Annotated in this window: 55 protein-coding genes and 2 tRNA genes (2 of these 57 running past the window's edge); 35 read left to right on the top strand and 22 right to left on the bottom strand. The window is 62.1% G+C overall.

What is annotated here, in order from left to right; translation table 11 throughout:
* Both SAZ10_RS14845 and SAZ10_RS14840 read right to left on the bottom strand, forming a co-directional pair.
* A protein-coding gene (locus SAZ10_RS14845) for a DsbA family protein (RefSeq protein ID WP_318610015.1) crosses the window boundary here: on the bottom strand, positions 1–575 show its 5' portion. 106 nt of this gene lie to the left of the window's left edge; only the first 575 of its 681 coding nucleotides appear in the window; it begins with the start codon at positions 573–575; its stop codon lies off the left edge, out of view.
* A 20-nt stretch (positions 576–595) separates the two neighbouring features.
* The gene (locus SAZ10_RS14840) at positions 596–2419 is read right to left on the bottom strand and encodes an extracellular solute-binding protein (RefSeq protein ID WP_412535226.1); all 1824 of its coding nucleotides are present in this window, start codon (positions 2417–2419) and stop codon (positions 596–598) included.
* A gap of 327 nt (positions 2420–2746) precedes the next feature.
* On the opposite strand from SAZ10_RS14840, the gene SAZ10_RS14835 reads away from it, so the two are divergent.
* Both SAZ10_RS14835 and SAZ10_RS14830 read left to right on the top strand, forming a co-directional pair.
* Positions 2747–3376: an invasion associated locus B family protein gene (locus SAZ10_RS14835; protein WP_318610013.1), complete on the top strand. Its 630-nt coding sequence runs from the start codon at positions 2747–2749 to the stop codon at positions 3374–3376.
* 102 nt (positions 3377–3478) lie between these two features.
* Complete coding sequence (locus tag SAZ10_RS14830; RefSeq protein ID WP_318610012.1) at positions 3479–3604, top strand: hypothetical protein; 126 nt, start codon at positions 3479–3481, stop codon at positions 3602–3604.
* Positions 3605–3615: 11 nt separating this feature from the next.
* On the opposite strand, the gene hspQ is transcribed toward SAZ10_RS14830, so the two are convergent.
* Together hspQ and SAZ10_RS14820 are read right to left on the bottom strand one after the other, a co-directional pair.
* Positions 3616–3948, bottom strand: coding sequence for a heat shock protein HspQ (hspQ, locus tag SAZ10_RS14825; protein ID WP_318610011.1), 333 nt, complete (start codon positions 3946–3948; stop codon positions 3616–3618).
* Positions 3949–3997: 49 nt separating this feature from the next.
* The gene (locus SAZ10_RS14820) at positions 3998–5209 is read right to left on the bottom strand and encodes a UbiH/UbiF family hydroxylase (RefSeq protein ID WP_318610010.1); all 1212 of its coding nucleotides are present in this window, start codon (positions 5207–5209) and stop codon (positions 3998–4000) included.
* A gap of 178 nt (positions 5210–5387) precedes the next feature.
* On the opposite strand from SAZ10_RS14820, the gene SAZ10_RS14815 reads away from it, so the two are divergent.
* From SAZ10_RS14815 to SAZ10_RS14800, 4 genes are read left to right on the top strand one after another with little or no spacing between them, the layout of a single operon-like run.
* A complete protein-coding gene (locus SAZ10_RS14815) occupies positions 5388–6191 on the top strand; it encodes a DUF2182 domain-containing protein (protein WP_318610009.1) in 804 nt (267 codons plus the stop codon).
* A gap of 16 nt (positions 6192–6207) precedes the next feature.
* Positions 6208–6822, top strand: coding sequence for a DUF1326 domain-containing protein (locus SAZ10_RS14810; RefSeq protein WP_318610008.1), 615 nt, complete (start codon positions 6208–6210; stop codon positions 6820–6822).
* A complete protein-coding gene (gene pcsA / locus SAZ10_RS14805) occupies positions 6795–7574 on the top strand; it encodes a phosphatidylcholine synthase (protein ID WP_318610007.1) in 780 nt (259 codons plus the stop codon). Before SAZ10_RS14810 ends, pcsA begins: the two co-directional genes overlap by 28 nt.
* 1 nt (position 7575) lies before the next feature.
* Positions 7576–8553, top strand: coding sequence for a quinone oxidoreductase (locus tag SAZ10_RS14800; protein ID WP_318610006.1), 978 nt, complete (start codon positions 7576–7578; stop codon positions 8551–8553).
* 190 nt (positions 8554–8743) lie between these two features.
* Here the strand turns inward: SAZ10_RS14800 and SAZ10_RS14795 are convergent, their stop codons facing one another.
* The 5 genes from SAZ10_RS14795 to SAZ10_RS14775 all read right to left on the bottom strand — a co-directional run bounded on the left by SAZ10_RS14795 (position 8744) and on the right by SAZ10_RS14775 (position 13799).
* On the bottom strand, positions 8744–9640 hold the full coding sequence (locus SAZ10_RS14795; protein ID WP_318610005.1) for a DMT family transporter: 897 nt from the start codon (positions 9638–9640) through the stop codon (positions 8744–8746).
* Positions 9641–9676: 36 nt separating this feature from the next.
* Positions 9677–10882: a pyridoxal phosphate-dependent aminotransferase gene (locus SAZ10_RS14790; protein WP_318610004.1), complete on the bottom strand. Its 1206-nt coding sequence runs from the start codon at positions 10880–10882 to the stop codon at positions 9677–9679.
* A 42-nt stretch (positions 10883–10924) separates the two neighbouring features.
* Positions 10925–11380, bottom strand: a complete 456-nt coding sequence (locus tag SAZ10_RS14785; RefSeq protein ID WP_318610003.1) for a hypothetical protein — start codon at positions 11378–11380, stop codon at positions 10925–10927.
* Between the two features lie 31 nt (positions 11381–11411).
* A complete protein-coding gene (locus SAZ10_RS14780) occupies positions 11412–12815 on the bottom strand; it encodes an amidohydrolase (RefSeq protein WP_318610002.1) in 1404 nt (467 codons plus the stop codon).
* 357 nt (positions 12816–13172) lie between these two features.
* Positions 13173–13799, bottom strand: coding sequence for a TetR/AcrR family transcriptional regulator (locus tag SAZ10_RS14775; protein WP_318610001.1), 627 nt, complete (start codon positions 13797–13799; stop codon positions 13173–13175).
* A 157-nt stretch (positions 13800–13956) separates the two neighbouring features.
* Between SAZ10_RS14775 and SAZ10_RS14770 the strand changes: the two genes are divergently transcribed.
* The 12 genes from SAZ10_RS14770 to SAZ10_RS14715 all read left to right on the top strand — a co-directional run bounded on the left by SAZ10_RS14770 (position 13957) and on the right by SAZ10_RS14715 (position 26728).
* Positions 13957–14871 (top strand): polysaccharide deacetylase, encoded by a 915-nt coding sequence (locus SAZ10_RS14770; protein ID WP_318610000.1) that lies wholly within the window; start codon positions 13957–13959, stop codon positions 14869–14871.
* Positions 14872–14950: 79 nt separating this feature from the next.
* Positions 14951–15781, top strand: a complete 831-nt coding sequence (locus tag SAZ10_RS14765) for an ABC transporter substrate-binding protein (RefSeq protein ID WP_318609999.1) — start codon at positions 14951–14953, stop codon at positions 15779–15781.
* Positions 15782–15817: 36 nt separating this feature from the next.
* Positions 15818–16657 (top strand): amino acid ABC transporter permease, encoded by an 840-nt coding sequence (locus SAZ10_RS14760; RefSeq protein WP_318609998.1) that lies wholly within the window; start codon positions 15818–15820, stop codon positions 16655–16657.
* Positions 16651–17454, top strand: a complete 804-nt coding sequence (locus SAZ10_RS14755; protein ID WP_412535219.1) for an amino acid ABC transporter ATP-binding protein — start codon at positions 16651–16653, stop codon at positions 17452–17454. Before SAZ10_RS14760 ends, SAZ10_RS14755 begins: the two co-directional genes overlap by 7 nt.
* Positions 17455–17485: 31 nt before the next feature.
* Positions 17486–18724 (top strand): hydantoinase/carbamoylase family amidase, encoded by a 1239-nt coding sequence (locus tag SAZ10_RS14750; RefSeq protein WP_318609997.1) that lies wholly within the window; start codon positions 17486–17488, stop codon positions 18722–18724.
* On the top strand, positions 18721–20352 hold the full coding sequence (locus SAZ10_RS14745; protein WP_318609996.1) for a 5-guanidino-2-oxopentanoate decarboxylase: 1632 nt from the start codon (positions 18721–18723) through the stop codon (positions 20350–20352). The genes SAZ10_RS14750 and SAZ10_RS14745 overlap by 4 nt, the downstream gene beginning before the upstream one ends.
* A gap of 471 nt (positions 20353–20823) precedes the next feature.
* Positions 20824–22410, top strand: a complete 1587-nt coding sequence (locus SAZ10_RS14740; RefSeq protein ID WP_318609995.1) for an ABC transporter ATP-binding protein — start codon at positions 20824–20826, stop codon at positions 22408–22410.
* Positions 22410–23531 carry an ABC transporter permease gene (locus SAZ10_RS14735; protein ID WP_318609994.1) on the top strand — a complete coding sequence of 374 codons (1122 nt, stop codon included), beginning with the start codon at positions 22410–22412 and terminating at the stop codon, positions 23529–23531. The genes SAZ10_RS14740 and SAZ10_RS14735 overlap by 1 nt, the downstream gene beginning before the upstream one ends.
* On the top strand, positions 23518–24492 hold the full coding sequence (locus tag SAZ10_RS14730) for an ABC transporter permease (protein WP_318609993.1): 975 nt from the start codon (positions 23518–23520) through the stop codon (positions 24490–24492). Before SAZ10_RS14735 ends, SAZ10_RS14730 begins: the two co-directional genes overlap by 14 nt.
* A 94-nt stretch (positions 24493–24586) precedes the next feature.
* Positions 24587–25654, top strand: coding sequence for a BMP family ABC transporter substrate-binding protein (locus tag SAZ10_RS14725; RefSeq protein ID WP_318609992.1), 1068 nt, complete (start codon positions 24587–24589; stop codon positions 25652–25654).
* Between the two features lie 173 nt (positions 25655–25827).
* Positions 25828–26466, top strand: a complete 639-nt coding sequence (locus SAZ10_RS14720) for a glutathione S-transferase (RefSeq protein ID WP_318609991.1) — start codon at positions 25828–25830, stop codon at positions 26464–26466.
* A 43-nt stretch (positions 26467–26509) separates the two neighbouring features.
* Positions 26510–26728: a hypothetical protein gene (locus SAZ10_RS14715; RefSeq protein ID WP_318609990.1), complete on the top strand. Its 219-nt coding sequence runs from the start codon at positions 26510–26512 to the stop codon at positions 26726–26728.
* A gap of 7 nt (positions 26729–26735) precedes the next feature.
* On the opposite strand, the gene rimO is transcribed toward SAZ10_RS14715, so the two are convergent.
* Positions 26736–28049, bottom strand: coding sequence for a 30S ribosomal protein S12 methylthiotransferase RimO (gene rimO, locus SAZ10_RS14710; RefSeq protein ID WP_318609989.1), 1314 nt, complete (start codon positions 28047–28049; stop codon positions 26736–26738).
* A 226-nt stretch (positions 28050–28275) separates the two neighbouring features.
* Positions 28276–28926 (bottom strand): TerC family protein, encoded by a 651-nt coding sequence (locus tag SAZ10_RS14705; RefSeq protein WP_318609988.1) that lies wholly within the window; start codon positions 28924–28926, stop codon positions 28276–28278.
* Between the two features lie 308 nt (positions 28927–29234).
* On the opposite strand from SAZ10_RS14705, the gene SAZ10_RS14700 reads away from it, so the two are divergent.
* From SAZ10_RS14700 to SAZ10_RS14690, 3 genes are read left to right on the top strand one after another with little or no spacing between them, the layout of a single operon-like run.
* The gene (locus tag SAZ10_RS14700) at positions 29235–29735 is read left to right on the top strand and encodes a MaoC family dehydratase (protein ID WP_318610133.1); all 501 of its coding nucleotides are present in this window, start codon (positions 29235–29237) and stop codon (positions 29733–29735) included.
* A 6-nt stretch (positions 29736–29741) separates the two neighbouring features.
* Complete coding sequence (locus SAZ10_RS14695) at positions 29742–30905, top strand: CaiB/BaiF CoA-transferase family protein (protein WP_318609987.1); 1164 nt, start codon at positions 29742–29744, stop codon at positions 30903–30905.
* A complete protein-coding gene (locus SAZ10_RS14690) occupies positions 30902–32038 on the top strand; it encodes an extracellular solute-binding protein (RefSeq protein ID WP_318609986.1) in 1137 nt (378 codons plus the stop codon). Before SAZ10_RS14695 ends, SAZ10_RS14690 begins: the two co-directional genes overlap by 4 nt.
* A 117-nt stretch (positions 32039–32155) precedes the next feature.
* Here the strand turns inward: SAZ10_RS14690 and SAZ10_RS14685 are convergent, their stop codons facing one another.
* A complete protein-coding gene (locus SAZ10_RS14685; RefSeq protein WP_318609985.1) occupies positions 32156–32995 on the bottom strand; it encodes an amidohydrolase in 840 nt (279 codons plus the stop codon).
* Positions 32996–33066: 71 nt separating this feature from the next.
* The gene (locus tag SAZ10_RS14680) at positions 33067–33876 is read right to left on the bottom strand and encodes an IclR family transcriptional regulator (protein ID WP_318609984.1); all 810 of its coding nucleotides are present in this window, start codon (positions 33874–33876) and stop codon (positions 33067–33069) included.
* Positions 33877–34053: 177 nt separating this feature from the next.
* Between SAZ10_RS14680 and SAZ10_RS14675 the strand changes: the two genes are divergently transcribed.
* The 11 genes from SAZ10_RS14675 to SAZ10_RS14625 all read left to right on the top strand — a co-directional run bounded on the left by SAZ10_RS14675 (position 34054) and on the right by SAZ10_RS14625 (position 44658).
* The gene (locus SAZ10_RS14675) at positions 34054–35370 is read left to right on the top strand and encodes a sugar ABC transporter substrate-binding protein (protein WP_318609983.1); all 1317 of its coding nucleotides are present in this window, start codon (positions 34054–34056) and stop codon (positions 35368–35370) included.
* Positions 35371–35517: 147 nt separating this feature from the next.
* The gene (locus SAZ10_RS14670) at positions 35518–36414 is read left to right on the top strand and encodes a sugar ABC transporter permease (RefSeq protein WP_318609982.1); all 897 of its coding nucleotides are present in this window, start codon (positions 35518–35520) and stop codon (positions 36412–36414) included.
* Between the two features lie 2 nt (positions 36415–36416).
* Entirely contained in the window at positions 36417–37283 is an 867-nt protein-coding gene (locus SAZ10_RS14665; RefSeq protein ID WP_318610132.1) for a carbohydrate ABC transporter permease, read from the top strand.
* 17 nt (positions 37284–37300) lie between these two features.
* Entirely contained in the window at positions 37301–38398 is a 1098-nt protein-coding gene (locus SAZ10_RS14660) for a sn-glycerol-3-phosphate ABC transporter ATP-binding protein UgpC (RefSeq protein ID WP_318609981.1), read from the top strand.
* Positions 38399–38400: 2 nt separating this feature from the next.
* Positions 38401–39513 carry a mandelate racemase/muconate lactonizing enzyme family protein gene (locus SAZ10_RS14655; RefSeq protein ID WP_318609980.1) on the top strand — a complete coding sequence of 371 codons (1113 nt, stop codon included), beginning with the start codon at positions 38401–38403 and terminating at the stop codon, positions 39511–39513.
* Positions 39514–39517: 4 nt separating this feature from the next.
* Positions 39518–39847, top strand: a complete 330-nt coding sequence (locus tag SAZ10_RS14650; RefSeq protein WP_318609979.1) for an L-rhamnose mutarotase — start codon at positions 39518–39520, stop codon at positions 39845–39847.
* A gap of 221 nt (positions 39848–40068) precedes the next feature.
* Positions 40069–41142, top strand: coding sequence for a Gfo/Idh/MocA family protein (locus SAZ10_RS14645; RefSeq protein WP_412535218.1), 1074 nt, complete (start codon positions 40069–40071; stop codon positions 41140–41142).
* Between the two features lie 8 nt (positions 41143–41150).
* The gene (locus SAZ10_RS14640; RefSeq protein WP_318609978.1) at positions 41151–41603 is read left to right on the top strand and encodes a MaoC family dehydratase; all 453 of its coding nucleotides are present in this window, start codon (positions 41151–41153) and stop codon (positions 41601–41603) included.
* 32 nt (positions 41604–41635) lie between these two features.
* Positions 41636–42367 carry an SDR family oxidoreductase gene (locus SAZ10_RS14635; protein WP_318609977.1) on the top strand — a complete coding sequence of 244 codons (732 nt, stop codon included), beginning with the start codon at positions 41636–41638 and terminating at the stop codon, positions 42365–42367.
* Positions 42368–42389: 22 nt separating this feature from the next.
* Entirely contained in the window at positions 42390–43235 is an 846-nt protein-coding gene (locus SAZ10_RS14630) for a fumarylacetoacetate hydrolase family protein (RefSeq protein ID WP_318609976.1), read from the top strand.
* A gap of 142 nt (positions 43236–43377) precedes the next feature.
* A complete protein-coding gene (locus SAZ10_RS14625; protein ID WP_318609975.1) occupies positions 43378–44658 on the top strand; it encodes an L-fuconate dehydratase in 1281 nt (426 codons plus the stop codon).
* 123 nt (positions 44659–44781) lie between these two features.
* Here the strand turns inward: SAZ10_RS14625 and SAZ10_RS14620 are convergent, their stop codons facing one another.
* Positions 44782–45681 carry a DUF72 domain-containing protein gene (locus SAZ10_RS14620; protein WP_318609974.1) on the bottom strand — a complete coding sequence of 300 codons (900 nt, stop codon included), beginning with the start codon at positions 45679–45681 and terminating at the stop codon, positions 44782–44784.
* A 238-nt stretch (positions 45682–45919) separates the two neighbouring features.
* Here SAZ10_RS14620 and SAZ10_RS14615 point away from each other — a divergent pair, with 238 nt between their 5' ends.
* Complete coding sequence (locus SAZ10_RS14615) at positions 45920–46222, top strand: adenylate cyclase (protein WP_318609973.1); 303 nt, start codon at positions 45920–45922, stop codon at positions 46220–46222.
* A 290-nt stretch (positions 46223–46512) separates the two neighbouring features.
* Here the strand turns inward: SAZ10_RS14615 and SAZ10_RS14610 are convergent, their stop codons facing one another.
* Positions 46513–47073, bottom strand: coding sequence for a hypothetical protein (locus SAZ10_RS14610; RefSeq protein ID WP_318609972.1), 561 nt, complete (start codon positions 47071–47073; stop codon positions 46513–46515).
* A gap of 787 nt (positions 47074–47860) precedes the next feature.
* Here SAZ10_RS14610 and SAZ10_RS14605 point away from each other — a divergent pair.
* Positions 47861–48034, top strand: coding sequence for a hypothetical protein (locus tag SAZ10_RS14605; protein ID WP_318609971.1), 174 nt, complete (start codon positions 47861–47863; stop codon positions 48032–48034).
* 152 nt (positions 48035–48186) lie between these two features.
* On the opposite strand, the gene SAZ10_RS14600 is transcribed toward SAZ10_RS14605, so the two are convergent.
* Both SAZ10_RS14600 and SAZ10_RS14595 read right to left on the bottom strand, forming a co-directional pair.
* Positions 48187–48276: transfer RNA gene (locus SAZ10_RS14600), tRNA-Ser, on the bottom strand.
* A 327-nt stretch (positions 48277–48603) separates the two neighbouring features.
* A tRNA-Lys gene (locus SAZ10_RS14595) sits at positions 48604–48677 on the bottom strand.
* Positions 48678–49675: 998 nt separating this feature from the next.
* On the opposite strand from SAZ10_RS14595, the gene SAZ10_RS14590 reads away from it, so the two are divergent.
* Positions 49676–50077, top strand: coding sequence for a hypothetical protein (locus tag SAZ10_RS14590; RefSeq protein ID WP_318609970.1), 402 nt, complete (start codon positions 49676–49678; stop codon positions 50075–50077).
* Between the two features lie 7 nt (positions 50078–50084).
* Here SAZ10_RS14590 and SAZ10_RS14585 read toward each other — a convergent pair whose 3' ends face one another.
* The 5 genes from SAZ10_RS14585 to kdpA form a co-directional block, all read right to left on the bottom strand.
* Positions 50085–50774: a response regulator transcription factor gene (locus tag SAZ10_RS14585; RefSeq protein WP_318609969.1), complete on the bottom strand. Its 690-nt coding sequence runs from the start codon at positions 50772–50774 to the stop codon at positions 50085–50087.
* Positions 50771–53494: a sensor histidine kinase KdpD gene (locus SAZ10_RS14580; RefSeq protein WP_318609968.1), complete on the bottom strand. Its 2724-nt coding sequence runs from the start codon at positions 53492–53494 to the stop codon at positions 50771–50773. Before SAZ10_RS14580 ends, SAZ10_RS14585 begins: the two co-directional genes overlap by 4 nt.
* Before the next feature lie 74 nt (positions 53495–53568).
* Positions 53569–54177, bottom strand: a complete 609-nt coding sequence (locus SAZ10_RS14575; protein ID WP_318609967.1) for a K(+)-transporting ATPase subunit C — start codon at positions 54175–54177, stop codon at positions 53569–53571.
* Between the two features lie 11 nt (positions 54178–54188).
* Entirely contained in the window at positions 54189–56324 is a 2136-nt protein-coding gene (kdpB, locus tag SAZ10_RS14570) for a potassium-transporting ATPase subunit KdpB (RefSeq protein ID WP_318609966.1), read from the bottom strand.
* 14 nt (positions 56325–56338) lie between these two features.
* On the bottom strand, positions 56339–56464 hold the 3' portion of the coding sequence (gene kdpA, locus SAZ10_RS14565) for a potassium-transporting ATPase subunit KdpA (protein ID WP_318609965.1). Its footprint extends 1587 nt past the window's final position; 126 of the gene's 1713 nt are visible here — the last part of the coding sequence; its start codon lies beyond the right edge, outside the window — the gene reads right to left on this strand; it ends in the stop codon at positions 56339–56341.

Raw genomic sequence — 56464 nt, 5'->3', positions numbered from 1 at the left:
TCGAGCAGGAAACAGGGCACACCTGTGATGCCCATGCGTTGCGCAGTCGCGATCTCGTTGCGGACATTGTCGACGTCGGCGTCGGTCGGGAGGAGCGTCTCGACCACCGCGGCGTCCATGCCGGCCTCGCGCGCGGCCTCGATCAGCACCGCGTGATCGCCGATATTCCGGCCTTCCTCGAAATTGAGCTTGAACAGGCGGCGCACCAGCCGGTTCTGTGTATCAGTGTCGGCAGCGCCGGCCCAGCGGATGACGCGGTGCGCGTCGAGTGTGTTGGGCGCAACCTTGATGGCATCGAAAGCGAAGTTGATGCCCTCTGCCTCGCCGACTGCCTCGACACGCGCGTGGATCTGGCGGATGCGCTCCTCGCTGCCGAACTTCTCCAGCATGTAGCGCTTGCGATCCTTGCCTTCGGCCGGGATGGTCGGATCGAGCTGGAAGGGCCGCCAGCGCACTTCGACCGTCACATCCGGAACTTCGCCGATCGCCGTGTCGAGCCGCTTCTGGCCGATGAAGCACCAGGGGCAGACCACGTCGGACACAACATCGACCGTTATTGCCTCGCGTTCCGCCATGGCAGACGTCCTTCCGTCGCTCATTTGTCGCCGCGCCACCAGGCCGGCAGCTGATAACCGTATATAGGCGTGTTCTCGGGATGTTTGATACGGGTCCAACGCCCGACCCATTGATCGGGCTGGTAATAGAGCGGCACGACATAGGCGCCCGAAAGCAGCAGCCGGTCATAGGCGCGCACTGCCGTAACGAATTCGTCCTCGGTGCGAGCCTTGAGAAGCTGGTCGATCATTGCATCGATCGCCGGATCGGCGACGCCGGCAAAATTGTAGGTGCCGTCGGAATCGCGCGAAGCAGATCCCCAGCGGAAGAGCTGCTCGGTGCCCGGCGACAATGACGACGTGTAGGTCATCAACATCGCGTCGAAATCATAGACGCGCTGCCGCTGCAGATATTGCGCGCTGTCGACCGGGCGGAGCGTGACCCGGATGCCAAGCTTCGCAAGCGTGCGCTGCCATGCAGCGGCCACGGCCTCGCCTCCCTTGCCGTTCAGCAGGATCTCGAAACCGAGCGGCTTACCGTCCGGGCCGACCATCGTCTCGCCGTTCAGTTTGTAGCCGGCCTTCACCAGCGCATCGAAGCCCTTCTTCAGGAAAGTGCGGTCGCGGCCGCTGCCGTCCGAGATCGGCGGCGTCCAGGTGCCGGCCATGATTTCAGGCAAGACCTTTTCTGCGTGCGGTCCGAGCAGCGCCTTCTCGGCATCGGACGCCGGATGGCCGTATGACGAGAGATCTGAGCCGTCATAATAGCTCTTGATGCGCTGATAGGCGCCGGAGAAGAGATTCTTGTTCGCCCATTCGAAATCGAACAATCCGGCAAGCGCCACTCGCACGTCGCGGTTCTTGAAGACGTCGCGCCGGGTGTTGAGGACGAAGCCGTACATGCCGGACGGCAGGCCGTCCTTGAACGTCTCCTTGGCGATGCGCCCGTCGGTTGCCGCCGGAAAATTGTAGCCGGACGTCCAGCGGCCGGTGTCTGTCTCGAGCTGGATATCGACGGCGCCCTTCTTGAAGGCCTCGAACATCGTGTTCTCGTCGCGGAAATAGTTCATGCGGATTTCATCGAAATTGTCGAAGCCGCGCTTGGAGGGGATGTCATTGCCCCAGTAGTCGGGGTTGCGCTTGAGCACCACCACCTCGCCGGGCCGCACGCTGTCGATCCTGTAGGGGCCCGAGCCGATCATCGGCTTCAGCGTCGATTTGTCGAAATTTTCCGCGTCGGTGGCATGCTTGGGCAGGATCGGCAGCTGCGCGAGGAGCAGCGCCGATTCGCGTCCCGCCTTTTCGTTGAAGGTGAGGCGAACGCCGCGCTCGCCGACCTTCTCCATCTTCGCCACCACGTCGACCCAGTTCTTGTAGAGCGGCCGGCCCTTGTCACGGAGCAGCTCGAGCGAGAAGATCACGTCGTCGGGCGTAACCGGCGCGCCGTCGGAAAATTTGGCGCGTGGATTCAGCGTGAACTCGACGAAGGTTCGGTCATCGTCCGTTTCGACCGACTGCGCGAGCAGCGGATAGAGCGTAAAGGCCTCGTCGCGCGAGCGCTGCATCAACGGCTCGAAGACATTGTTGCCGAAGGTCATGTCCCACATGCCTCGGGGGGCGTCGCCTTGCACGATGAAAGGGTTGAGGCTGTCAAACGTGCCGACCCAGGCGTAGTCGATCCGCCCGCCCTTCGGTGCATTCGGGTCGGCATAGGGGAAGTGATCGAAGTCGGCGGGCAGCGCCGGCTCACCATGCATGGCAATGGCGTGCGAAGAAGCTGCATCCGCAGGAAGCGTAATAAGCAGGGTGGACAAGGCCGCGAGACAGGCCGAAATCAAGCAGCGCAACGCGCCCTCCAATTGCATGCTGACGATGCCGCGAATCAATCGCGACCGTATCACGACCAAGCAGGCATCCATGGGGCAACCCACGAAATACTAGCCCGGTTCCCTTTGTCCAAAGCAGGTCCGTTTCGCAAAACCATGGGACAGTTTCACGGAACCCGTTAACTGTATTTGCCTGCAATCAAGGTGAAAAAGCCATTTCGAAGCGTCCGGGCAGGCTGGATTCGGCGTCTGCTCCCGTGTAACACGCCACCGGGCCATGCTGTTGCCTCAATTCGGCAACACCAAGCGACAAAGGGAAAGGGGCTGGGGCCCCGCGGAAGGGACTTCAGAAAGGATAATCGGACGATGACGAGCTCGGACATCAACGCTTCACGTCTATCGATCATAGCTGCAGGCGTTGTCGGGCTGCTTGCCGCCGGTCTGGCGCCGGCCTTCGCCCAGCAGCAACCGCAACTTCCGCAAGGCTGGTTCAAGGCCTGCACCAAACAGCAGGAGGTCGATGTCTGCAACGTGCAGAACATCGTGACCGCCCAGACCGGACAGCTCGTGACCGGCATCAGCCTCATCGAGCTCAAGGGCAAGATAAACCGCAAGGTGTTCCAGGTCTCGGTGCCGAGCGGCCGCATGGTGGCTCCCGGGATCGGCATGCAGATCGACAACGGCAAGGCGCAGAAGCTCGATTACGCGATCTGTTTCCCCGACCGCTGCATCGCCGAGGCGCAGCTTTCCGACCAGATGATCGCCTCCTTCAAGAAGGGCTCGACGCTCACCTTCACGTCGGTCAACTTCCAGAACCAACCGAACCCGGTGAAGGTGTCGCTCGAGGGCTTCACCGGTGCCTATGAGGGCGCGCCGCTCCAGCAGTCAGATATCGAGGACCGCCAGAAGAAGCTGCAGGACTTCGTGGCCAAGAACAACGAGGACTTCGCCAAGAAGCTCAAGCAGGAGCAGGACAAGGCGAAGACTGCGAATTGATCGGCCGGTAACGCATAGCATGTGAGCGGCGCCTTCGGGCGCCGCTTTGTTTTTCTCCTGCCAAGCCTTGCGTTGCTCTTACGGGGTCAGATGCTGGCGTCGATGCCGCTCAAGCTCCCCGGCACGACTGTCGCCGGGGTCGCAGCCGCATTCGGCTATCGCGGCAGCCTCGAGGTCGTCAATCAGATCGCCCCGGCCGACCGTCGTACCGGCACTGCCTCAAGCTAACTTGTCGTCTGCTAGTGCTGCGCGCGCCCCTTCAACTCGAAGCGACCGTCGGGCGTCGTCTCGAACAGGTCGCGGATCTGTGGATGCTGCAGGGGCTCTCCGTCGCTGTCGTCGAGCAGGTTCTGCTCGGAGACGTAAGCGATGTACTGAGACTCAGAATTCTCGGCGAGCAGATGATAGAAAGGCTGGTCTTTGCGCGGACGCACTTCGGCGGGGATCGCCTCGTACCATTCCTCAGTGTTGTTGAACTCGGGGTCGACGTCAAAGATGACGCCACGGAAGGGAAATATCCGGTGGCGGACGATCTGGCCAATGCTGAATCTGGCAGTTTTTACAGCGCCCATAGCCGCTATTTGGCGTAGCTGCCGGCTAAATTCAATCCTGCTAAAGGTTTCATCGCCACATCTGTTCCCTGAGCGAGGAGACGATGCGTGCAAAGCCGCTCCCCGGCTGCATGCCTTCGCGCATGAAGAAGGCGCGTACGGGCGAGAGCGCCTTGAGCGCGCCAAGCCCTGCGCTGCGCGCCATCTGCGCCGGCAGCAGGTCCGACAGGAGCGAGAGGTTGAGCAGGTTCACGGCGGTCGAGCGCGCCAGGATGTCGGGCCGCCGGCGCCCGTCATAGGCAGCAAGGGCGGTGACGCTGCCCGGGTCGAGGCGATCGTCGCTTGCCGTGCGCACGATGTCCTCGACGTCGCGTATTCCGAGATTAAGGCCTTGCGCGCCGATCGGCGGGAAGACATGCGCAGCCTCGCCGACCAGAGCAACGCGGTTCTTGGCAAAGCACGTCGGGAGCAGCGAGGAAAGGGGATAGATCTGCCGGCCGGGCTCGACCGTGACGCGGCCGAGCATAGACTGCATCTTCTCCTCGATTCGCATCGAGAGCGCTGCATCGTCAAGCAAGGCAAGTTCGGCAGCCGTCTCCGGCCGCACGACCCACACCAGGCTCGACCGGTTGCCGGGAAGCGGCACCTGGGTGAAAGGTCCGGTCTCCGTGTGGAATTCCGTCGAGGTCGAGCCGTGCTCGCGGGTGTGGGCGAAATTGAGCACCAGCGCCGACTGTCGGTAGGAGCGCCCGGCGGTCTTGATGCCGGCCGCCTCGCGTGCTCTGGAATCGCGGCCATCGGCTGCAATGGCGAGCGGCGCTTCGATGCGTGTCCTGTCATCCAGTGTCGCGACTGCCGATTTGTCTCCGATTTCCCAGTGCGCAACGGTGGCCTGCCGCCACTCGATCGTCTTTTGTTCGGCAATCGCTGTCTCGAGCGCTTCATTGAGCACTGTGTTCGGCGTGTTGAGGCCGAAAGATTCCTCGCCGATCTCGCTGGCACGGAAAGTGACGATCGGGCTTCGGATCAGGCGCGACGTCGCGTCGACGATGCGCATGACGCTGAGCGGCGCCGCCTCGCCGGCTACCCGCTGCAGGATTCCCAGGCTGTCCAGATAGGTCAGCGCCGGGCGCATCAGGGCGGTCGTGCGCCGGTCGTCACCGCGCGGCCGAGGGCCAGCAAGCGCGACGAAAAAACCGGCATGTGCAAGACCTAGCGCGGCGATCATGCCGGTTGGTCCGGTTCCGGCGACCACGATCTCGGCGTTCAGCGTCTTCACCATTTCATTCTCCGACAAACCGCGTCACTAGTGCGGCTAAGGCCGACTGCCTAGAGTGCTCACGAACAGGCAAGCGGCGCCTTCCTTAACAATGAGCATAGTGTCCGTCATGGCCGAGGAAAACTCAGATTTCGCCCACCTCGACAGACCGGGACAGTTAACGGCGTTCGCGGTGCTCAGGATGAGTGCAGTCGTCAATGCCGTTGTTGGTGCGGCCATCCTGCTGTCATGGCTTGCTCTCGTGGGGCTTTCCGCAGGCGCGGCGCGGCTTGCGATCCCGGCCGAAGACGCGCCAGGCAATTCGCTGCTGCGCCTCTTGCCCGACGTGACGCTTCCCGACTGGGCCGCGCAGTTGGTCGCCTTGTGCGCGGGGCCCGCCGGGCCAGGCGGCGGAGTGCTGGGCTTTGTCTTGCTCTGGACGATGTGGATGCTGATGGCCGTCGCGATGATGCTGCCCTCCGCCGCGCCCCTGATTCGCACTTATTGCGAGATTGCCGATACGGCCCACGCAAAGGACGAGGCTGTAGTGCACCCCTTGGTGCTGGTCGCCGGCTATCTATCCGCCTGGGCCGCGGCTTCGCTTCTCTTTGCCGCGATTACATTGTTCCTGACCAATGCCGCCGCTCCCGTGAGCGGGGTTGCCGGTGCAGCGGCGCTGGGGATCGCCGGGATCTATCAGTTCAGCAACTTGAAAAAGGCCTGCCTCGAGAAATGCCGCAACCCATTCGCGATACTGTTCTCGCGCTGGTCGAGCCGAACCTCGCGCATATTCCGGCTCGGGGTCGAGCAGGGCGTCTGGTGCCTTGGCTGCTGCTGGGCGCTGATGCTGGTGATGTTTGCCGTCGGCGTGATGAACATCTTCTGGATGGCGCTCATCGGCCTGTTTGCCATCGTGGAAAAACAGTGGGATAGGCGGCTGCCGGGCAGCGTTGCCGGCGCTATATTGCTTGTGTGGGCGGTGGCGCTGCTAGTAGTTTCGCGTTGAGAGACTGGGGAGGGCCATGGCCGATCGAAGTTGGGCGATGCAGGGAGAGCTGGTCCTCTCCTGTAATTGCACAGTATTCTGCCCCTGCGTTCTCTCGCTCGGCAGCCACCCGCCTACCGAAGGCTATTGCCAGACCTGGGCTGGCTTGCGCATCGACAGCGGACATTTCGGAGATGTTGACCTCTCGGGCTTGAACCTCGGCCTTGTCATGGAGATTCCCGGCTATATGAGCCGCGGCAACTGGTCTGCCGGGCTTTTCATCGACCAACGGGCTTCCATCTATGCGGTGAAGGCGCTGACCAAGATTTTCATGGGCAAGGCCGGCGGCACGACATCGCTTCTCTCGATCCTCGTCGGCAGGTTCCTGGGCGTCGAGCAGGCGCCGATCAGCTATGAAATCGAGGGCAGGACGCGAAAATTCCAGATCCCGAAGATCATCGAGGGCGCCGTCACCCCCATTCCCGGCAAGGACCGTGAGCGTGACACGGTGATTCAGAACTCCGAATACTGGATCGCGCCGGAGATCACGGTCGCCAGGGCCGAGAAAAGCAGGATGCGCGCCTTCGGCCGCAACTGGAATTTCGCCGGACGGTCGGCCGAGATATGCAAACTGGATTGGCGCGGACCGTGACAAGCAAGCCGCTTTCTGCTCGCATTCCCAAGCCCAAGAAGAAGGTGACATGGCCGCAGGCGCGCGCTTTTTCGGTCCACCTGCTTACAGCATCAGGCTCTTTCCTCGCCTTCCTCTCTCTGGTGGCGGCCAGCGAGGAAAGCTGGACCCTGATGTTCTGGTGGCTGGGGCTGGCGCTCCTGGTCGATGGCATTGACGGGCCGATCGCCCGCCGGCTGCAGGTCAAGGAAATCCTGCCGACATGGTCCGGCGACATGCTCGACAACATCATCGACTATGTCACCTATGTCCTGATCCCGGCTTTTGCGCTCTACCAGCGCGGCTTCATGGGCGAGAGGCTCTCCTTCCTCTCTGCCGCGATCATCGTGGTATCGAGCGCCATCTATTATGCCGATACCGGGATGAAGACGAAGGAGAACTTCTTCAAGGGCTTCCCGGTCGTATGGAACATGATCGTGTTCACGCTGTTCGTCATCGAGCCGGGGGAGTGGGTGTCGTTCGGCGTTGTCGTGATTGCCGGCATACTCACCTTCGTGCCGATGTATTTCCTGCACCCGGTTCGGGTCGAGCGGTTGCGCAGCATCAACCTGCCGATCTTTCTTGCATGGTGCGGTTTCGGGGCGATCGCGCTCCTGCAGTCGATGAACGCCCATGTGTTCGTCAAATACGGGATCGCTGCGACCAGCCTTTATTTGTTCGTGATCGGCGGCATCATGCAATTGTTCCCCAATCTCGGTGCAAAGAGGAGCTGATATGCCGAAGGCAGTAAGGATCCATGAGCAGGGCGGCGTCGATGTGCTTCGCTATGAAGAGGTGGAGATCGGCAAGCCCGGCGCCGGGGAGGCGCTGATCAGGCATACTGCGATCGGCCTGAACTTTCTCGACGTCTACTATCGCAGCGGAACCTATTCGCCGCCGGCCGGGCTGCCGCTGACGCTCGGCAATGAGGCAGCCGGCGTCGTGCTCGCGGTGGGCGAGGGGGTCGACGTCGTAAAAGAGGGCGACCGCGTCGCCTATGTCGGCCCGCTCGGCGCCTATGCCGAGGAGCGGTTGATTGCCGCCGACCGGCTGGTCAGGATTCCCGACGGGGTGACGGACGAGCAGGCCGCTGCGATGATGCTCAAGGGGATGACGGCCGAATACCTCCTGCGCCGGACCTATGCCGTGAAGCCAGGCGATATCGTGCTCTATCACGCCGCAGCCGGCGGTGTCGGCCTGATCTTCGGTCAATGGGCCAAGCATCTCGGCGCCACGGTGATCGGCACGACAAGCTCGCCGGAGAAGGCAGCGCTCGCCGGGAGCCATGGCTTCGATCACGTCATCAATTACCGCGAGGTCGATTTCGTTTCGGCGGTGCGGGAGATCACCGGCGGCCAGATGTGCGACGTGGTCTACGATTCCGTCGGCAAGGACACGTTTCCAGCCTCGCTTGACTGCCTGAAGCCGCGCCATCTGTTCGTGAGCTTCGGCCAGTCGTCCGGTTCGATCCCGCCCTTCAATCTGGCGATCCTGTCGCAGAAGGGTTCGCTCTACCTGACGCGGCCGACGATCTTCTCATATATCGGCAAGCGCAGCGACCTGGAGGAATCGGCGAGCGCACTCTTCGATGCCGTGCGGCAGGGCTTCGTGAAGATCGCAATCAACCAGCGCTATCTGCTTGCGGATGTGGCGAAGGCGCACGCCGATCTCGAAGGTCGCAAGACCACCGGAACCAGCGTGCTCATACCGTAAGAAGGGAAGGGCGGCTGCTGAACGATCGCCCTTCACCGAGGTGGGCGAAGGCAGCCCTGACGCTTTTGGCCGGGCTGCATCGAACGGCCTCAGTACGATATTACGCACATCGTATAGGAACTTGACCGCGAACCGGCAAACTGTCCTGTGGGATCAATGCTTGGTTTCGGAGCAGGTCGAGAATCGATCGTCAGCTTCTCTTCGCCGACAGCAGAAACGGCGGGCGCACTTGCGGCAGGCCCAGGAAACCGCTCATGGCAATAGCGCCGCCACCCGCGATCATCCACGTGTCGGGTTGCTCGTCCAGGAGCAGCAGGCCCGCGAATAAGGCGAATAGAATCGCTGTGTAGCGATACGGCGCTATGGCCGGTAGTGGTGAATAGCGTACGGCGATGACCATCAGCAAATTGCCTACAGCCACGAGGAGGCTGATCAGGCCAATCAACATGGCTGCCTTAACCTCGAGGGGCTGCCACGCTTGGAACGCGACCTCTGGAATGGACAGCATCGGCACGGCGAAGGTGGTCATGGTCGCAACCACCAGTGACGGTGTTCCCGGTGCTGTGCAGCGTGTCAGCACGTCCCTGCCGGCCAAAAGGGCGACCGCGGCGATGCCGAAGAGCAAGTGAGCCCCAACTGACCCGGAGGGGCGGGTGATCACAAGGACTCCTGCCAAGCCGAGCACGACGGCAGCAAGTTGCCTCCGCGTCATCCGATCACGGAAAATCAGCACGCCGGCGATGCTGGTGACGACTGGGACGAGTTGGATCAAGGCGGTGACGGTCGCAACGGGAAGTCCCATCAGGGCCATTACGAACATGACGCTTGCCAGTGCGTCGCACAGCGTGCGCAGCAGAACTGCCGGCCGGAATCCGCTCCCCAGTCGGGGCCCGGCGCCCGTAACAAGGACGAGGCCGAGCAGAAGGACGCCACCAACAATGCCGCGCAGCACCATGACCTGCGCTGGGGGGATTTGTTCGGAAAGAAGCTTGAGGACCGCGTCGTTTGCAGCGAACAGCGCCATTGCGGCGCACACGGCAGCAATCCCTATGCGAGGGGAGCCGCTGAGCTCTGTGCTCTCGCTCATGAAATGCCCGTATTGGTCGCGGACGTCAGCCCGCTGCTATGCACGGCGGCTCATCCAATTGGCGAAGCGTGCACAAGCCTCCGACAGATCGTCAGGGTTTCGGGCGAAACATAGCCGGAAGAAGCCTTCACCGCCGGCTCCGAAAGCCGAACCAGGCGCCAGGCCGACATCGGCTTCCTTGATCAGGGTCGCCGCAAATTCGGTGGAGTTGCTCACGCCATCGACGCGGAAGAATAGGTAGAATCCCCCTGGAGGGGCGAAGCTGACTCCAGGGATCGCGGCGAGCGCCGTCGAGACGATGTCGCGGCCGATCCTTGCCCGATCTATTAGCGACGATAGCGCCGACTCGCCCTCGCTCAGCGCCCTGGCGGCGGCGCGCTGCATGAACACCGCGACACCGGAGGTCGCATACTGGATGAGGTTCTCGATTGCGGGCCCAATTGCTTCGGGCGCCTCTATCCACCCGACGCGCCAGCCGGTCATAGCCCAGTTCTTGGAAAAGGTGTTGACGAAGAGCACGCGGTCGTCGGGCACGATGTGATCGTGCAGGGAGGGCGTGGTAGGGCGGTCGGAACCGTAAGTGAAGCGCGAATAGACCTCGTCGGCGATGATCCAGAGGTCGCGTCGTCGGCACAGTTCGACAATAGCCGCTAGATCCGCCTCGGTCGCCGTCCAGCCGGTCGGATTTGACGGCGAATTGATGAAAAGTGCCTTCGTGCGTGGTCCTATCGCAGCCGCTATGTCATCGAGATCGAGCCGCCATCCTGCGGGATCGAAGCGCAGCGGCACCTGGCAAGCCTTGGCGCCTGCAACTCCGACCGCCGCGGGAAAGTTGGGCCACGCAGGCGTCGGCACGATCACTTCGTCACCGGGGTCGGCGACAAGGCGGATCGCGATCTGAATCGCCTGCATGCCGGATCCCGTCACGTAAAACCTGTCGGCCGGGAAGGGCTCGCCGAAGAGCCCGCCATAGAGCCGATCATGGTAGGCGGCCAGCCCATCGCGCAACTGCTGAATGCCGGGTTGCGGCATGTAGAAGGTTTCCCCCCGTGCCATGGATTCGGCCGCGGTTTCGCAAATGAAGGCCGGCGTTGGCTCGTCGCCCTCGCCGACCCATAGCGGAATGATGCCGTTGCGACCGAAACCGTGGCGCATCACTTCGGCGATGCCGCTTGCCGGGGCGGACGCCGCCGCGGAACCCAGCCGCTCACACCAAGCGACTGCCGATGCAGAACTGTTCATCCCCGGAAGCTTTCCAGTATCTTCGATAGAAGCGCGCCGATGCTATTGATGATCGTACGGGTTCCCGCGCGTGACGAAGGGAAGAATCGAGATCCGGCCTTGCTCGTCGGCTGTATAACCCCGCACGCCCGCGTATTGGATGCCGCTGTCATCAAGGATTTGCTGCGCCTCGCTCTCCTTGCCCGCGGGCACGTAGAGGAAAAAGATGCGTGTGCCGTAGTCGGGCAACTCGTCACCCGCCGCAGAAGCCGCTTTCCAAAATTTCACCTTGCCCGGATCGAGCGTCTCTTCAACGTCGCCGATCTCTCGCGTCTTGCCGGATCCGTCGACGACGACGATGTCGGGGAAATATTCGCCACCGTCCACGGGTACTGATCGCCGGCGCGTCGGTGCATTGGTCAATGTCACATAGTCCGCCGGCCAAGTCGTCTGGCCGGGAAAGGGGAAGCGGTTCGACGCAACATATTGCACGACGTCGTCGTGGCTCGGCTGTGTCATTTCAATCTCCTGTGCTGGTGAAAAGGCCGGGTCAAAGGATTGACCACTCGCGCCCGCGCGGTGTCTCGACCCATTCGGGCCAATTGTACCCGATAGGCGCTTGGAAATCGGGCGGCAGCAGTGGCGCTACCCATTTGGTTCCTCCGATTCCGCCCCCGGTTCGCTCGCGGAACTCGGCCTGCGCCCGCTCCAGAATCGAAGGGTCTGTCATCAGGTCTATGATTGTGGTCGAGATGACCTCGGCGGCCTTGCTCCACATTGGATCGATGCAGGCCGGGTCACCGTTCATGGCATGGCGGAGCCACTCCGGGTAACGCGCTCCAGACGGCGGCGCTTTGGGGGTCGGCCGGGCGACGTAAAGGCGCACTGTCGGCGCGTGCCAGGTATAATCGACGTAGTCGTCGGCGGCGTAGTTGAGCTGCCATTCGGGCAATTGCCGACGAAACGCGGCTTCCGCTTCGGCGGGCGGCGTAAGACGGGTCATATTGGCGATGAAAGGTTCGTCGAGAGGCTCGAAGCCGAGATATCGCTGGCCCTGCCGCGCGAACTCCTTGGCCTTCTCGCCCCACTGAGGTGGCCCGACTCGTTCAAAGTTGCGGAAGGTCGCTTCTGCCAGCGCATGATTGGGCAATCCAGCTCGCGTCTTGGTGATCCAAACGGAGGTCATCGTGCAATGCGTCATTGCCGCAATGTGTTCGGCGTTGCGATCGAGCACTGCGAAAGCAGCCGCGCACATGTCGAGCGTGGGCGCACGCATGGAATACTGTATCTGCGAGTAAGCCGGTGCGAGATTGTCTGCAGCCGCCTGGCCTGCCACAGGAATGAACTCATTCAGCGTCCACGTGCCGGTGTGCGGCAGCATGGATTCCTTCATCATCTTGGAATTGGTGTACATGAGGCACACGGCGTCGATCGCACCCGGCGCGCGTGCCGAGGCATGCGCATGCGCCACGCTGCCGCCATGCGCTTCGTTCTGCCAGGTCTCGGGCGCTTCGCATTCGAACGTATAGAGCTTACTCCAGTACGGAGCGCTGGTCGTCTCCCAGAATACCCCGTTGGTCAGTGCGTTGAAGGAATGGGGGTGAAATGAAATTGCGGCATCCAGCCCGTCATAGTAGCCATGCGCGGCATGCACCGGCTTCGCCCCGCACATCTTCTCTGCAGGTTCGCCGAAGAAGACCAGCGTGCCGGCAATGCCGTGTTGTTCCATGGCGTGTTTGGCGGCAAGGAATCCGGCGAAGGATCCTATGCCGAGGGCTGAGTGGGGATCAGTGTGCCCGGCGGCATGTTTCGTCGTGCCCGGCCGGGGCGCCCGGTAAGGTGCGGCGACTTGGGACTGACCAGGCACTGCGTCGTATTCGGCATAGCCGGCGATGACTGGCCCGCGATCAGGGCCGGCCGGATTTGTCCAGCGCGCACAAAACGCCGTCGGCATGCCAGCCGATCCCTGCTCAACTTGAAAACCCTCCGCACGCAGCCGATCCACGTACCATTGCGAGGAGCGGTACTCTCGCCATGACGGTTCGTGAAATGACCAGATCGTCTGGTGGTCACGGGACAGGGCCGCATGTGACGTCGACAAAAACGTCAACGCTGATTTCTGTGCTTCGGAGAGCGGGCTGGTGGACATCATTCACCCTTTGACGTGGTGGCTGGCAAGCAGTTGCCCGGAGTCGGCGCAGCTGCCATCCGGATCAGCCGGCCCGGCCAGTTCAGGTGGGCTGCTCCGCGAAGTTGCGTGCTAACCGTGCGCAGCTAGAATTTAGAGTCAAGTCCAAAATTGGAGTCGCCACTACTTTTTGGCAGTGAGTACGCCCGACAGGACCAGTCGGAGATGCGGCAGGCCAATCTCTCGCATCATCTCGACGCTCATCGAAGGCGTAGTGACGAGGCGGGCAAGCGCGGCATTGCCAATGCCGATCAGTATGTCGCACAGCACGTTGATATCGACATCGGCACGGATGCGACCCTTTTCCTGGTAGTTGGTCAGGAGGGCCACGTATTGCCGGCGTATGATGAGGTCGAGGCGCTTTGCCGTTCGGTGTGCCACCCCATCTGTGTCGACGAACTGCGCCGACATGACGACGCGCCAACACTCAGGGGTCAGGTGCCGCACAGCTTGGTCGGCAAGCAGCTTTTCGAACCCGATGATGCCTTCCATAGGGTCGTCGGGTAAGCCTTCTATGAACTTCCGCCGCTCCGGAACCGCGGCCCGGATGTGGCGCAAAGCGATTTCCATCAGGAGATTGGGTTTGTTCTTGAAGTAATTGTAAACGGTGGCCGAGGCGACGGAGGCCAGCTCCGCGATCTCCTCGATCTTCGTCTCTTCATAGCCGCGGTCACGGAACAAGGCGTCTGCTGCATCTAAGACCTGCTCGGTGCGCTGGATGCGGTGTCTTTCCCTCAGGCCTTTGACCATGCTGCTTCCTTCAATTGCGTCGAAACTCGGCCCAGACTTAGACCGGTTCTGGCGTTAATTTCTAGTGGCGACTAAAAAAATGGAGTTGACACTAAATTTATAGTCGGCAATAGCTGACGGACGCTCGGCGAGCAACTCCGAAATGCGAGGGGTCCGAATGTTGAAGCTGATTGACAATCCACCCGAGTGGCCCAATGGAGCCCGCTGTGCGGTGTGCTTTGCATTTGATCTCGATGCGGAAAGTCTGCTGCACCTCTACTACCCGGAAGATTCCCGGCGGCGGATCACGCTTTCCTCTGCCCTGCGTTATGGTCCCAATGTGGCGGTTCCCCGCCTGGTCCGGATCTGGAACCACTTTGGCATACGTCAGACCGTGTTTGTGCCCGGTTGGTGCGTAGAGACCTATCCGCACGCAATCGAGCATCTTGCAGAAGCCGGGCACGAAATCGGCCACCATGGTTGGCTTCATGAGCGCGTCAACAGCCTGGCGCCCGCCGACGAGGCGAAGGTGATGCGTGCCGGCATCAAGGCGATCGAGAAGGTGACGGGTAAGCGCCCGGCCGGCTACCGCTGTCCTTCCGGCGCTTTTTCGCCAGCCACCCTTGATCTCCTGCTGGATGAGGGCTTCAGCTATGATGCCTCGCTTGCGGGCGATGACGTTCCGTACTTGATCGAGAACGACCGCGGCTCCATCATCGAGTTGCCGTCGGACCATGCGCTGGACGACTGGCCCCAATACATGAACAGCCGCGACTTCAATCACATGCTGCCGATCCAGTCGCCGGCGCAGGCAATGGCTGTGTTCCGCGCCGAGTTTGATGCGGCATGGTCCGGAGGGGGCCTTTGGTCGTCGGTCTGGCACCCGTTCCTGTCCGGCCGTCCAGCGCGGGCGCAGGCAATGGTGGACCTGCTGGAATACATGACCAGCAAGGGCGGGGTCTGGTTCGCAACGATGGAAGAGATCGGAAATCACATCCGCGGTCTGATGGATCGGGGAGAGTGGACGCCGCGCCGGGAGCGGTTGCCATTCTGGGAACAACCGGTGCCGCAGATCGCGCGTCCAATCGTGTGAAGTCTAAACGGCTCTCGCCGAGGCGGGATCGGCAAGTAGCGTAAAATCATCTCCCGCATCGCAAAAAGAATTGGAACACATGATCAACCGTCTTCTGGGCATATCTGCCGCAATCCTGCTTTCCACCGCCGCGGCCGGGGCTCAACAGCTTCCCGAACGCATCACCGGTGCAGGCCTGATCAATGTCGGCATCGAACGGGATCATCCTCCGATGGAGTTCGTGGATCCCAAGACGGGCGAGTTGGTCGGGTTCGATGTCGATCTGATCAACGCCATTGCTCAAGAGCTTGGCGTCAAACTCGCCTATGTACATTCGCGTTTCGAAGGGCTGACGCCGAACCTTCAATCCAAGCGTATCGACCTGATCATCAGCGGCATGTACGATACACCGGCTCGCCGTGAGAACTTCGATTTCGTCGATTATCTGAGCGCCGGTGCCGTCTTTTTCACGCTGGACAGAAATTCCGATATCCAGAAGCCAATCGATCTCTGCGGTAAGGTGGTCACCGCCAATCGCGGCACGTCTTATCCGGCCTCGGTCGAGAAGTGGAGCTCCGAGAACTGCGTGTCCGCCGGACTTCCGCCGATCGAAGTAATCACCGACACGGACATGGCGTCAGAGTTTCTCTATCTGAATCAAGGACGTGCTCAGGGCTCCCTGCAAGGGACCGAAGCAATTCCGACCGTTCTGGCAAGCAAGGAGGGTCCGTTTCGGACCTTGGGCGGTCCCTTCACAGACGTGAAGGTCGGAATAGGTTTCCGCAAGGATGACCCGGAGTTGCGCGATGCAGTGCTTGCGGCTCTGGAAAAGGTATTCACGAGCGGCAAATATTCCGAACTGATCGCGAAATGGGGCATTCAGGCGAGTGCGCTGGATAAGCCCACGGTCAATCAGGGGGCAGCGCCGTAAGGCGCATCGCTCTCTCGAGCCAGCGAGGGCCGGCCCTTGGTCAATATCGACATCTCAGCGCTTCCGCATGCCCGGCCGCGCCACTATGGCCGATGGTTCGGTGCGACGGTTCTGCTCGTCGTACTGGGCTACATCGGCTGGGCGTTCGCAGTCGGCAACATCGACTGGAATACGGTGCGGGAATACCTGTTCAACCCTCGCGTGTTGCGGGGTGTTGCAATGACTATCGTCCTGTCCGTCATCTCGATGGTCGTCGGCGTGCTGATCGGCACGCTGACCGCCATCGGCAGAACATCGGCCAACCCGGTCATATCCGCGGCCGCAGCGTTCTACACCTGGCTGTTCCGCGGTGCGCCGATCCTCCTGCAATTGCTGATGTGGTATAACCTCGCCCTGATCTTCCCAATCATTGGTATTCCCGGCGTTTGGGAGGCACCGACCGTCGCTGTCATGACACCTTTCGCTGCGGCGCTTATTGCGTTCAGCCTGCACGAGGGTGCCTATACGTCCGAAGTCATCCGCTCCGGTCTGCTGGCGATCGACGTCGGACAACACGAAGCAGCGAAATCGATAGGAATGGGCTATGCGCTCACCTTCCGGCGGATCGTTTTGCCGCAAGCGTTGCGCGTGGTGATCCCGCCGCTTGGAAACGAATTTATCGGCCTGCTCAAGATGAGCTCGCTCGCCAGCGTTGTCGGGTTCCTTGAACTGACCGGTACCGCGCAGGACATATACTATGTCAACACGAAGATCATGGAGATGCTGTTTGTCGCGGCGGTCTGGTATCTTGTGATCGTCTCGTTGTTTTCGATGCTTCAACTATGGGTCGAGCGGCGGGTGTCCCGCGGCATCTCGAGTGGAGTCAAGTCGTGCTGAGCACCCGCAGAGAGCTTCCGATTGTCCGCGCTCACCAGGTAGGCAAGTGGTTCAGCAACTTTCAAGCGCTGTCGGGCGTCACACTGGATGTCTTGCCGGGCGAAGTCGTCTGCATCGTGGGACCGTCCGGCTCCGGAAAGACCACATTCCTGCGCTGCATCAATCAGCTCGAACGAATTGATGCCGGCAGTCTCTATCTAGATGGTGAACTGGTGGGCTACCGGGTCGAAGGCGGCGTCGTCCACCGACTGAGCGAGCATGAGATTGCACGCCAGCGTCGGGCAACCGGCATGGTGTTCCAGCGATTCAACCTGTTCCCGCACATGACGGCGTTGGAGAACGTCATCGAGGGACCGGTACACGTGCTGCGGCGGACACGAGAGGAGTCGGTGGCGGAAGCCCAGGCGCTGCTCGACCGCGTGGGCATGGAACTCAAGGCAGGCAGTTACCCGGCGCAGCTCTCGGGGGGACAGCAGCAGCGTGTCGCGATCGCGCGGGCGCTAGCCATGCATCCCAAGCTCATGCTGTTCGACGAACCCACCTCGGCTCTCGACGCAGAACTGGTCGGCGAAGTGCTGACGGTCATGCGTGATCTGGCTGCAACCGGTATGACGATGGTGGTCGTCACGCATGAACTGAACTTTGCGCGTGAAGTGGCAGACAAGGTCGTCTTTATGGCTGAAGGCAAGGTGGTCGAAGTCGGGACGCCGCGCGAGGTATTGGATCGTCCTTCCGAGCCGCGTACACGGGCCTTCCTTTCCGCCGTCCTTTCGGGAAACACAGAAGCGGCAGCTTAAGACGCCCTAAAGGCCTCAGAAGAGGTTTATCTTGCAGACCAAACTCGAGATCGATCCCGATCGCCTGCTGTCGAATTTGCGCTGCCTGGCGACGTTCGGTGCCCACCTGACAGGTGTGCACCGGCCGACATTTTCGCCGCAGGACATGGCTGCTCGAGCGTGGCTCATGGATCGCATGCGCGAAGCGCGCCTGGAGCCGGAGCTAGATGGCATTGGAAATATCCTCGGTCGTGCGCCGCATGCCCGCAGGCGGCTCCTCGTCGGCTCGCATTCGGATTCGCAGAATCATGCAGGCTGGCTGGACGGCGCATTGGGTGTGGTCTTCGCCTTGGAGATTGCGCTGGCGATTGCAAAGCTCGGCGATCCTGACGTCGCCGTCGAGCCAGTGGACTGGGCGGACGAGGAGGCGCATTTCGCCAGCTTTCTCGGGAGCCGGTCAGCAATAGGCGAGCTGTCCGAGGCCGAGATTGATCAGTCGCGCTGCGCCACCACCGGTACTCCGCTCCGGCAGGCGCTTGCATCGGCAGGACTTGAGGGACGGCCGCGCTTTCGCATCGATCCGTCGTGCTATCTCGGCTATCTCGAAGCCCATATCGAGCAGGGCGACTATTTGGATGCCCACGACCTTTCGCTGGGGGTAGTGAGCAGCATCGTAGGCATCGTGCAGTATCGCCTCAGTTTTCGGGGACAGCGAAACCACGCCGGGACCACTCGCATGGCGATCCGCAAGGACGCTGGCGCCGCCGCTGTTGCGCTTCTTCATCGAATCCATGAGCGGTTTCGCGCGATCGCTGCTGAGCGGACAGTCTGGACGGTTGGCAGCATCCGTCTCGAGCCCGGGCAGGTCAGCATCATCCCGGACCTGGCCGAAGTCATGCTGCAAGTCCGTGACGCCGATGACGCCGTACTCGCCCGACTGGATTCAGCCTTGCGCGACATGGTCGCCGAGGCGGGTGCCGCAAGTCGATGTGAGATTGGGTTGCAAGTGGAGAGCCGGACAAACCCGCAATCTATGGACGCCCGCCTGCAGAAGGCCTTGGAACTCTCCGCGGAGCAAGCTTCACCCGGCCGGGTGATGCGAATGCCGAGCGGCGCCGGCCACGACGCACAGATCCTCGCGCAGGTGATGCCGGCCGGCATGCTGTTCGTCCCATCGATTGGCGGCATCAGCCATCATTGGGACGAGAACACGCGAGACGAGGATATCGTCCTCGGCTGCCAGGCCCTTGCCGGAGCGTGCGCGCGATTGCTCTGGGGGGACATGCGGTGACGAATCTTGCTACCTGGATTGTCCAAACGCTTGCGGCGAACGGGGTCGACACCGTCTTCGGCATACCGGGCGTCCATACGATTGAGCTCTATCGCGCCCTGGATGGCAGCGGGATCACCCATATCACGCCCCGGCACGAGCAGGGGGCCGGGTTCATGGCCGACGGCTACGCACGCGTAACTGGCCGACCGGGAGTTTGCTTTGCGATCACCGGGCCCGGTTTGACCAACATTGCAACGGCGATGGGCCAGGCTTACGGCGATTCAATCGCGATGCTGGTGATTTCGACCGTGAATTCGGCAGGAGCCATGGGTTCGGGGGCGGGACATCTGCACGAGCTTCCCGATCAGCAGCAACTGATGTCCCAGGTCTCGGCGTTCAGTCATACGGTGCTAACGGTCGAGGAGTTCCCGATGGTACTGTCGCGCGCCCTGGCGATTTTCGCGTCGGCGCGGCCGAGGCCAATTCATATCGAAATTCCCGTTGATCTCTTGACGGCTGATGCCACCCGGCTCGGCCCGGCGCGCAAGCTGGCAGTTCCGTCGCGACCGTCCGCGCCGGAAACCGTACTTTCTACGGCTGCGGGTCTGTGCGAGCGATCGGCTCGTCCACTGATCATAGCAGGCGGCGGCGCCGTTAGAGCGGCTGAAGCGATCAGGGAACTCGCGGAGCGGTTGGATGCGCCGGTCCTGATGACCGTCAACGGCCGAGGGATCCTCGCCGGAGACCATCCCCTGGCGCTTCCCGTTTGGCCCGGTGGCCAGGTCGGTGGAGCGGCTATGCAGGAAGCGGACCTGATCCTCGCCATTGGAACTGAACTCGGCCCAACCGATTTCGAAGATCGATTGGTCGAGCATCAATCGCTTTCCGCGCCTCTTATCAGATGCGACGTTGACGCAGAACAGTCCGTCCGCGGGCGCTTGCCCGACCTGCCCGTTGTTGCCGATGCGAGTGACTTCGCCGGGAGGCTAGCCGCCAGGCTGCCAATTCGCGGGACCGGCCAGGGCACCTGTCGTGCCGCCCGTTTTCGCGACGCCCTCAACGCCGATCTGACGCCGAGGCAGCGGACCTCGATTCGGGTGATCGAATATCTGCGCGACAGCGCCTCGGGCGCGGTGATTGTCGGAGACTCGACCCAGCCCATCTATGCGGCGTGCACGGCATTTGCCGCTTCGGCACCAGCACAATTCTTCTGCTCTGCGACAGGCTATGGAACCCTGGGCTACGCGCTTCCTGCCGCGATCGGCGCGGCGCTTGGCAAACCCGGCTCTAGTCCCGTTTTTGCAGTGGTTGGCGATGGCGGGCTGCAGTTTTCGCTCTCGGAGATGGGCACGGCCGTCGAGGCCGGCACGAACGTTATCATGATCCTCTGGAACAATCGGGGATATGGCGAAATCAAAGCCCACATGGAACGAGCATCGGTTACTCCCATCGGAGTCGACATCCACACGCCGGACTTTCGGCTGCTCGCCAACGGCTATGGCTGGGCCTATGCCAAGGCTGACAATTTGCGGAGCCTGGGAGCTGCGATCAGCGATGCGATGGCCTTGAACCGTCCGGCTGTCGTCGAGCTGGACGAAACGTCGCTGAATGAGGCTGAAGAGGCGGACTCGCCAGGGTTGGGCTGACGCCGAGCGCTGGCGCCGATCGTTGTCGATCCGCTTGATGCCGCCGATGGCGTTGCCGATTCCATGTGCACTCAATAGGACCGACTGGGCGTGGTCGGAGTTCCGGCACCATCCAGCGAATGCAGGAGCTTGACCTGTCGCATCCCGCTGCCGCCTGCAGGTTGCGTATCGAATCGTCCTCGCAGCGGAATTGGAGCATGGTATGCGCCGGGTGTGTGCAGTGAGGCTGGCGCGGAGAAATCAGCTCCACCCTGGGCCTTCTCCCGCCGCGGTGACGCAACATAGGAGGGGGCTGGAAGGGTACAGGAAATTCGCCTAACAGAACGGCGAAATCGCTTACCTGAACAGTCCCTATGCCTTGAAATTACCCGTCCTGAACTTTAAGCACTTTCAAGGTTGCCTGTACTTTGCCCGGAGTGGTGCGCGCGCCTACGATGTGGGCGGGAACGATAGAACACATCTGGCAACAGATTGGGAGGCACCGTGGGTGCTGCGAACGGCTCCGAGGCCGCGAACCTGCTTGAGGTCGTCGGCCTCACGAAAATATTCGGTACGCTGACGGCCTGCGATCACATCAACCTGACCATCGGGCGCGGCGAGATCCATGCGCTGCTCGGCGAAAACGGCGCCGGCAAATCGACCCTCGTGAAGATGCTGTTCGGCTCGCTCGAACCGAACGAAGGCGAGATCCGCTGGAAGGGCGAGCCGGTCAGGATCGCGAGCCCCGGTGCCGCGCGCAAGCTCGGCATCGGCATGGTGTTCCAGCATTTCTCGCTATTCGAAGCGCTGACGGCCGCAGAGAACATCGCGCTCTCGCTCGACCACAAGACGCCGATCGGCACGATCGCCGCTAAGGCGCAGGCGCTCTCCTACGGCTATGGCCTGCCGCTCGACCCCAACTCGCTGGTCGGGGATCTTTCCGTCGGTGAGCGCCAGCGCATCGAGATCATCCGCTGCCTGCTGCAGGTACCCGAGCTCATCATTCTTGACGAGCCGACTTCAGTGCTGACCCCGCAAGAGGCCGACAAGCTGTTCGAGACGCTGGAGCGCCTGAGGAGCGAGGGCAAGTCGATCCTCTACATTTCGCATCGCCTCGAAGAGGTGAAGCGCATGTGCGACCGTGCCACTGTGCTTCGCCACGGCAAGGTGGTCGGCCACTGCGATCCACGCAAGGAAACGGCAGCCTCTCTCGCCCGCATGATGGTCGGCAACGAGGTGCTGCAGGTCGTTCGTCCGCCGGTCGAGGAGTCGGCTCCGCACCCGGCATTGCTCGAGATCCGCGGCCTTGACCGCAAGCCGGCGACGCCGTTCTCCATTCCGCTCAAGAATATCAATCTCGAGGTGAAAGCCGGGGAGGTGGTCGGCATTGCCGGCGTGGCCGGTAACGGCCAGGGCGAGCTGTTCGAGGCCGTCTCCGGAGAGGTTCGGCAACAGGACGGCGGCTCCATCCGTATCCGCGGCAGGGACGCGGGTCACCTCGCGATTTCCGGTAGACGCCTCCTGGGCGCTGCCTTCGTGCCGGAAGAGCGGCTCGGCCACGGCGCTGCGCCGCGCATGACTCTTTCAGAGAACCTTTTGCTGTCGCGCCACAAGACCGACCGCAAAGCCTTCCTGGGTGCAGCGGGTTTCGTGCATTCGGGTGCGATCGCTGCCGCCGCCCAGCGCATCATAAAGGCGATGGACGTCCGGAAGAGCGCGCCGGATCCGGAGGCCGCCGCACTTTCGGGCGGCAATCTCCAGAAATTCATCATCGGGCGCGAGCTCGATCGCCGGCCGAGCGTGATGGTCGTCAACCAGCCGACCTGGGGCGTCGACGCAGGTGCAGCCGCGCGCATCCGGCAGGCCCTGATCGAGCTTGCGCGCAGCGGCTCGGCGGTGCTCGTCATCAGCCAGGACCTCGACGAGCTGTTCGAGATCTCCGACGCGATCGCCGTCATGCACAATGGCACGCTGTCGAGACCGCTGCCGATCGCGCAGGCGACGTTCGAGAAAATCGGCCTTCTGATGGGCGGTGCCGAGCCCGGCCATGTCGAACATGACGTGAAAGAGGTGGCGTGATGCGCGTCGAGCTGATCAAGCGGCCGCAGCGCTCGGCGCTGTTCAGCGTGCTGTCGCCCTTCATCGCGCTCGGTCTGACGCTGGTCGCCGGCGCCGTCATGTTCTCGCTCCTCGGCAAGAACCCGATCGAGGCGCTCTACTACTATTTCGTCGCGCCACTCAGCGGCCTCTGGAACCCCGATGACTTCTGGCAACTGCACGAGCTTGCGATCAAGGCTGCGCCGCTCATCCTGATCGCCGTTGGCTTATCGATCTGCTACCTCTCAAACAACTGGAACATTGGCGCCGAGGGCCAGTTCATCGTCGGCGGGATCGTCGGCTCGATCCTGCCGGTGGTGTTCCCGACGTTCGAATCGTGGATCGTGCTGCCGTTGATGCTGTTGATGGGCATTGTCGGCGGCGCCGCCTATGCCGCTATCCCTGCCTTCCTCAAGACGCGCTTCAACACCAACGAGATCCTGACCAGCCTGATGCTGGTCTATGTCGCGCAGCTCCTGCTCGACTGGATCGTGCGCGGGCCGTGGCGCGACCCGAAGGGTTTCAACTTCCCGCAGACCGTGCAGTTCAACGACAGCGCCGTGCTGCCGGAGATTTTCCCGGCGTCGGGCCGCGCGAACTGGGGCTTCGTGTTCGCGCTGGTCGCTGCGTTGGTGATGTGGTTCCTCGTTTCAAAGACGCTTAAGGGGTTCGAGGTGAAGGTGCTCGGTCAAAGCCCCAGGGCAGGGCGCTTTGCCGGCTTCTCATCCTCGCGCATGGTGTTCTTCGGGTTTCTCGTCTCTGGTGGGCTCGCCGGGCTTGCCGGCATTTCGGAAGTCTCCGGTGCGATCGGGCAGTTGCAGCCGACGATCTCGCCCGGCTACGGCTTCACGGCAATCATCGTCGCTTTCCTCGGACGGCTGAACCCGCTTGGGATCGTAGCCGCCGGGCTCGTTCTTGGCCTCTCCTATCTCGGCGGCGAGGCCGCGCAGGTCTCGATCGGACTTTCCGACAAGGCCGTGCGCGCCTTCCAGGGCATGCTGCTCTTCTTCGTGCTCGCCTGCGACACGCTGATCCTTTACCGCATCCGCCTTGTCAGGACCTCTCCTGCCAAAGCCCTGGAGCCTGCGCATGGGAACGCTTGAAGCCATCCTGTTGACGATAGCGACAGCCTCGACGCCGCTGCTGATCGCGGCGATCGGCGAACTCGTCGTGGAACGCTCGGGCGTACTCAACCTCGGCGTCGAGGGTATGATGTTGATGGGCGCCGTCACCGGCTTCGGCGTCGCGCTGACGACGGGCTCGCCCTGGCTCGGGGTAATTGCCGCGATCATCGTCGGCGCACTGTTTTCGCTGCTGTTCGGCTTTCTGACGCTGACGCTGGTCACCAACCAGGTCGCGACCGGCCTCGCGCTGACGCTGCTTGGCATGGGCTTTTCCGGAATGCTCGGCGTAGGCTTCGTCGGCCTGCCCGGCATGCGGCTCGGCAACCTGTCGATTCCCATCCTTTCGGACCTGCCCGTGATCGGCAAGTTCATCTTCGGGGAAGACCCGCTCTTCTACATTTCGATCCTGCTTACCGCCGGTGTCGCCTGGTTCCTGTTCCGCACGCGAGCAGGGCTTACACTGCGCTCGATCGGCGACAACCACAGTTCCGCGCATGCGCTCGGCATCGACGTCATCGGCATCCGTTACCTGGCGGTGATGTTCGGAGGTGCCTGTGCCGGGCTGGCGGGCGCGCATCTGTCGCTCGTCTATACACCGCAATGGGTTGAGAACATGACCGCCGGCCGAGGGTGGATTGCGCTGGCGCTGGTCGTCTTTTCATCGTGGCGGCCCTGGCGGGTGCTTGCCGGCGCGTATCTCTTCGGCGCGATCACGATCGCACAGCTGCACATCCAGGCGACAAACCTCGCGGACCTCGCTTTCCTGCCGGGACCACTCTATTGGCTGGCGAGCGTCATAAAATCGGTGCCCGCGCAGTTCCTTTCTTCGCTTCCCTATCTGGCAACGATCCTCGTTCTCGTTCTAATCTCGCGCAACAGGCGGCTGACGATGATGAACACACCCGCCTCGCTCGGCCGGGCGTTCGTGCCAGACCGTTGATAGAAAGGCCGTTGACAACGAGGCCGTTGACAGGGCCGGTGCCGACAAAACAAGAAGAACCAACTCGCAAAACCTACAGAGAGGTGTGACTGAAATGAGAAAATTCATGCTCGCAGCGATGACGACGGGAGCGGTCTTGGCGCTCGCCGCGTCTGCGCAAGCCCAGGAGAAGCTCAAAGCCTGCTGGGTATATGTCGGTCCGATCGGCGACTTCGGCTATTCCTACCAGCACGACCAAGGTCGCCTTGAGGTCGAAAAGGAGCTCGGCGATAAGGTCACGACCTCCTATCTTGAGAATGTTGCCGAGGGCCCCGACGCCGATCGCGCCTTCGAGCGGCTTGCGCGCGAAGGCTGCAAAATCATCTTCGGCACTTCCTTCGGCTTCATGGATTCGATGGTGAAGGTCGCCAAGAAATTTCCGAACGTGAAGTTCGAGCACGCCACCGGTTACAAAACAGCTGACAATCTCAGCATCTACAACGCCCGCTTCTACGAAGGGCGCTACGTGATGGGCCAGATTGCGGCGAAGGTGTCGAAATCCGGGACGGCCGGCTATATCGTCTCCTTCCCGATCCCTGAAGTGGTGATGGGCATCAACTCCTTCATGCTCGGCGCGCAGTCGATCAATCCGAACTTCAAGGCCAAGATCGTCTGGGTGAACTCCTGGTTCGATCCCGGCAAGGAAGCCGACGCCGCCAAGGCGCTGTTCGACCAGGGCGCCGACATCATCGTCCAGCATACCGATTCGACCGCACCGCTGCAGGTCGCAGAGGAGCGCAAGCTGCATGGCTTCGGTCAGTCGTCGGACATGCTCAAATTCGCGCCGCAGGCGCAGTTGACCGCCAACACCGACAATTGGGGCCCCTATTACGTCGAGCGCGTCAAAGCCGTTCTCGACGGCACCTGGAAGGCGGGCGATGTCTGGCTCGGCATCAAGGATGGTGCGGTCAAGCTTTCGCCTTTCACCAACATGCCCGACGATGTGAAGGCCATGGCCGAGGCGACAGAGAAGAAGATTGCCGACGGCTGGAATCCCTTTACCGGACCGATCGCCAAGCAAGACGGCTCGGAATGGCTGAAGGACGGCCAGGTCGCTACGGATGCCGAGCTGCTCGGCATGAACTTCTACGTGAAAGGCGTGGACGACAAGCTGCCGCAGTAAGCTTTTACCCTCGTGGGTTGAGAGAGGGCGCCTATGGCGCCCTTTCTTTTTGACGGGCGTTTCGCAGCATTCGGCAGTTCACAAATTTCCTCGGACTCCTGCCAAGCTTCCTGACAAAATGTTGTCAGGAGCGCTTTGCTATAAAGACGTGAAAAGCAGCGAGGAAAGCCGCAATGTTGAAGTTCTACTGCGCGCCCTGGTCGCGAGCGTCGACCGTGTTCTGGCTGCTCGAAGAGCTCGCCCAGCCGTATGAGATTGAAATCGTCGATATCCGCGCACCTGGCGGCGTGCCCGAGAGCTATCGCGAGATCCAGCCGAACAAGAAGGTCCCGGCGATCGAGCATGATGGCACGATCGTGACGGAGCGCGCGGCGATCTGCATCTATCTCGCCGACACTTTCCCCGAGGCGGGGCTCGCTCCGCCGATCGGTGACGGTCGCCGGGCCGCCTATCTCACCCGGCTGGTCTATTGCGATTCCGTCTTCGACCCAGCGGTCGCTGCCAGGGCGCAAGGATGGCAGTATGTCAGCAACAACTTCTCCTTCGGCCTGTTCGATGACATGGTCACGAACCTCGAGAAGCTGTTGTCGAGACAGCCCTATGCCGTAGGCGAGAGCTTCACCGCAGCCGACACGCAGCTCGCCGGCGGCATCAACTTCACGATGAACATCCTGAAGGTGCTTCCGGCGCTTGCTGTCTTCAAGGATTACGTCGCACGTGCCACCGACCGGCCGGCTTACCGGCGCTACGCCGCCAAAGAAGCTGAACTGGCGCAGCATGTGACTCCGCCGCCATTCGCGGGGAGGGGCTAGGCTGCGCCCGGATTTCGACGGTATGATGCTACAGGAGGTTCAATTGCTCGAACATCCTCACGTCTTGGCTACCCGCCCGACAATGCGGTGGGATTCGATCGACCTGAGGTCGATCTATGTCGTAGAGACCGACCTCGCCCTCTCAAAGGACGATCCGTTCTATGACGAGGACGCTGTCCAGGACCTGTTTTTCGCTGCCAAGGATTATCTGGAGGCCAATCCGGGTTACGACAGCCTCAAGATCGTTCCTTACCGGAGGTGACGGTCAGCTAAACCGCCTGGCCATACAAATCATACGCATCGGCGCGATCGATCTTGACCGTCACAATGTCGCCGGTGCGCAGCGGCCGGCGCGCCTCGATATGGACGTTGCCGTCGATCTCGGGAGCGTCGTATTTGGAGCGGCCTTTGGCGACCGTGCCGTTTGCTTCGTCGATCAGGACCGGCAGCCGTTTGCCGACCTTCTTCTTGAGCAAGTCCGCCGAGATCTTCTGCTGTCGCGTCATGAAGCGCTTCCAGCGCGCCTCCTTGACCTCCTGAGGCACTTCGTCGAGCCCGAGGTCGTTTGAGCGCGCGCCTTTGACCGGCTCGTATTTGAAGCAGCCTGCGCGGTCGATCTTCGCCTCGTCGAGCCAGTCGAGCAGCAGTTCGAAATCCTCCTCCGTCTCGCCGGGGAACCCGACGATGAAGGTCGAGCGAACAGCAAGGTCCGGGCAGATCTCGCGCCAGCGGCGGATGCGCTCGAGTGTCTTCTCCTGATGCGCGGGCCGGCGCATGTTCTTGAGCACCGTTGGTGAAGCATGCTGGAACGGGATGTCGAGGTAGGGCAGCACCTTGCCCTCGGCCATCAGCGGGATCACCTCGTCGACATGCGGGTAGGGATAGACGTAGTGGAGTCGAACCCACACACCGAGCTCGCCGAGTTCCCGGGCGAGCTCGATGAATTTGGCGCGGATCTCCCGTTCGCCCCAGATGCTCGGCTGGTACTTGATGTCGACGCCATAGGCGCTGGTATCCTGCGAGATGGCGAGTATCTCCTTGACGCCTGCCTTTGCCAGCTTTTCGGCTTCGCGCAGCACGTCGGCTATGGGCCGCGAGACGAGGTCGCCGCGAAGCGAAGGGATGATGCAGAAGGAGCAACGGTTGTTGCAGCCCTCGGAGATCTTCAGATAGGCGTAATGGCGCGGCGTGAGCTTCACCCCCTGCGGCGGAAGCAGGTCGAGGAAGGGGTCGTGAACGGGCGGCGCGGCCTCGTGCACAGCCGACATCACGCTCTCATAGGCCTGAGGCCCGGTGATGGCGAGCACGTTCGGATGCTTGTCGCGGATCACCTCCGGCTCGGCGCCGAGGCAGCCCGTGACGATCACGCGGCCATTCTCGGACAGCGCGTCGCCAATCGCCTTCAGGGATTCGTCGCGAGCCGAATCCAGGAAGCCGCACGTGTTGACGACGACGAGGTCGGCGCCATCATGCTTCCGGGCGATCTCGTAGCCTTCGGCGCGCAGCCGGGTGATGATCCGCTCGGAATCGACGAGCGCCTTTGGGCAGCCCAGGCTAACGAAACTGACGCGTGGGGCGGACATGATCTCTGCTTCCGGTTTCGGTCTTTTCGAGAAAGACGGCCAACTAGCACAAGAGCTTGCCGCTGTAACCGCCCCGACAAGGACATGTTGCCGCGATGGTGCACGCGATCATGCTTACCTGGCGGCTCGCCCTGCTGCGAATTTCCTTCCGTCCGTTGAACGATCCGGCCGCCCGGATCAGCGCGGATGAATGGGTTGATCCCTGTTTCGGCGGCGGGGAACCTCTCTATGACGTCGTGTCCTGGACGACAGGCCAGACTTCAAGCGCACCGTGATAGATCATGTTGAGCGCGACATAGAGGATGATCGCAAGGCCGATATAGGCGATCCAAGGAACGCGGTTCAGCAGCCGCGCGATATAGTTGGCGGCAACGCCCATGAGCGCCACCGACAGAATGAGCCCGATGACGAGTACCGTCGGATGGTCCCGCGCCGCTCCGGCCACTGCGAGCACGTTGTCGAGCGACATCGAGACATCGGCAATCACGATCTGCGTGGCGGCCTGCATGAGGGTCTTCCGCCGTGCGCCGCCTTCAACCGAGCCGTCCTTGTCGTCGTCGACGTTGGTCAGGGCCGCATGCCTCTCCGCTGCCGTGGTCCGGATCTCCCGCCACATCTTCCAGCAGACCCAGAGCAGGAGCAGACCACCGACGAGCAGGAGACCGAGTATCTGCAAGAGCTGCAGTGTGATCGCCGCAAAGCATATGCGCAGTGCCGTCGCCGCGATGACGCCGATCATGATCGCCTTGCGGCGCCGTTCCTTCGGTAAGCCGGCAGCCGCCATGCCGATCACGACGGCATTGTCGCCAGCCAGGACCAGGTCGATGGCGACGACCTGAAGCAGGGCCGAAAGGCCGGCGGCGGTGAAGACTTCCATAAATACTCGCCTGTCTGGGGCACCGTCTCGGCCCTAACGTGGCACATTGGCAGGTTAACCCAAAGGCCAGTCCCGGAAATTCTCAACGAGACCAAAGGGGTGGGCCGCCGTCATTGCCGTCGACTGTGCCCGGGAGGCCCTGGAGATTTCGGATGGCCCTTGCGATTTCAACTCATATGTGAAAGTATCATTTACATAAGAAGAATTGAGGAGGAGGTGAGTTGGTGGCCGAATCGTCGCCAGATCAACCGGTGAGCGGAGGAGCCGCCGCGCCAACCGTCGGAGTATCTTCGACTTTTCCGGCCGACATGCCGGCCGAGCATGCCGCCATTCCGGTCTGGAATGCGGAGAACTGGTTCTACGAAGACTGGCCGGTCGGCCAGAAGATCCGTTCTCTGCGACGCACCATGGCCGAAGGGGATAGCCATCTTTTCAACGCGCTGGTGCTCGACATCCATCCCTATGTGCAGGACCAGATGTTCGCGGAACGGGAGGGTATCTTCGGCAAGCGGCTGATCGCCGGTGCCTTCGTCTTCTCGGCCGGGCTCGGGCTCGTCGCAACCAACTGCGTCAATGCCTTCTCCTACGGCTATGACAAGCTACGCTTCATCAAGCCGGTCTTCATCGGCGACACGATTTACACGATCCGCACCAACCTCGATAAGAAGCCTCGCTACCAGGAAATGGGGCTGATCCGCGCAAGCTACGAGGTATTCAAGGGCGAAGGCGAGCTCGTCCTCTACTGCGAGCATCTGCAGACCGTGAAGTACAAGAATCCCGCCGATTTTACCGGCAAGACCGAGAAATAATCTGTCATGAATAGTGGAGACGAACTGCCGCTAGCAGGCCTTATCGTGGTCGACATGAGCCAGTTCCTGTCGGGGCCGTACTGCTCGCTGAGGCTACTCGACCTGGGCGCTCGCGTCATCAAGATCGAGCGGCCCGACGGCGGCGACCTGTCGCGCCGGCTCTATCTGTCCGACACCGAGATCGGTGGTGATTCGACCATCTTCCACGCCATCAACCGCGGCAAGGAGAGCCTCGCCATCGATCTCAAGGATGCCGCCGACATGGCGCGGCTGAAGAAGCTGCTGTCACAGGTCGACGTGCTCATCCAGAATTTTCGGCCCGGCGTGATCGAGCGGCTCGGGCTCGATTATGAGACGGTGAGAAAAATCAACCCGAAGATCGTCTATGCCTCGATCAGCGGCTATGGCGAGGAAGGACCTTGGGTGGCTCGGCCGGGCCAGGATCTGCTCGCCCAGTCGCGCTCCGGCGTGATGTGGCTGAATGGCGACGAAGAGCAGGGCCCGGTGCCGTTCGGACTTGCCGTCGGCGATATGCTGGCCGGCGCGGCCGCCTGCCAGGGCATCCTCGCCGCGCTGGTGCGACGCGGCGTCACCGGCAAAGGCAGCCATGTCCAGACCAGCCTGCTCGAGGCGCTGGTCGACTTCCAGTTCGAGGTGCTCACCACCTATCTTAACGATGGCAGGCGGCCGCCGAAGCGCTCGTCTTTCCGCAGCGCGCATGCCTATCTGTCGGCGCCCTACGGCGTCTATCCGGCCAAGGACGGTTATCTCGCCGTCGCCATGATGCCGATCGGCAAGCTCGCCGACCTGCTCGGCCTGGCAAACGAGCTCGGCGCCTACCGCGACCAGCCATCGAGCTGGTTCAGTGAGCGCGACGACATCAAGAAGATCATCGCCGCCAGGATCGCCACCAGGACCATCGCCGAGTGGCTCTCCATCCTCGAGCCGGCCGACATCTGGTGCGCCAAGGTGCTGACCTGGCCGGAGCTTATGGAAAACGAAGGTTTCCGCGTGCTCGATATGCTGCAGACGGTGACGCGCGAGGATGCCGTCTCGATCCTCACCACACGGTCGCCGCTGCGTGTCAATGGCAAACGGATGAAGGTCGAGCGCGCCGCCCCGCGCATCGGCGAGCACAGCGACGACATCCGCAAGGAGTTCGGCTTGTGAGCACCATCACTTTGAAGGGCATGACCTGGAGCCATCCGCGCGGCTACGACCCGATGGTCGCCTGCTCGGCGCTTTGGAAAGAAAAAGCCGGCGTCGAAATCAACTGGGACAAACGCTCCTTGCAGGATTTCGAATCCTTCCCGGTCGAGGACCTTGCCCGCGCCTACGATCTGATCGTCATCGACCATCCGCATGTCGGCCAGATCACTGCCGAGGGCTGCCTCGCGCCTCTCGACGTGGCGGGCCGCGAGGCCGAACGCGAGGCGCTGGCCGCCGGCAGCGTGGGCAGATCCTATCCGAGCTATGAATGGCAAGGCCGGCAATGGGCCTTCCCGATCGATGCAGCCACGCAGGTGCAGGCCTGGCGGCCCGATCTATTGGCGGCAGCGCCGACCCGGTGGAGCGAGGTGCTGGAGCTGGCAGGGCAGGGCAGGGTGCTCCTGCCGCTCAAGCCTCCACATGTGCTGATGACTTTCTTCACGCTCGCCGCAAATCTCGGCACGCCCTGCGCTACCGACCGCGGCGATCTGATCGGTCGCGAAGCTGGCACCGCCATCTTCGAAATGATCCGCGAAATTGCTTCGCTGGTCGATCCGGTCTGCTTCGACATGGATCCGATCGCCGTGTCGGAGCGCATGGCGAAAGAGAGTTCCGAGGTCGCCTGCGCGCCGCTGATCTACGGCTATGTGAATTACGCGATCGACGGCTTCCGGCCGCACGGCATCGCCTTTGCCGACATCCCGGTCGCCGGAAAATCAGGCCCTATCGGCTCGGCGCTCGGCGGCACGGGCATCGCAGTCTCATCCTTCTCCAAGGCGCAGGACGCTGCCATCGACTTTGCCTACTGGGTTGCAAGCGCCGACGTGCAGCGTGGTCCCTATGCCGTGGCCGGCGGACAGCCCGGTCACGCCGCTGCCTGGGACGATGATGCGGTCAATTCAGCAACGGGCCAGTTCTATAGAGCAACGCGCGAGACGCTCGAAGGGGCGTGGGTCAGGCCACGCCACGACGGCTATATGGGCTTCCAGCAAGCTGGCTCCGACAGGATCAATGAGGGGCTGCTCGCCGGACATGACGCCGGCCGGGTCGTCGACGACCTCAACCTGCTGTTCCGGGAGAGCTTTGTCAGGTAAGTGCCGGGACGGATAAGTGCCCAGGACGGTTTACTTTTTTCCGCAGAGAAGCGGCGCCGGTTCAAGTGTAGCATAAGCGGAAAAAAGCAAACTGGCCCTGAGCTTACTTGCCTGAGCCTACTTCAGCTTCCAGATCCGCTTCGCATTGCCCGACAGCAGCTTGGCTTTCTCCTCGGCGCTCGCGCCGGCAATGAGTGCATGGGTCGCCCCAACCCAGGTGGAAAGCCCGCCGCCAAGCGTACAGACCGGCCAATCGCTGCCCCACACGACACGGTCCCAGCCGAACGCGCCAATCGTGTGCTCGACATAGGGCCTCAACGTCTCGACAGTCCAGTTTTCCGGATCGGCATAGGCAACCACGCCCGAAATCTTGCCGACCACGTTCGGCCGCCTGGCGATCTCTGTCATGTGTTCTCGCCAGGGGTGCTGCGCGTCGGCCTTGATGTCCGGCACGCCGCAATGGTCGAGAACGAACTGGACGTCCGGCGCGAGATCGATCAGCGCGATCGCCTTCGGCAGCTGCCGGGGAAGCACACAAAGATCGAAGGTGAGACCCGAACCTGACAGCCGCTTCACGTTTTCGCGGAAGAGGGTGCTCTCCGACAGCTCGTCCGGCATGACATGCAGCACGCGGCGAAAGCCTTTCACGAAGGGATTGGCCTTCTGCCGTTCGAGATAGGCGGCGAAGCTCGTGTCTTCCGGCCGGCAGGCGGCGATCGCTCCGGCGAGCAGGCTGCCGGATTGCTGGGATAGCCTCCCGATATAGCTGGTCTCGGCCTCGATGTCCTTCTCCGCGACATCGACTTCCATGTGCAGCGTCGTCGATATGCCGGCGCGGCGCGCCTCGCGTGCATAGGTTTCGTAGAAAAAATCGCGATTGAGGGCCGGTTCACTGGAGAGCCATGGATAGCTCAGCGTCGACTGGTCGATGACGTGCAAATGTGTGTCGATGATCATGACGGAAGGCTCCTCCTAGACTGCACTCCGATCAAGTTCCGCCGGAGAATGCGACATTCAAATAAGAATTTTCACTTGCCGACTGACTCGCCATTGGTCCTGTCCTGCACGACGTCCGAGCCGGCGAGCCGTGACAGCCGTTCCGCCATCCGGAGCAGGAGATGCACGGTCTCGTTGATGTTTGGCGCGGAAGGCACGTTGACCAGGGTAATGTAAGGAATGGTGAGCGCCGCGATCGCCCTGCCGTCGGGGCCGAGCACCGGCGCCGAAAGGTTGAAGACGCCGGCGGTCTGCATGCTCGCCATCATCTCGTAGCCGCGATCGCGAACCTGGTCCAGTCGGGCCAGGAATTCCGGCGTGACCGGCGGCGTTTCGCCGTTCTTGGCATTCTCGGCAATCATCATCCGCCGCTGCTCGTCGGAGCGGAAGGCAAGCAGCACATGGCCGGAGCCGGTATCGAACAGGCTGATGTGAGAGCCGACACGGATTGAGATTCCCCAATAGCCCGGCGCTTCCTGTTGGGCGATCACCACTGCCGAGCCGCGGTCGAACACGACGAGTTGGTTTGCCTGGTGCGAGGTCTCGGCAAGCTCGCTCATCAGCGGCGTTGCGAAGGAGACCAGACGGCGCACGGGCTGATGAAGCTGCGCCAGCCCGAAGAGCTTCAACGTCAGAGAGTAGCGATCACCGTCGTTCCGGGTCACATAGCCACGCCGCACCAGCCGGTCGAGCATGCGATAGAACTCGTTCGGACTGCGGCCGAGCCGCTTGGCGATCTCGGCCTGCGTCAGGCCACCGTCAATGCCTGCCAGCAGCTCGAGAATATCGAGACCCTTGTCCAGCGCCGGCGCGCGGTAGCGGTCTTCATCTTCCTCGTCCACCGTCCTCCTCCAGTGAATTTGCCATTTCATATACGGACACGACTGCACACAGCAAGGAACTTTCGGCTTGACGAGTCAAGTCCGAAGCTGTTTGTATATGAATGAAGCACTCATAAGTGAGATTGCTTGAAACCGAAGGCCGGAATGATCGGCTCGCGCCCAATTGGGGAGGATATTATGAACAGACTGCTTTGCGGCGCCGCGACCGGCGCGATTTTGTTCGCCTTGGGCGGTTGGGCTCAAGCGGCCGACCTGCCCGGCAAATTCGAGGGCGTTACCATCGACGCAAAGCTCATCGGCGGTCAGCAGTATGAAAAGCTCTATGAGCGCATCGGTGAGTGGGAGAAGCTGACGGGGGCCAAGGTCAACGTCATCTCCAAGAAGAATCATTTCGAGCTCGACAAGGAAATCAAGTCCGACATTGCTTCGGGCAGCATCACCTGGTGCGTCGCCTCGAACCATTCGTCCTTCGCGCCGCAATATCCCGGTATATATACCGACCTTGCCGCGCTCCTGCCGAAGGAAGAGATCGATGCCTTCGTGCCGTCCACCATCAAGGCCTCGACGCTCGACGGTAAGCTGGTCATGCTGCCGCGCGCGCAGTTCGACGTGTCGGCGCTCTACTACCAGAAGAGCCTCTATCAGGACGAAGCCAAGAAGGCCGCTTACAAGGAGAAGTACGGCGTAGAGCTCGCTCCGCCGGATACCTGGGAAGAGGTCGCCAGGCAGGCCGAGTTCTTTGCCAGCCCGCCGGATTTCTACGGCACGCAGTTCGCCGGCAAGGAAGAGGCGATCAACGGCCGGTTCTACGAGATGCTGGTCGCCGAGGGCGGCGAATATCTCGACAAGGATGGCAAGCCAGCCTTCAACTCGGAAGCCGGCGTGCGCGCGCTCGACTGGTTCGTCAATCTCTATAAGGCGAAGGCCGTGCCGGCAGGCACCACCAACTATTTGTGGGACGATCTCGGCCAGGGCTTCGCTTCGGGCACGATCGCGCTCAACCTCGACTGGCCGGGCTGGGCCGGTTTCTTTAACGATCCGAAGTCGTCCAAGGTTGCCGGCAATGTCGGCGTGAAGGTGCAGCCGAAGGGCTCCTCCGGCAAGCGTACGGGCTGGTCCGGCCATCATGGCTTCTCGGTCACTGAAAACTGCGCCAGCAAGGAGGCTGCAGCCTCGCTCGTCTGGTTCCTCACCAATGAGGACAGTCAGAAGCTCGAGGCTTCTACCGGTCCACTGCCCACCCGCACCGCAGTGTGGCAGTGGGACATCGAGCAGGCCGCCAGCGATCCATACAAGAAGGAAGTGCTGACGGCCTTCCAGGAGGCCGCGCAGAACGCCTTCCCGGTGCCGCAGACGGCGGAATGGATCGAGATCTCCAACGCGGTCTATCCCGAGCTGCAGGCTGCTATCCTAGGTGACAAGACCTCGAAGCAGGCCCTCGACGATGCTGCCGCCAAGGCGACGGAAATCCTCGAGGAAGCCGGCAAGCTTTAAGGAGACTTCAGCGGGGGCGCTTTCGTGAGCGAAGGCGCTCCCGTTTCCATTTTAACAATGAGCGAGCGTTCTTGCCGATACCCGTGTGTGGCGGGATGGTGAATGCGCGGCTTCGCCCGCCTCGCTCCGATACTGCGATTGGGTGATATGAAAGGCTGGAGACCCTCAGCGCCGTTCCTGTTGCTGCTGCCGGCAATTGTCGTGCTGGCTGCCGTGGTGGTCGTGCCGCTCGCGCTTTCCTTCTATTCGAGCTTCACGCCGTTCCGGCTCACCAAGCCTGAGACCTTCTTCGTCATCACCGGCTTTCGCAACTACCTGAACATCGTCTCGGACTGGAATTTCTGGATCGCTTTCGGCCGCACGATCCTTTTGCTCACGGTCGCACTCAACCTCGAAATGCTGCTCGGCCTCGGTCTTGCGCTGCTCGTCGAGAAGGCTTCGCGGGGCCAGCGCGTGCTGCGCACCATCATGATGTTCCCGATGATGTTCTCGCCGATCCTCGTCGGGTTCCAGTTCAAGTTCATGTTCAACGACAATATCGGCCTGGTGAACAATGCACTGCAGTCGCTGGGGCTGATCAACCAGGCTATTCCGTGGCTGATCGAGGGGCATCTCGCCTTCATCGCCATCCTGGTCGCCGAAATCTGGTCGTCGACCTCGGTTTTCGCGATCCTCATCCTCGCCGGGTTGCTCGCCATGCCGCGCGAGCCGGTCGAGGCCGCGCGCGTCGACGGCTGCACCGCCTGGCAGACCTTCCGTTATGTGACCTGGCCCTTCGTCATGCCGTTCGCCTTCATCGCCATGACGATCCGCTCGCTCGACGTGGCGCGCGCCTATGACATCGTGAAGATCATGACCGATGGCGGGCCGGCCGGTCGGACCGAGCTCGTCTGGACGCTGGTCGCGCGGACCGGCTACAGCGACGCCAAGATGGGGCTGGCGAACGCCATGGCCTATTTCTCGATCCTGTTGTCGGTCCTCTTCACCGTCTATTTCTTCCGCAAGCTTGCCGCGGCGCGCACGCAGATCGGAGCCGAGTGGTGAGGATGGACGAGAACGCCACCCACAGGCTCAGGCGTCGTGCGCTGAGCGCCGCGCACGCCGTGGGGCTGTTCCTGGCGATGCTGATCATCCTGATGCCAGGCATCTGGATCGTGCTGTCGTCGCTCAGGCCAACCGTCGAGATCATGGCGAAGCCGCCGGTCTGGATCCCTCAGGAGGTCTCGCTCGACGCCTACATCAACATGTTCAGCGGCGTGGGGAAGGGCGGCATTCCGGTGCTCGACTATTTCCGCAATTCGCTGATCATCTCGGTCACCTCGACCTTCATCGCGATCGTCATCGGCATGGCCGGCGGCTACGCCTTCGCGCGCTACCGCTTCCGCGGCAAGTCGGGTTGGTTCCTCGGCCTGATGCTGACGCGCACCGTGCCCGGCATCGCGCTGTCGCTTCCGCTCTTCTTCGTCTATGCTCGCCTCGGCCTGATCGACAGCCATTTCGGGCTGATCCTCGCCTATGTGGCGCTCAACGTACCCTTCACGATCTGGCTGATCGACGGCTTCTTCCGCCAGGTGCCCAAGGATCTTGCCGAAGCCGCGCAGATCGACGGTTGCACGCGATGGCAGGCCTTCTGGCAGGTTGAGTTCCCGCTTGCCGGACCGGGTATCGCTTCGTCCGCTATCTTTGCGTTCCTGACGTCCTGGAACGAATTTGCGCTCGCCTCGCAGCTTACGCGTTCGATCAACTCGAAGACGCTGCCGGTCGGGCTCCTCGACTACACGGCCGAGTTCACCATCGATTGGCGCGGCATGTGCGCGCTCGCCGTCGTTATGATCATCCCGGCGCTTATTCTCACCTTCATCGTCCAGAAGCACCTCGTCTCCGGCCTTACGTCGGGCGCGGTCAAGGGCTGAATCTAGGGGCTGAATTCATGGCAACTGTTTCGCTCAAGAAGCTTTTCAAGCGCTATGGCGCGACGCCCGTGGTGCACGGCATCGACCTCGAAGTTCGCGATCGCGAGTTCATCGCGCTGGTCGGACCTTCTGGCTGCGGCAAGTCGACGACGCTACGCATGATCGCAGGCCTCGAGGAGATCAGCGAGGGGCTGATCGAGATCGGCGGCCGCGTCGTCAACGACCTGCCGCCGCGTTCGCGCAACATCTCGATGGTCTTTCAGTCCTACGCGCTCTATCCGCACATGACGGTGCGTGAGAATATGGGTTTCTCGCTGAAGATCGCGGGCGCGCCGAAGGAGGAGATGGACCGCCGGGTCGCCGAAGCGTCGGCGATCCTCGGTCTCGACCATCTGCTGGAGCGGCGGCCCTCGCAGCTCTCCGGCGGCCAGCGCCAGCGTGTCGCCATGGGCCGCGCCATCGTGCGCGACCCCGATGTCTTCCTGTTCGACGAGCCGCTCTCGAACCTCGACGCGAAGCTGCGCACCCAGATGCGCACCGAGATCAAGAAGCTGCACGCCAAGGTCAACTCCACGGTTATCTATGTCACGCACGACCAGGTCGAGGCGATGACGCTGTCGGACCGCATCGTCATCATGCGCGAGGGCCATATCGAGCAGGTCGGCACGCCCGACGAGGTATTCCGTCGCCCGGAGACGCGTTTTGTTGCCGGGTTCATCGGCTCGCCGCCGATGAACCTGACCGATGCGACGGTCGACGACGGCGCGCTTGCATTCGCAGGCGGCACGCGGCTGCCGTTGCCCGGCCATTTCAAGGCGAATGTGCAAGCCGGCCGCAAGGTCGTGTTCGGACTGCGCCCCGACGACGTCTATCCCACGGGGCACGGCATCCATTCGGGCGAGGTTTCGGACGTGCATGAGATCGAGCTGCCGGTTACAGTGACCGAGCCGCTTGGAAACGAAACGCTGGTCTTCGCCGAATTTGACGGGAAGGATTGGGTTTCGCGCATGCTGAACCCGAAACCGCTGAAAGCCGGCGAGAAGGTGAAGCTCAGCCTCGACCTCTCGCAGGCGCACCTGTTCGATGCCGAAACCGGCAAATCTCTGAGGGCCTGACGATGGCAAAGATCGAGAAAATCGAGCTCCGCATGGTGGACCTCGTCCCCAAGGTGAAGCGTACCGATGCCATCCAGAGCTTTGTCAGCCAGGAAACGCCGATCGTCACCATCACCGATGCAGATGGCGCGCAAGGCACCGGCTACAGCTATACGATAGGGACCGGCGGCTCGTCGGTCATGCGCCTTCTTGCCGATCACCTTGCGCCGCGCCTGATCGGCCGCGACGCGGACATGATCGAGGCGATCTGGCATGAGCTTGAATTCGCAACGCATGCAACGACGATCGGCGCAATCACGTCGATCGCGCTTGCTGCGATCGATACGGCGCTCTGGGATCTGCGCGCCAGGAAGCAGGGCCTGCCGCTCTGGAAGCTCGCCGGCGGCGCGAAGGACCGCTGCCCGCTCTACACGACCGAGGGCGGTTGGCTGCATATCGAGGCCGAGGCGCTGGTCGAGGATGCCCTTCAGGCCAAGGCGAAAGGCTTCCGCGGGTCAAAGGTGAAGATCGGCAAGCCGACCGGTGCCGAGGATTTCGCCCGGCTTTCCGGCGTTCGCAAGGCGCTCGGCGAGGACTACGAGATCATGACCGACGCTAATCAGGGCTTTGCCGTCGACGAGGCGATCCGCCGTGCCGGAAGGCTGCGGGAACTCGACCTTGCATGGATCGAAGAGCCGCTGCCGGCCGACGACATAGACGGTCACGTCCGGCTGTCGTCATCGACCGCAACGCCGGTGGCGATCGGGGAATCCCTCTATTCGATCAGGCACTTCCGCGAGTATATGCAGAAGGGCGCGTGCTCGATCGTGCAGGTCGACGTCGGCCGCATCGGGGGCATCACGCCCTGGCTGAAAGTGGCGCATGCGGCGGAGGCTTTCGACATACCCGTCTGCCCGCATTTCCTGATGGAGCTCCACGTCAGCCTCGTCTGTGCGGTTCAGAACGGCAAATATGTCGAGTATATCCCGCAGCTCGACGAGATCACCGGCAGCCGCATGAAGATCGAGGATGGCCATGCGCTGGCGCCGAGCGAGCCGGGGATCGGTATCGATTGGGACTGGGACGCGGTAAATGCGAAAAGCGTCGCCGAATTCAGCACGGCGATAACGGGGTAGGAAGATGCAGCGGATGAGCATGGTGCTGGGCCTCAAGCCTGAAAAGGTCGACGAATATGTGCGGCTGCATGCGGCCGTGTGGCCCGACGTCCTGAATATGATCTCGGCCTGCAACATCAAGAACTATTCGATCTATCTGAAGCGGCCGGAGAATCTGCTCTTCAGCTATTTCGAATATCACGGAACCGACTTCGAAGCCGACATGGCGAAGATGGCCGCCGACCCGAAGACGCAGGAATGGTGGTCCGTCTGCATGCCATGCCAGCAGCCCTTCGAGACGCGCAAGGAAGGCGAATGGTGGGCCTCGATGGACGAGGTGTTCCATCATGATTGAAACGTCGCGCGCGGAGTACCCCTTATCCGTCGCCTTCGGCGTCACCTTCTCCCACAAGGGGAGAAGGGGAGACCTGCATTCTCGTTTCCGCCAAGCTCCAAGCTCCGCGATTTGCCCAACCGTTCATGCCAAGCTCCCCCTTCTCCCCTTGTGGGAGAAGGTGGCTCGGCGCGTAGCGCCGAGACGGATGAGGGGTATTCCAGAAAGCGCCGGACCTGCCCATGCCCTTTGACCCAACCTCTCTCGTCCAATCCTGGCCAAAGCCGTCAGCGCCTCGACCCATCGTCACCTTTGGCGCCGGGTCGATCGTCGGCGACGCGCATTTTCCGGCCTACAAGAAGGCAGGCTTCCCGGTTGCCGGGCTCTACGATCCGGACCAAGCCAAGGCCGAAAAGCTGGCAGCCGCGTGGGGCGTGAAGGCGTTTCGCTCGATCGAGGAGGCGGCCTCGGTCGAAGGCGTGATTTTCGATCTCGCGACGCCGCCGGTTAGACATGCCGAGGTACTGGAAGCGCTACCCAGCGGCGCGGTCGCGCTGATCCAGAAGCCGATGGGCGGCGATCTCGCCGATGCAACCCGCATCCTGGAAACCTGCCGGTGCAGGGAACTGAAGGCGGCCGTCAATTTCCAGCTTCGCTTTGCGCCGATGATGCTGGCGCTGAAGGACGCCATCGCCAAGGGCTGGCTTGGCGAAGTTGTCGATTTCGATGCCTGGCTGGCGCTCGCCACGCCCTGGCAGCTTTGGGAGTTCCTGCTCAAGGCTCCGCGGGTCGAGATCGCCATGCACTCGATCCACTATCTCGACCTCATCCGGCAGCTGCTCGGCGACCCGAAGGGCGTGCACGCCAGGACGCTCGGCCACCCGTCGCACGCGATAGCGCAGACGCGCACAAGCGCGATCCTCGACTATGGCGAGCGTGTTCGCTGCGCCCTTTCCATCAATCATGACCATAAATTCGGGCGCAAATACCAGGCCTGCGAGTTCCGCATCTGCGGTACCGAAGGCGCTGCCTATTTGAAGCTCGGCGTTAACCTCGACTATCCACGTGGCGAGCCGGACATCCTGGAAATCTACCCGAAGGGAGGCAGCGACTGGATCAACGTGCCGCTCGAAGGCGGATGGTTTCCGGACGCCTTCGTCGGCCGGATGGCCAACGTCCAGCGCTTCGCCGCAGGCGAGGACGCCGAGCTGGTGAGCTCCGTCGAGGATGCCTGGAATACCATGGCCCTGGTCGAGGCAGCCTACCAATCGAGTGCTGCGCCCGCGACGCCGCTCGCCAAGAAGCCTGAAGGGTGAAGTTGCAAATGGAGCAGGCGATCTATTTCGAGGATTACGAACTGGACCACGTGCGGACGACCACCGGCCGTACCATCACGGAGACCGATTTCGTGGTGCACGCCGGCCACACGGGCGATTTCTTTCCGCATCACATGGATGCCGAGTTCGCCAGGACGACGCCTTTCGGCCAGCGTGTGGCACACGGAACCATGATCTTCTCGATCGGCATCGGCCTGACCGCCAGCCTCATCAATCCGGTCGCCTTCTCCTACGGCTATGATCGCCTGCGCTTCATCAGGCCGGTCTTCATCGGCGACACGATCAAGACGCGCGTCACCATCGCCTCGAAGGAAGACGATCCGAAGCGGCGCGATGCAGGCCGCGTTGTCGAGCGTTGCGAGGTTTTGAATCAGCGCGGAGAGGTGGTGCTCGCCGCCGATCACATCCTCATCGCAGAGCGGCGCAACAAACCGGTCTGACCGGCAGTCAACCATTTGAGCAGGAACTGAAAATGGCAAATCTTGAAGGGAAGATCGCGCTTGTAACCGCAGCCGGGCAGGGGATCGGTAAAGCGAGCGCGCTCGCTTTTGCGAGCGCCGGCGCGACTGTGCACGCAACCGATATCAACGAGAAGACTCTGGCTGAGCTTGCAGGCAAGAAGGGGATCACGACGAGGCGGCTCGACGTGCTCGACACGGCGGCGGTCGAAGCTGCGGTGAAGAAGATCGGCCGGATCGACATCCTCTTCAACTGCGCAGGCTTCGTCCATTCGGGCTCCATAATGGAGATGAAGGACGAGGAGCTGGAATTCGCCTTTGATCTCAATGTGAAATCGATGGTTCGCACGATTCGCGCAGTACTCCCGGGCATGATCGCACAGGGCGGGGGCGCCATCGTCAACATGGCCTCCGTTGCGGGGAGCGTCAAAGGCGTGCCGAATCGTTTCGCCTATGGAGTCACCAAGGCCGCGGTCGTCGGGCTCACCAAGTCCGTGGCGGCCGACTATGTCGCGCAGGGGATTCGCTGCAACGCGATCTGCCCGGGCACGGTCGAGAGCCCGTCGCTACAGGACAGGTTGAAGGCGCAGGGTGACTACGAGGCGGCGCGCAAGGCCTTCGTCGCGCGCCAGCCCATGGGGCGGATCGGCACCCCCGAGGAGATCGCCGATCTTGCCGTCTATCTTGCCGGCGCGACCTATACGAGCGGCCAAGCCTACGCTATCGACGGCGGCTGGACGATCTGAAAACATCTGGAGGACTTTTTCTATGAAGCTACTGAGATACGGCGAGGCAGGGCGCGAGCGGCCCGGTGTGCTCGACAGCGCCGGCCGGATTCGCGATCTCTCGGGCCATGTGTCCGACATCGCCGGTTCTGCGCTGAGCCCGGATTCGCTGGCCACGCTCGCCAATATTGACCTCGAGAGCCTGCCGCTGGTCGACGGCAATCCACGCATTGGCCCCTGCGTTGCCGGCACCGGCAAGTTCATCTGCATCGGGCTCAACTATTCGGACCACGCCGCCGAGACGAACGCGACTGTGCCATCCGAGCCGATCATCTTCATGAAGGCCACTTCGGCGATCGTCGGCCCCGACGACGACATCGTGATCCCGCGCGGCTCGCTGAAGACCGACTGGGAAGTCGAGCTCGGCGTGGTAATCGGCAGCAAGGCGAAGTATGTCACCGAGGCCGAAGCACTCAACTATGTCGCCGGCTATTGCGTGGTCAACGACGTGTCGGAGCGCGCCTTCCAGGCCGAGCGCCAGGGTCAGTGGACGAAAGGCAAGAGCTGCGACACCTTCGGCCCGATCGGGCCGTGGCTGGTGACCAAGAACGAGGTGCCGGATCCGCAGAACCTGCCGATGTGGCTGACGCTCAACGGGGAGACGATGCAGAACGGCTCGACGAAGACCATGGTCTACGGCGTCGCCTTTCTCGTCTCCTACCTCAGCCAGTTCATGAGCCTCTTGCCCGGCGACATCATCTCAACCGGCACGCCGCCTGGCGTAGGTCTCGGCATGAAGCCGCCGCGCTTCCTGAAGCCCGGCGAAATCATCGAGCTCGGCATCGAAGGGCTCGGCAAGCAGCGGCAGGTGACGAAAGCCGACGTCTAAGGGAATACGGGAGTAGGGGAATAGGGCACTAGGGCAATAGGGACCACAAATCGGTCTCCGTTTTTCGTCACCTACTCCCTTACTCCCTTATTCCCCTACTGCCCTTTGCCCTATTGCCCTACTCGCTTCCGGGAGCAACCAAGTGACCCGTATCACCGGCCTGCGCACCTTCGACCTGCGATTCCCAACATCGCAGAGCCTCGACGGCTCGGATGCGATGAATCCGGACCCGGACTATTCGGCGGCCTATGTCATCCTCGACACGGATCGCGACGGGCTTGCAGGCCATGGGCTCACCTTTACGATCGGGCGCGGCAACGACATCTGCTGCGCTGCGATCGAGGCGCTGCGGCATCTGGTCGTCGGGCTCGAGCTGGACTGGGTGAAGGAGAATCCCGGCCGCTTCTGGCGGCACATCACCGGCGATAGCCAGCTGCGCTGGATCGGTCCGGACAAGGGGGCGATGCATCTCGCCACAGGCGCGGTCGTCAACGCTGTGTGGGACCTGTGGGCGAAAGAAGCCGGCAAGCCAGTTTGGCGCCTGGTCGCCGATATGAGCCCGGAAGAGCTCGTCGGCATCGTCGATTTCCGCTACCTCACCGACGCACTGACGCCCGACGAGGCACTCGATATTCTGCGCCGCGCCGCGCCCGGCAAGGCGGAGCGCATCGCAACGCTCGGGCGCGAGGGCTATGCCTCCTACACGACCTCGGCGGGCTGGCTCGGCTATGACGACGCCAAGCTGCGAAGGCTCTGCCAGGAGGCAGTCGACGCAGGCTTCAACCACGTCAAGATGAAGGTCGGTCGCGATCTCGACGACGACATTCGTCGGCTGACGATCGCCCGCGAGGTGCTTGGGCCAGATCGTTTCCTGATGATCGACGCCAATCAGGTCTGGGAAGTCGGCCAGGCGATCGATTGGGTGAAGAAGCTCGCCTTCGCCAAGCCCCATTTCATCGAGGAGCCGACCAGCCCGGACGATATTGCCGGCCACAGAGCGATCCGGGAGGCTGTGAGCCCGATCAAGGTCGCGACCGGCGAGATGTGCCAGAACCGCATCATCTTCAAGCAGCTCATTGCCGGCGGTGCGATCGACGTCGTGCAGATCGACGCCTGCCGCATGGGTGGGCTGAACGAGGTTCTTGCAGTGCTGCTGATGGCCGCAAAGTTCGGCCTGCCAGTCTGGCCGCATGCCGGCGGGGTAGGGTTGTGCGAATATGTCCAGCACCTTTCGATGATCGACTATGTTGCGGTGTCAGGCACGAAGGACGGCCGCGTCATCGAATATGTCGACCACCTGCACGAGCATTTCGTCGATCCCTGCGAGATCAGGAATGCCGCCTATATGCCGCCTAAACTGCCCGGCTTCTCGATCGAGATGAAGGCGGGTTCGATCGAGGCGTATCAATTCAAAGGGCAATAGGGCAATAAGGCAGTAGGGGGCAACAGGGACTGGTGGTCACGCGGTAGCTGGCGGTCGAACGAACGCGACGCGTGCCGTCTCCTCGACTACCTACTGCGCCATATTGCCCTATTGCCTTGCCGCTCATGCAGCTTCCTCCACGTTAACCCCAAGCCGCTCCGCCAGCCCCTTCGCATCTGCCGGCGCGCGGACCTTCGCGTCGTTGTCGAAGAAAACATAGACATCGCGCCCCTTCGCGAGCCGCTTCGTCGGCCCGAGCACGCGGTCGGCATTGGCGGGCTCGCCGCCGCGGGCCCAGGCGCGCACGCGGTTTGCCCAGGTGTCGAGTGCATCGTCGTCATAGCCGCTCGCGTAGAGCTCCTGTGATCCGTGCAACCGGCAGTAGACGAAATCGGAAGTCAGATCCATCAGGAGCGGCCATTCGACAGTGTCTGCACAGACCAGCGCGATGTCGTAGCGGCGCAACAGGTCGATGAACTCCGGCACACGGAAGCTGTCGTTGCGGATCTCGACGGCGTGCCTCAGCGGCTGCTCGACGTCGCTCTGCAGCCAGGCGCGGCCTTTGAGCCGCTCGTCGTGGCGCCGCGCCAGCTTCGCCGCCTCCCCCGTATCATGCGGCAGGAGGGCGAGGAAGGATCGGAAGCGCTCAGGGTCGAACTTCATCTGCGGTGGGAACTGCCACAGGATCGGTTCTAGCTTCGGACCGAGGCGCAGCAGGCCGGATGCGAAGAAGTTGGCGAGCGGCGTCTCGATGTTCTTCAGCTTCAGCATATGCGTGATGTAGCGCGACCCCTTGATGGCGAAGACGAAGCAGTCAGGCGTTTGTTCTCTCCAGGCCGCAAAGCTCTCGGGGCGCTGTAGCCCGTAAAAGGTGCCATTGATCTCGATCGCCGGAAAATGCTGCGCGGCATAGGCAAGCTCCCGGCTATGCGGTAGGTCTTCGGGATAGAAGACGCCGCGCCAGCGTGCATAAGTCCAGCCCGAGATACCGATGCGGATTGTGCCTTGTTTCGGCGAGCGCATGTCGTGGCCGTAGATAGGGCGACAGGCAATAGGGGGTAGGGCAGGACCCGCAGAGGCCGGTAACCAGCGAACGCGAATAGTCGCGATTTCCGGGAATAGGGCGAGGTAAGGGGGCGTTGAAGGCGTTGAGGGGCCAATGAGCCCTTCCGTGAATGGCACCGCCGTGCCCTGGTGAAGCCTTCAAGCGGCTCGAGGACGGGGTCAGCGGTACGCTTGGACATCCCTTTGGAGAACAGCCATGAAACATCTCATGATGTCGATGATGCTTGGCATTTCCTTGCTCGCAACCTCCACCGGCTTGGCTTTGGCCGGTAACGTCCACACGGTAACCGGGACGACAGGTCAGCCGAACCAAACGATCGGCACCGCACAGACGGGCAGTGTCACGCCGGGCCACGCCAGCACTGCCCCGGGTTCAGCCTTCAACCCAAATGGCACCGCGCCAGCACACTACGCAGGCAGCCAGCCGCAGAACTCCAAGAATCCGAAGAGCGTGGCCCAGTACGACGTGGCCGGCTTCCAGCAGTCCCATAATCATTAGCGTATAGCAGAGGCGCCGGTGGGCGACGGATTCGCTGCGACCTCGATCTGGAGGCCGCAGCGGATCAGCGCATAAGCAGAATTGCTGGCCCGGTGGCAGTCTTCGCCTTGGTGCAGCGCGGCCGTGGTGGGAGAGGAGGCGGCGCCTCTGCGCAGGGGGCGACACTGATCCGCCCCGTGTCGATGATCCGCTCACATGACGAACCGCGGGAGCCAGCAATCGCGTTGCTTCATCGCACGCCCAGAACACCCAATCGCTGATGCTGGCAGGGCCGAGCGCCACGGTGCGCATCAGACGAAGGAGAATTCTAATGATGAAGCGACTCCTATTGCATCGGCAGCCATCGCCCTATCAGCCTCTCTGGCGATCGCCCAAACTGGAGGTAGCTCGGGTACTGGCGGCTCCGCAGGCACAGGCCGCGCAATTGGCGGCAGCTCAGGCGCCGGCTCGATGGGCACACGCGGCGCCACCGGCGGCAGCTCGGGCGCCACCGGCTCGATGGGCACAGGCGGCGCCACCGGCGGCAGCTCGGTCGCGACCGGCTCGATGGGCACACGCGGCGCCACCGGCGGCAGCTCGGGCGCCACCGGCTCGATGGGCACAGGCGGCGCCACCGGCGGCAGCTCGAGTGCCACCAGCTCCACTGGAACCGGCAGTGGAACCGGGGACAACTCGGGTAGCGGCGGCTCCACCGGTACCGGCAACGCGATCGGAACCGGAGGCACCTTAGTTACGACCGGATCCATCGGAAACGGCAGCGGGAACATCAGCAGTTCGAGAATCGGCTCGACGCCGGAGAATTCAAGTTCAAGCCGCGACTGTGCGCCCGGACACCAGGCCCAGAATGCCATGCCAGGGCAGGGCACAGGGGCAAACACAGCCGCGCCTGGTCAGATGAATTCGCAGGAACGGGGTTGTTGAGCATGCACGATGCTCCGATTCGCCAATCGACGGGGCCAGCTCCCTAGTCCCGTCCAGCGGGTCTTCAAGGGGTAGATGTTTTGAGATCATCACCCAGTCCTTGGTTTTGCGTCAGCCGCTCAGGACTACCGAAAGCCATAAAGCCACCCGGCCTCAACCAGCATGACGGCGAGCAAGGCGAACGAGAAAACAAGCTGTCGTAGCGGAGTTAGGGCGCCGCTTCGCCTCACGCTCGAGCGTGCTCCGATCTTTGCCATACCTGCGGATCAGCTCTTGTGCCTCCTCCACCGAGATGCCGTTCGAAGCGGCAGCCGACGGCGTTCATGTAATGGACGCTGACAGAACGATCCCGCTGGCCTGGCGTGATCCCGGCTGCCGCCCTGACGGACGTGGCGTTCTATGATCTCCAGTTCGCTCTCAGAGGGGCAGATGCTCTGCAGTACCGTGCAGGCGTCTGTGTTCCCCGCGGTGGTGCGACCCCGAAAATGACATCAAGGCGAGCTGCCTTCGGCCAGGCATACGTGGCCCTCGCTGGGCAATGCAGGAGGGCAACTCCGTAAGCGCTCTCGTCCCGTTATCCCGTCCAGGAACAAAGTCGTTCAACCTGGGTTATGGGGACGCGGTTCCGATCCGCGTCAACCTGACGGAGGTCGCCCCGGGAGGAATGATTGGTTTGGGCAGATGAGTGGTCCTGCAAGAAAATTCGTAAAGCGGTGGATGAAAGCCCACCTGCTTCCTCCCAATGCTGTTGTTTCCGAGCAGGCCGGTCCGCTGGCCGAGCGGTTTAGACAAAGCGCCCAAAACACAGGGATCGCCGCAGCAGAACTAGCTGACGAAATTGGTGACATCGAAACTTTCGTGGCGATGGCCATCGGCCAGATGCAGCGCTGAGGTAATCAACGAGGGTAGGCTCCTCGCCTTGCGCCGGCCGGGCTGATTGGCTGCACAAGATGTGGTGGCTCGCGCACCGAGCTTACTATGAGCCGGAGAAGAGTTGAACCGAAGAGTTGAACCGAGGTCTCCGGGTCGGACAAATGGCGGGATGGCGGACAGGGTGGGATTCGAACCCACGGAACGGTTGCCCGTTCGGAGGTTTTCAAGACCTCTGCCTTAAACCCCTCGGCCACCTGTCCGTTGGTCGCCAGATATCGCGCTGCGTAGCGCTCCGTCAACCTGTTCGGCCGCGTCCGCCTGCATCCCTGGCATGACGTGCGAATAGAGGTCGAGCGTGATCCCGATCGTCGAATGCCCGAGGCGCTCGGCGGCGACCTTCGGATGAACGCCGCTGGCTAAGAGCCGCGTTGCATGGGTGATGGCTCCTGATGCGCGGCGAGCGCGGTGCCGCCGTTGCTGCTCTGATCCGCGTCCGGACAGACATAGCTGATCACTGACGCCCGACTAGGCGTCTTCCTGCCCAGACTGCCCCGCAGGCTTCGGCTGGCGGGGCTCTTTTTTGTGAGGGTGTCCCGACAGGAATTGAACCTGTGACCTACAGATTAAGAATCTGCCGCTCTACCTACTGAGCTACGGGACCACTGAGCACATACCCTGTCCCGGGCGTTTCGCCAAGCGCCGATCGCCGGCCCTGCTCTGGACCTTCTTGAATTTCCTGGTGCTGTTGTGCAGGAGAAAGCGACCGACCGAGGTTTGATTAGTCCTTACCCGCGAATGCGCGGTGCCAAGAATTGTGCCGCCAGATTGTGCTCCGACACGGCGCCTGTGTCTGAACGGTGGGCGGGATGCCATCGACATTTGGTTTGCCCAGCAAGCCGCTCATCTCGCCCATCTTCTTGGGCTTCAGGCTTCAAACTGACTCGATACTACTGGCAGGCAACGGCGCGATCCAGATACCGGGCGCGCCAGCAATAGGCTCGCCACGTCAGCCTCTTCATTGGTCTGGGCATTTGCACCTGTCGTTCATATCCGCGAGGGCCATCTGAAGGTCGAGGGCGAGCTCCTGCGCCTCAGCCAGGAGGCGATTACGATTCTGGACAATGTGAAGTTCCCCCATCGCGGACTCGACGTCCGCAAAATTCGCCTCGATTTCAGATGTGCCAAGGCCATGAAGGCGCGTTTGCACAAATCTCAGCGAAGTTGCGGGCGTTGTTTCCTCGCCTCCTGAGGCTAGTGAACAAAACAGGACCGGACATGACAGGGCGGGAATTCGCCCGCGCAAAGTGCTGAATAAGGATTTGCCGGGACGGGGAGGAACGAGCTTAGCCGAATTTCAAGACCGGTGCTTTAAACCGCTCGGCCACCCATCCAACTACATGGTGCAATTGCTTTCAGCGCTGTCTTGAGGATTGCGGTTGCCCCATCCTGCGCCCGAACGCCGGCGCCGGGGCCTTTTACGGTCTTCTGGATTGCAGCGTCAACTTGCTCGTCGGCCTTCTTTTTGACCGCCGGCGTTGCCGACCCCGCACTGGCGCCATAAAATCTGCTGATCGCCACGGAATGGGCTTCGCCATGCCATTGTTGGAAGACGTTTGGAGGGGCGGACCTTGGACTGCGCTCGGGATCGGGGGGATTGTCTTGGCCGTTCCGGTGATCTTTCCAGCGCTGCGGCCGCAATGGGCAGCGGCGGTCAAAGCAACCGCCAAATTGTTCCTCGAAGCGGAATTCGATGCCGACAATGCGATCACGGACAAACTGGTGGATACCGCCGTCGACTCCCTGCTCGCGGCAACCGCGCGGGGCACGGACGACGAAAGAAAACAGGCCGCGGAACGCGAACTCCATCGCTTCAGGCACAGGGCGAGGGCGCGTGCATCGAGAAAAGCCTGGGACGACGCGGACCGGGACGCCCGGTACGCGCGGTACATGGATAAATTGCACCGCCGCATCCATCGGGCGCGTGGGAAAGCGACCGGCGCGGATGGCGTGGCGCTCGATCACGCGTTTGCGGCGCTCGCAGACCATCGAACGTGGTCGTAGTCCGAGCTCATCCCGGCGAACGCAGCCGATAGCCAATACCAGTCTCTGTAAGAACGTATGCGGGACGTTCAGGATTTTTTTCGATCTTCTGCCGAAGCTGCCGAACATAGACACGCAGATATTGGGTATCTGCCAGATCGCGCCAAAGTTCGTTCATGAGAAATTTATGAGTCAGAACCTTGCCGGCGTGCTGGACCAGCAGGCGCAATAGATCGTACTCTTTGGGGGAGAGCTTTATCTCACGCTCACCGACCTTGACGATGCGCCGTACAAGGTCGACAGAAAGATCACCCACCTGGAAGATCGGCCGCTCGCCCTGAACCTGGAGCTGGTGTCGGAGCGCCGCACGCATCCGAGCCAGTAGCTCGTCCATTCCGAAGGGCTTGGTGATGTAGTCGTCGGCGCCGAAGTCGAGGGCTTGGACCTTGCCGGCCTCGTCGCCTCGGCTTGAGAGCACCACGATCGGCACACCCTCGTTCCGTTCACGGATCATCCGCAGAAGCTCGAGGCCTTGTATGTCGGGGAGACCGAGGTCAAGGATTATCAAAGTGGGATCCTGGCCCAGCAGCTCCAGGCCGGTTTTCCCGTTCGGCGCTTCCAGGACTTCATATCCCTGGGTGCCCAAACCCATGCGCAGCAACTTCCGTATGGGCGGCTCGTCGTCGATCACCAGGACCTTGGGCGCGGCAGCTGTCATGCAGCGGTATCCAATTGCTTGGGATTGTCCGGGATCGGCAGGCGGATCGTGAACACCGCACCGCTCCGATCGGTACGGTTCGCGGCCGAAATGGTGCCTTCCATGGCGTCGACAAAGCCGCGGGAGATGGCGAGCCCCAGGCCGGTTCCGGCCCTTACCCTGTCGCCCTTCTGAGCGCGATAGAACTTGTCGAAGATGTGCTCGAGCTCGCCGGGCGGAATACCATCGCCCTCATCGAGCACCTGCAGGTAGACAGAATCCCGTTCGCGCCACGCTTGAACGCGCACCGTCGTGCCGGACGGAGCATATTTCGCGGCATTGTCCAGGAGATTGAACAAGACTTGCTCGAACAGCACGGGATCCAGAGCCAACATAGGCAAATCCGGCGCAAGTTCCACCTCGACCTCGTGGTCGGCCAGGATCCGGGCAGTGCGCTGCAGCGCGCTGCCGACGATCTCGCCGAGATCGTGCGCCGCGACGTTCGGCATGACCGCGCCAGATTCGAGCTTTGTCATATCGAGAAGATTGGCGATGAAGCGGTTGAGCCGCTCGGCCTCCTCGATGATCGTCGTCAGCAATTCGGCCCTCTGCGGTTCGGTCAAATTGCCTCGGAGGTCGCGCAGTGTACCGGCGGAGCCCAGGACCGCCGCAAGGGGAGTCTTGAGGTCGTGCGAGATCGACGTCAGCAGGGCCGATCGCAGCCGCTCGGTTTCGACGCTGCGCCTGACACGCTCCATGTCCTCGACCAGGTAAACTCGCTCGATCGCCAACGCAGCCTGGTCGATCAGTGCATCGAGCAGGCGCCGTTCGTCAGGCGTAAGGATAGGGCCAGGCTTGTCCGTATCGATGCCGACCACGCCGATTGCGCCCCGACCTGTGCGCATGTGCAAGAAGAGGCGTTTCGCGCCGGGCAGGTTTTCGGACCCTCGTCCGGCGGGGCGGTTGCTCTCCCATGCCCATTTTGCGGCGGCGAGGTCGGCCTCGTCCAGCATGTCTTCGGGCGGATAGCCGGCCTTGACGGTGATGGTGCCGTTCTCCGGAAGGAGCAGAACCACGCGAACTTTCAGCATGAGGGCGATCTGATAGGCCGTTGCCCAGAGCACATCGTCCAGCGCGCCGACACCGGCAAGCTTGCGGCTGAACGTGTAGAGAGACTCCGTCGTCCGTGCTCTTCCCGTTGCCATCACCGCTTGCGCACGCACGCGAGCGGCCATATTCGAGACAAGCACAGCCATCATGGCAAAGAAGACAAATGCAGCCACATTCCTGGGGTCGGCGATCGTGAAGGTATGGGCCGGCGGCAGGAAGAAGAAGTTGTAGCAAAGCATGGCCGCAACGCTCGCCACCAGCGATGGCCAAAGGCCGTAGCGCAAGGCGACACCTACGACCGCGGTAAGAAACAAAAGATCGGTGTTCTCGATCCCGAACCAAGGAAAGATCAAAAGACCGATGCCCAAAGCAGCGGCGACCGCAACCAGGGCTGCGATCAGATCGGTGGGATTCACACGGTCGGGCGAGGCGGCTGTCTTCACCGTCTTTCGCGGGATCGGCTCCGTGGCAAGCTCTTCGCCGGCAATGACATGAACGCTGATGTTGCCGGCACTGCGTACCAATTCATGCACGACCGAACCGTGCAGAATTTCGAACCAGCGTGAGCGGGCGGATTTGCCGATGACGATATGGGTGACGTTGTTCGCCTGCGCATAGGCAATCACATCGTCGGCCACACGCCGCCCGGCGCCCGGGATTGTGACAGCCTCACCCCCAAGGTTCTGCGCCTGCCGAAGCGTATCCGCGACACGATCACGCTCTTCCTCGTTCAACTGCTGGCTACGTCGCGTTTCGACGTAAATCGCTGTCCATGGAGCGTGCAAACGGTCCGCGAGGCGTTTCGTATATCGAACGAGACCGGCAGCGCGCGGATCCTCGCTGATGCATACCAAAGCACGCTCACCTGCGGGCCATGGGCCGGCAATGGCGCGGGCGCGCATCTGGGTGAGCAGCTGCTCGTCCACTCGCTCGGCAGTGCGGCGCAGCGCCAGCTCGCGAAGTGCCGTCAGATTGGCCGGGGAGAAGAAATGCTCCAACGCACGTGCAGCCTGCGTAGGAACATAGACCTTCCCTTCCTTGAGGCGTGCGATGAGATCTTCGGGCGTCAGGTCGATCAGCTCGACGGAATCGGCGCGATCAAAAATCGAGTCTGGGACCGTCTCGCGCACGCGAATCCGCGTGATTTGAGCAACGACATCGTTCAGGCTTTCGATGTGCTGGATATTGACCGTGCTTAGGACATCGATGCCATTGTCGAGGATTTCCAGCACGTCGAGATAGCGTTTGGGGTGGCGGCTGCCGGGGGCGTTGGTGTGAGCGAGCTCGTCGACGAGCACGATCTGCGGCCGTCGGGCAATTATGGCATCGAGATCCATCTCTCCGAGCCACTGTCCCTTGTACTCCATGCGCTTGCGGGGGATGACCTCAAGATCTTCCAGGAGAGCCTCGGTCTCCTTCCGCCCATGGGTCTCCACGACGCCGACCACGATGTCGTACCCGTCCCGCTTGCGGGCGCGAGCAGTCTGCAGCATTTCGTAGGTCTTGCCGACGCCTGGGGCCGCCCCCACAAAAATACGAAGCTTGCCGCTGCGGCCCTCTTCTCTTTGGGCCGCCTCCAGCAAGGCCTCGGGCGAGGGCCGCTTATCAGAATCGCGTCGCTCTTCAGGCATTCCGATTCAATTCTATCCAGACGTCGGCAGAAATGCACCGCGTCCGGCATCCAGCACCCACGCGGGCTCGCTTGCTATTGACCAATACTCATCTGATCCAGCGCAAGGTTGAGTTCGAGCACGTTCACGCGGGGTTCGCCAAGGATGCCCAACAACCTGTCCTCGACGTGGTCGTTGACGAGTTGGTGCAGCTGATCCTCCGATAGGTTGCGCGCCTTGGCAACACGCGGAACCTGGAAAAAGGCGCCCTCAGGCGTGATGTTCGGATCGAGCCCGCTGCCTGACGTAGTCACAAGATCGATAGGGACCGGGGCAGAGGGATTCTCCTGCTTCAGCTTGTCCACATCAGCCTGAAGTCGCGCGATCAGAGTCCGATTGGTCGGGCCGAGATTCGATCCGCCGGAATTCGCGGCATTGTAAGCTACGGAGGTCGTCTTGCTCGGATCCTGCGGATCGGGCCCAACCGTGGCCGAGGGACGGCCATGGAAGTATTTGTCGCTCGTGAACGACTGGCCGATCAGCTCGGAGCCGATGACCTTCCCGTCGCGTTCGATGAGGCTGCCTTGCGCCTGGGACGGGAAAATTGCTCCGGCAATGCCGGTCATCGCGAGTGGATAAATCAGGCCGGTGATCACCGTCAGTGCGATGAGAAACACGATGGCCGGGCGGATTTCTTTCAACATGATCTGTCTCCTCAGACGAGGTGCAGCGCATTGACCAAGAGGTCGATCGCCTTGATGCCGATAAAGGGAATGACCACGCCGCCGATGCCATAGACGAGCAGGTTGCGCCGCAGCAGCGGGCCTGCACCGATCGCTCGGAAGGCAACGCCCTTCAGGGCCAGCGGAATGAGTGCGATGATGATCAGTGCATTGAAGATAATCGCAGAAAGGATCGCGCTCTCGGGACTTGCAAGGCGCATGATGTTGAGCGCCTGGAGCGGCCCCGCCTGCGCACCGGCCGGCACATAGAGCGTGGCAAACATCGCCGGGATGATCGCGAAATACTTTGCGACATCATTGGCGATCGAGAAAGTGGTGAGCGCTCCGCGCGTCATCAAAAGCTGTTTGCCAATCTCGACGACCTCGATGAGCTTGGTCGGGTTGGAGTCGAGGTCGACCATGTTGCCGGCCTCGCGCGCGGCCTGCGTGCCGGTGTTCATCGCGACGCCGACGTCGGCCTGCGCGAGGGCGGGCGCATCATTGGTGCCGTCGCCGCACATGGCGACCAGCTTGCCTTTGGCCTGTTCGTCGCGAATGAGCCGGAGCTTGTCCTCAGGCGTCGCCTGGGCAAGGAAGTCGTCGACACCGGCCTCAGCCGCGATTGCAGCCGCGGTCATCGGATTGTCGCCGGTGATCATGACGGTGCGGATGCCCATTCGCCGCAGCTCGTCGAAACGCTCGCGAATGCCGCCCTTGACGATGTCCTTGAGGTGAATGATGCCGAGCAGCTTGCCATCACGGGCGACGGCGAGTGGAGTGCCGCCTGACTTGGAGATCTCATCGGCGATCATGTTGATGTCACGGATCGCCTCCTGGCTAGGCGCTGCAAATACAGGCCGGGGAGCGCCAACAGCCACCGCGACATTTTGGGGCGCGGCAAGGAATTTCAGGATGGCTTCGACCGCACCCTTGCGCACCCAGGTGTCGCCGATCTCAACACCGCTCATGCGGCTCTGCGCCGTGAATGGGATGAACTTGGCATGGCTCTCGCCGACGTCGCGTCCGCGAATGCCATATTTTTCCTTGGCGAGCACGACGATGGAGCGGCCTTCGGGCGTCTCGTCGGCAAGCGAGGCGATCTGCGAGGCGTCCGCAAGCTCCCGGTCGGAGACGCCCCGGATCGGCCGAAACGCGGTTGCCTGTCGATTGCCGAGCGTGATGGTGCCCGTCTTGTCGAGCAGCAAAGTATCGACATCGCCTGCGGCCTCGACCGCACGACCCGACATCGCCAGCACGTTGAAGCGTACGAGACGATCCATGCCCGCAATGCCGATCGCCGACAGAAGCGCGCCAATCGTCGTCGGGATCAGGGTGACGAACAGCGCCACAAGAACGACCACCGAGATGGCGCCGCCGGCATAAGCCGCGAAGCTCGGGATGGTGACTGTTGCAAACACGAAGATGATCGTGAGTCCTGCAAGCAGGATGTTGAGCGCAATCTCGTTCGGTGTCTTCTGCCGCTCTGCGCCCTCGACCAGCTTGATCATGCGATCGAGGAAGGTCGAGCCAGGTGCCGCAGTGATGCGCATGCGGATCCAGTCGGACAGCACCTGCGTGCCGCCGGTCACCGCAGAGCGGTCGCCGCCGGATTCGCGGATCACCGGAGCCGATTCACCCGTGATCGCGGCCTCGTTGACCGACGCGACGCCCTCGATCACCTCACCGTCGGAAGGGATCGTGTCGCCGGCCTCTACCAGCACTAGGTCATTGACCTTGAGGCTGGTGCTCGGCACGAGCTTGTAGTTCCTCGAATCCGCGGCGGTCAGCAGCTTTGCCTGGGTTTCGGTACGCTGACGCCGCAAGGAATCGGCCTGTGCCTTGCCACGCCCTTCTGCGATGGCCTCCGCGAAGTTGGCGAAGATAACCGTGAACCAGAGCCAGAAGATGATCTGGAACGTGAAGCCCAGATGCTCTCCACCGGTTACGAGATCACGGATGAATATGAGCGTGGTCAGCGCAGCAACGGTCTCCACGACGAACATGACCGGGTTTTTGGCCATGTGGCGAGGATTGAGCTTGACGAAGGACGAGCGGATGGCCGGCCCGACAATCTTCATGTCGAGCAGCGCCGAAGCCGGCACGCGCTTGCGGATTTGCGAGGTTTCCATGGAGATAACTCCAATCAATTCAACGGGAAGAGGGTGCCGGTTGTCATCGCGAGATGCTCAACGATGGGTCCGAGCGCGAGCGCTGGGAAGAAGGTGAGGCCGCCGATGATCAGGATCACGCCGACGACCAGCCCGATGAA

This window comes from Mesorhizobium sp. BAC0120 (genome assembly GCF_033542235.1).
Lineage (GTDB): Bacteria > Pseudomonadota > Alphaproteobacteria > Rhizobiales > Rhizobiaceae > JAWRCU01.
This window is presented reverse-complemented; position numbering and strand designations above follow the sequence as displayed.

Coding starts and splice junctions, on each gene's coding strand:
- SAZ10_RS14675 (WP_318609983.1), top strand. CDS start 34,054: ATGAACAGACTGCTTTGCGGCGCCGCGACCGGCGCGATTTTGTTCGCC.
- SAZ10_RS14785 (WP_318610003.1), bottom strand. CDS start 11,380: ATGACACAGCCGAGCCACGACGACGTCGTGCAATATGTTGCGTCGAAC.
- SAZ10_RS14685 (WP_318609985.1), bottom strand. CDS start 32,995: ATGATCATCGACACACATTTGCACGTCATCGACCAGTCGACGCTGAGC.
- SAZ10_RS14790 (WP_318610004.1), bottom strand. CDS start 10,882: ATGAACAGTTCTGCATCGGCAGTCGCTTGGTGTGAGCGGCTGGGTTCC.
- SAZ10_RS14635 (WP_318609977.1), top strand. CDS start 41,636: ATGGCAAATCTTGAAGGGAAGATCGCGCTTGTAACCGCAGCCGGGCAG.
- SAZ10_RS14795 (WP_318610005.1), bottom strand. CDS start 9,640: ATGAGCGAGAGCACAGAGCTCAGCGGCTCCCCTCGCATAGGGATTGCT.
- SAZ10_RS14610 (WP_318609972.1), bottom strand. CDS start 47,073: ATGGCATTCTGGGCCTGGTGTCCGGGCGCACAGTCGCGGCTTGAACTT.
- SAZ10_RS14640 (WP_318609978.1), top strand. CDS start 41,151: ATGGAGCAGGCGATCTATTTCGAGGATTACGAACTGGACCACGTGCGG.
- SAZ10_RS14820 (WP_318610010.1), bottom strand. CDS start 5,209: ATGGTGAAGACGCTGAACGCCGAGATCGTGGTCGCCGGAACCGGACCA.
- SAZ10_RS14780 (WP_318610002.1), bottom strand. CDS start 12,815: ATGCCGACGGCGTTTTGTGCGCGCTGGACAAATCCGGCCGGCCCTGAT.
- SAZ10_RS14695 (WP_318609987.1), top strand. CDS start 29,742: ATGAATAGTGGAGACGAACTGCCGCTAGCAGGCCTTATCGTGGTCGAC.
- SAZ10_RS14700 (WP_318610133.1), top strand. CDS start 29,235: ATGCCGGCCGAGCATGCCGCCATTCCGGTCTGGAATGCGGAGAACTGG.
- SAZ10_RS14660 (WP_318609981.1), top strand. CDS start 37,301: ATGGCAACTGTTTCGCTCAAGAAGCTTTTCAAGCGCTATGGCGCGACG.
- SAZ10_RS14840 (WP_412535226.1), bottom strand. CDS start 2,419: ATGCAATTGGAGGGCGCGTTGCGCTGCTTGATTTCGGCCTGTCTCGCG.
- SAZ10_RS14665 (WP_318610132.1), top strand. CDS start 36,417: ATGGACGAGAACGCCACCCACAGGCTCAGGCGTCGTGCGCTGAGCGCC.
- SAZ10_RS14765 (WP_318609999.1), top strand. CDS start 14,951: ATGATCAACCGTCTTCTGGGCATATCTGCCGCAATCCTGCTTTCCACC.
- SAZ10_RS14775 (WP_318610001.1), bottom strand. CDS start 13,799: ATGGTCAAAGGCCTGAGGGAAAGACACCGCATCCAGCGCACCGAGCAG.
- SAZ10_RS14720 (WP_318609991.1), top strand. CDS start 25,828: ATGTTGAAGTTCTACTGCGCGCCCTGGTCGCGAGCGTCGACCGTGTTC.
- pcsA (WP_318610007.1), top strand. CDS start 6,795: ATGCAAACTGGATTGGCGCGGACCGTGACAAGCAAGCCGCTTTCTGCT.
- SAZ10_RS14650 (WP_318609979.1), top strand. CDS start 39,518: ATGCAGCGGATGAGCATGGTGCTGGGCCTCAAGCCTGAAAAGGTCGAC.
- SAZ10_RS14770 (WP_318610000.1), top strand. CDS start 13,957: ATGTTGAAGCTGATTGACAATCCACCCGAGTGGCCCAATGGAGCCCGC.
- SAZ10_RS14645 (WP_412535218.1), top strand. CDS start 40,069: ATGCCCTTTGACCCAACCTCTCTCGTCCAATCCTGGCCAAAGCCGTCA.
- SAZ10_RS14705 (WP_318609988.1), bottom strand. CDS start 28,926: ATGGAAGTCTTCACCGCCGCCGGCCTTTCGGCCCTGCTTCAGGTCGTC.
- SAZ10_RS14580 (WP_318609968.1), bottom strand. CDS start 53,494: ATGCCTGAAGAGCGACGCGATTCTGATAAGCGGCCCTCGCCCGAGGCC.
- kdpB (WP_318609966.1), bottom strand. CDS start 56,324: ATGGAAACCTCGCAAATCCGCAAGCGCGTGCCGGCTTCGGCGCTGCTC.
- SAZ10_RS14620 (WP_318609974.1), bottom strand. CDS start 45,681: ATGCGCTCGCCGAAACAAGGCACAATCCGCATCGGTATCTCGGGCTGG.
- SAZ10_RS14670 (WP_318609982.1), top strand. CDS start 35,518: ATGAAAGGCTGGAGACCCTCAGCGCCGTTCCTGTTGCTGCTGCCGGCA.
- SAZ10_RS14735 (WP_318609994.1), top strand. CDS start 22,410: ATGCGCGTCGAGCTGATCAAGCGGCCGCAGCGCTCGGCGCTGTTCAGC.
- hspQ (WP_318610011.1), bottom strand. CDS start 3,948: ATGGGCGCTGTAAAAACTGCCAGATTCAGCATTGGCCAGATCGTCCGC.
- SAZ10_RS14605 (WP_318609971.1), top strand. CDS start 47,861: ATGAAAGCCCACCTGCTTCCTCCCAATGCTGTTGTTTCCGAGCAGGCC.
- SAZ10_RS14815 (WP_318610009.1), top strand. CDS start 5,388: ATGAGTGCAGTCGTCAATGCCGTTGTTGGTGCGGCCATCCTGCTGTCA.
- SAZ10_RS14810 (WP_318610008.1), top strand. CDS start 6,208: ATGGCCGATCGAAGTTGGGCGATGCAGGGAGAGCTGGTCCTCTCCTGT.
- SAZ10_RS14830 (WP_318610012.1), top strand. CDS start 3,479: ATGCCGCTCAAGCTCCCCGGCACGACTGTCGCCGGGGTCGCAGCCGCA.
- SAZ10_RS14725 (WP_318609992.1), top strand. CDS start 24,587: ATGAGAAAATTCATGCTCGCAGCGATGACGACGGGAGCGGTCTTGGCG.
- SAZ10_RS14615 (WP_318609973.1), top strand. CDS start 45,920: ATGAAACATCTCATGATGTCGATGATGCTTGGCATTTCCTTGCTCGCA.
- SAZ10_RS14800 (WP_318610006.1), top strand. CDS start 7,576: ATGCCGAAGGCAGTAAGGATCCATGAGCAGGGCGGCGTCGATGTGCTT.
- rimO (WP_318609989.1), bottom strand. CDS start 28,049: ATGTCCGCCCCACGCGTCAGTTTCGTTAGCCTGGGCTGCCCAAAGGCG.
- SAZ10_RS14835 (WP_318610013.1), top strand. CDS start 2,747: ATGACGAGCTCGGACATCAACGCTTCACGTCTATCGATCATAGCTGCA.
- SAZ10_RS14575 (WP_318609967.1), bottom strand. CDS start 54,177: ATGTTGAAAGAAATCCGCCCGGCCATCGTGTTTCTCATCGCACTGACG.
- SAZ10_RS14585 (WP_318609969.1), bottom strand. CDS start 50,774: ATGACAGCTGCCGCGCCCAAGGTCCTGGTGATCGACGACGAGCCGCCC.
- SAZ10_RS14630 (WP_318609976.1), top strand. CDS start 42,390: ATGAAGCTACTGAGATACGGCGAGGCAGGGCGCGAGCGGCCCGGTGTG.
- SAZ10_RS14730 (WP_318609993.1), top strand. CDS start 23,518: ATGGGAACGCTTGAAGCCATCCTGTTGACGATAGCGACAGCCTCGACG.
- SAZ10_RS14655 (WP_318609980.1), top strand. CDS start 38,401: ATGGCAAAGATCGAGAAAATCGAGCTCCGCATGGTGGACCTCGTCCCC.